Origin of the sequence: Paenibacillus sp. Dod16 (assembly GCF_049893405.1) — a bacterium.
In the GTDB taxonomy this organism is placed as follows: domain Bacteria; phylum Bacillota; class Bacilli; order Paenibacillales; family Paenibacillaceae; genus Paenibacillus_AQ.
The window spans coordinates 17,404-60,244 of record NZ_JBNDYG010000072.1 but is presented as its reverse complement, the minus strand read 5'-3'; the positions used below and the strand labels follow the sequence as shown (position 1 = coordinate 60,244).

At 50.9% G+C, this 42,841-nt stretch carries 26 protein-coding genes and 1 riboswitch; of the genes, 9 read left to right on the top strand and 17 right to left on the bottom strand.

Features of this window, described 5'->3' with window-relative positions:
* Positions 1-113, top strand: a 113-nt coding sequence (locus tag ACPV3A_RS35080; RefSeq protein WP_426199682.1) for an IS3 family transposase, incomplete at its 5' end; no start/stop codon positions are given.
* Positions 114-182: 69 nt separating this feature from the next.
* Here ACPV3A_RS35080 and ACPV3A_RS35075 read toward each other — a convergent pair.
* The 6 genes from ACPV3A_RS35075 to ACPV3A_RS35050 form a co-directional block, all read right to left on the bottom strand.
* Positions 183-1,163, bottom strand: coding sequence for a DMT family transporter (locus ACPV3A_RS35075; RefSeq protein ID WP_426204456.1), 981 nt, complete (start codon positions 1,161-1,163; stop codon positions 183-185).
* A 136-nt stretch (positions 1,164-1,299) separates the two neighbouring features.
* Positions 1,300-1,466, bottom strand: a riboswitch (FMN riboswitch).
* 237 nt (positions 1,467-1,703) lie between these two features.
* Positions 1,704-2,072 (bottom strand): hypothetical protein, encoded by a 369-nt coding sequence (locus ACPV3A_RS35070; protein WP_426204454.1) that lies wholly within the window; start codon positions 2,070-2,072, stop codon positions 1,704-1,706.
* A gap of 166 nt (positions 2,073-2,238) precedes the next feature.
* A complete protein-coding gene (locus tag ACPV3A_RS35065) occupies positions 2,239-7,353 on the bottom strand; it encodes a choice-of-anchor I family protein (protein WP_426204452.1) in 5,115 nt (1,704 codons plus the stop codon).
* A 650-nt stretch (positions 7,354-8,003) separates the two neighbouring features.
* Complete coding sequence (locus tag ACPV3A_RS35060; RefSeq protein ID WP_426204450.1) at positions 8,004-9,623, bottom strand: extracellular solute-binding protein; 1,620 nt, start codon at positions 9,621-9,623, stop codon at positions 8,004-8,006.
* A gap of 33 nt (positions 9,624-9,656) precedes the next feature.
* Positions 9,657-10,538, bottom strand: a complete 882-nt coding sequence (locus ACPV3A_RS35055; protein ID WP_071221163.1) for a carbohydrate ABC transporter permease — start codon at positions 10,536-10,538, stop codon at positions 9,657-9,659.
* Between the two features lie 15 nt (positions 10,539-10,553).
* Positions 10,554-11,444, bottom strand: coding sequence for an ABC transporter permease (locus ACPV3A_RS35050; RefSeq protein ID WP_233355163.1), 891 nt, complete (start codon positions 11,442-11,444; stop codon positions 10,554-10,556).
* 363 nt (positions 11,445-11,807) lie between these two features.
* On the opposite strand from ACPV3A_RS35050, the gene ACPV3A_RS35045 reads away from it, so the two are divergent.
* Positions 11,808-14,075: a helix-turn-helix domain-containing protein gene (locus ACPV3A_RS35045; RefSeq protein WP_426204447.1), complete on the top strand. Its 2,268-nt coding sequence runs from the start codon at positions 11,808-11,810 to the stop codon at positions 14,073-14,075.
* A gap of 132 nt (positions 14,076-14,207) precedes the next feature.
* Here the strand turns inward: ACPV3A_RS35045 and ACPV3A_RS35040 are convergent, their stop codons facing one another.
* Positions 14,208-15,407, bottom strand: coding sequence for an acyltransferase family protein (locus ACPV3A_RS35040; protein ID WP_426204446.1), 1,200 nt, complete (start codon positions 15,405-15,407; stop codon positions 14,208-14,210).
* A 183-nt stretch (positions 15,408-15,590) separates the two neighbouring features.
* Between ACPV3A_RS35040 and ACPV3A_RS35035 the strand changes: the two genes are divergently transcribed.
* The 5 genes from ACPV3A_RS35035 (at position 15,591) to cpaA (ending at position 20,862) form a co-directional block, all read left to right on the top strand.
* On the top strand, positions 15,591-16,523 hold the full coding sequence (locus ACPV3A_RS35035) for an AraC family transcriptional regulator (RefSeq protein ID WP_339222299.1): 933 nt from the start codon (positions 15,591-15,593) through the stop codon (positions 16,521-16,523).
* A 202-nt stretch (positions 16,524-16,725) separates the two neighbouring features.
* The gene (locus ACPV3A_RS35030) at positions 16,726-18,033 is read left to right on the top strand and encodes an ABC transporter substrate-binding protein (protein ID WP_426204444.1); all 1,308 of its coding nucleotides are present in this window, start codon (positions 16,726-16,728) and stop codon (positions 18,031-18,033) included.
* Between the two features lie 409 nt (positions 18,034-18,442).
* Positions 18,443-19,396 carry a sugar ABC transporter permease gene (locus ACPV3A_RS35025; protein WP_339222295.1) on the top strand — a complete coding sequence of 318 codons (954 nt, stop codon included), beginning with the start codon at positions 18,443-18,445 and terminating at the stop codon, positions 19,394-19,396.
* Position 19,397: 1 nt separating this feature from the next.
* Positions 19,398-20,222 (top strand): carbohydrate ABC transporter permease, encoded by an 825-nt coding sequence (locus ACPV3A_RS35020; protein ID WP_113058600.1) that lies wholly within the window; start codon positions 19,398-19,400, stop codon positions 20,220-20,222.
* Between the two features lie 154 nt (positions 20,223-20,376).
* The gene (gene cpaA, locus ACPV3A_RS35015; protein WP_426204441.1) at positions 20,377-20,862 is read left to right on the top strand and encodes a capreomycin N-acetyltransferase CpaA; all 486 of its coding nucleotides are present in this window, start codon (positions 20,377-20,379) and stop codon (positions 20,860-20,862) included.
* A 140-nt stretch (positions 20,863-21,002) separates the two neighbouring features.
* Here cpaA and ACPV3A_RS35010 read toward each other — a convergent pair whose 3' ends face one another.
* A complete protein-coding gene (locus ACPV3A_RS35010) occupies positions 21,003-21,515 on the bottom strand; it encodes a GyrI-like domain-containing protein (protein ID WP_426204439.1) in 513 nt (170 codons plus the stop codon).
* A gap of 57 nt (positions 21,516-21,572) precedes the next feature.
* Complete coding sequence (locus ACPV3A_RS35005) at positions 21,573-22,523, bottom strand: helix-turn-helix transcriptional regulator (RefSeq protein ID WP_426204437.1); 951 nt, start codon at positions 22,521-22,523, stop codon at positions 21,573-21,575.
* Between the two features lie 243 nt (positions 22,524-22,766).
* Between ACPV3A_RS35005 and ACPV3A_RS35000 the strand changes: the two genes are divergently transcribed.
* Both ACPV3A_RS35000 and ACPV3A_RS34995 read left to right on the top strand, forming a co-directional pair.
* Complete coding sequence (locus ACPV3A_RS35000; protein ID WP_339295791.1) at positions 22,767-23,249, top strand: PH domain-containing protein; 483 nt, start codon at positions 22,767-22,769, stop codon at positions 23,247-23,249.
* The gene (locus ACPV3A_RS34995) at positions 23,242-24,918 is read left to right on the top strand and encodes a PH domain-containing protein (protein ID WP_426204435.1); all 1,677 of its coding nucleotides are present in this window, start codon (positions 23,242-23,244) and stop codon (positions 24,916-24,918) included. The genes ACPV3A_RS35000 and ACPV3A_RS34995 overlap by 8 nt, the downstream gene beginning before the upstream one ends.
* Here the strand turns inward: ACPV3A_RS34995 and ACPV3A_RS34990 are convergent.
* From ACPV3A_RS34990 to ACPV3A_RS34955, 8 genes are all read right to left on the bottom strand, one after another.
* Positions 24,913-25,551, bottom strand: coding sequence for a TVP38/TMEM64 family protein (locus ACPV3A_RS34990; RefSeq protein WP_426204433.1), 639 nt, complete (start codon positions 25,549-25,551; stop codon positions 24,913-24,915). The genes ACPV3A_RS34995 and ACPV3A_RS34990 overlap by 6 nt on opposite strands.
* A gap of 185 nt (positions 25,552-25,736) precedes the next feature.
* Positions 25,737-28,673: a family 10 glycosylhydrolase gene (locus ACPV3A_RS34985; protein ID WP_426204431.1), complete on the bottom strand. Its 2,937-nt coding sequence runs from the start codon at positions 28,671-28,673 to the stop codon at positions 25,737-25,739.
* A gap of 291 nt (positions 28,674-28,964) precedes the next feature.
* Positions 28,965-31,472 carry an S-layer homology domain-containing protein gene (locus tag ACPV3A_RS34980; RefSeq protein ID WP_426204429.1) on the bottom strand — a complete coding sequence of 836 codons (2,508 nt, stop codon included), beginning with the start codon at positions 31,470-31,472 and terminating at the stop codon, positions 28,965-28,967.
* Positions 31,390-33,051, bottom strand: coding sequence for a metallophosphoesterase (locus tag ACPV3A_RS34975; protein WP_426204427.1), 1,662 nt, complete (start codon positions 33,049-33,051; stop codon positions 31,390-31,392). Before ACPV3A_RS34975 ends, ACPV3A_RS34980 begins: the two co-directional genes overlap by 83 nt.
* 222 nt (positions 33,052-33,273) lie before the next feature.
* Positions 33,274-34,269, bottom strand: coding sequence for a Gfo/Idh/MocA family protein (locus tag ACPV3A_RS34970; protein WP_426204425.1), 996 nt, complete (start codon positions 34,267-34,269; stop codon positions 33,274-33,276).
* A 38-nt stretch (positions 34,270-34,307) separates the two neighbouring features.
* Positions 34,308-34,634, bottom strand: a complete 327-nt coding sequence (locus ACPV3A_RS34965) for an antibiotic biosynthesis monooxygenase family protein (protein ID WP_156088569.1) — start codon at positions 34,632-34,634, stop codon at positions 34,308-34,310.
* Between the two features lie 230 nt (positions 34,635-34,864).
* Positions 34,865-40,954 carry a phosphodiester glycosidase family protein gene (locus ACPV3A_RS34960; RefSeq protein ID WP_426204423.1) on the bottom strand — a complete coding sequence of 2,030 codons (6,090 nt, stop codon included), beginning with the start codon at positions 40,952-40,954 and terminating at the stop codon, positions 34,865-34,867.
* 475 nt (positions 40,955-41,429) lie between these two features.
* On the bottom strand, positions 41,430-42,524 hold the full coding sequence (locus ACPV3A_RS34955; RefSeq protein ID WP_194541310.1) for a CapA family protein: 1,095 nt from the start codon (positions 42,522-42,524) through the stop codon (positions 41,430-41,432).
* Between the last annotated feature and the right edge of the window lie 317 nt (positions 42,525-42,841).

Here is a 42,841-nt window from a genome sequence, read left to right as displayed (position 1 = left end):
ATTTTAAGGAAGAACTGAAAAAATATATTGAATACTACAATACCAAACGGTTAAAGGCAAAATTAAAAATGAGTCCGGTACAGTACCGAACTCATTTTGAGAAAGCTGCCTAATGAAATAACCGTGTCTAACTTTTGGGGGTCACTTCAATCCGGATCGGCTTTTTCTACAAACGTATGATTTTATTGCAATTGCGGGGAAGCTTCGGATTGCTGTCTGGAAATAATAAACAGTACGACCCAGATCAGCAGGAATCCCAGAAGCTGAGGACCTGTCACGATCTGCTGGAATACGATCCAGTTGATGAGCACGCCCACCATGGGAAAACTCAATTCCGCGAGTGTTGCCACGGAGGCTTTGGTCGTGGTTAATCCTTTATAATAAACCAGCAAGCTCAGGAGACCCGGCAGTAATGCCTGACCGATCAGGTTCAGCGATACCAAGGCAAAGGCCCCGGTATTCCAGGCCGGCATATTCCATGCTGCACCCTCGCTCCACGTGATGACGGTCAGGAGCGGCAGGGCAAGCACGAAGCGCAGCGAGGTTACCGTCTCGTATTTCACTTTGCCTACCATCAGGCGCCCCATGACGGTTGAACCGCCCCACAGCGCTGCTGCGCCTAAAGACAAGAGACTGCCAACTTGAATAAACTCATTCCAATGGCCAATCGGCAAGGTTAAACCGAAAGTCAGTAAATACGTGCCCGCCATCGCGATGATGAGCAGTATGCCGAAATGGCGCGGAAGCTTCTCTTTCAGAAGCAGGCTGGCCAGAATGATGGCAAACAGCGGCTGCAGCTTCTGAAGCAGCAGGACGGCATTCAGATTGCCGCTCGACAGCCCCATCGTGAACAATACGGTAGCCAATGCCGAGCCGCCCCAGGATATAAACAGCAGAGCACCGACATGATTCCAGCCAAGGCCTTTTAGTTCCTCCCGGTTCTTCCACAATACAGGAATTGCAATCAAGGAAATAATGATATGTTCAAGCAAAACGATCTGTGCCGAAGTCAGATTCTTAAGCAGAATGACCCGGAATAAGGGGTCTACGCCCCACAGGGCGGCTCCCAAAACGACGAGCCAGAACCCTCCCTTAAAACGTCGACTTGCCTGTGTGTCGGAACCATAGGGTTTCACCTTGACTCCAGTATTAATATTACTCATCTTGCCCTCTCCTGTCTTGAATACGGAGGTCTTACTAGCAGAAAGCCCCCGTCATCGACATATGTCGACGTAAACGGGGGCTGATCAAATAAGCCTGCGCCCGAATGGAAAATTTCGCATCCACGGCAAACTCATCTTTGATCTTCTCCCATCCGGACTTTACCGTCGGCCTTGGAATTGCACCAAGTCAGTCGCTGCGATCAGATTCACACCAGAACGCAGCGAGTCGCGGGCTGAGTTTCGTTCACGCCGGAACGAAGCATCACCGCCGGTTAGGAATTTCACCTTACCCCGAAGATCCATATTCATGTTTTATTTTTGTAATGCATTCACACTCACTAATTAACCGATAATTCCTATGAGCTTAGTTGATATATTGAAATTATAACATGAATTCTTTCATGTAAATACATCTATTTTCAAAATAAATGAAATTAGACTTGAATACAATGAAAAATCTCACGTTCAACCAATACTTACTGAGAATTATACAGCAAGTATCGATTTGTTACCAGTATGATTTTTTGGTATTTATTCATTTTAGGTGATATCGAATATCTTGTAGCTGGAACGGGTACCGACCGCACCAGCCTGAAGACATAACAGATCGAGAGCGTCCTTGATATTAAGACTCATTCCGCCTGCTTGAGGCAACGACATCGATAGATCTGTTGAACTGGCGGCGGATTCACTCTCGTACTGCTTCGTCTCGCTTAACAGCATTTTGCTCCCATCCGGTTGAACCATATACTGACGCAAATAACCGCTTTCCCTTACGGTTACCAGCTTTCCCTTATTCTCTTCTTCCTCCTTGCTCTTCTGGAGCAGCTGTTCAAATCCGCCTTGGGCTGATTCGGCGCCCATCCGTTTCACCTGACTCCAGTATGTATATGCAGACGCAATGCGCATGAACCCACATCCTTATCCCATCGTTAATCTAACACTTACGGATATTATCGGATACCAGCGCACTTCTCTTTAACCGCTCGCAATTTACATTGTTATAAAAAAAATGTCCTTAAGGTTTCAGTAACCTTAAGGACGGTCTTATAATTCTAATGGATTCCTGCTTCGCTTAGTTCATAAAGTTCAATGCTGCCAAAGTACGTTTCAGAACAAGTGCCGCTTGCGCACGGGTAACCGAATCGAGTGCACCGAAATGACCATGGTTGTCACCCCGCAGGATGCCTTGCTCCGTAAGACTGGCAATATGGGCAGCCGCCCAAGCAGGGATGGATGCCTGATCTTTGAATTCAATACTGGCATTCGCACTCTGGTTCGGCAGGTCTGTCGGATCCACCGCCTCCATGGCCCTGGTGATCATTACGGCCATTTCCGCTCGAGTCATGCTGGCATTGGGCAAGAAGGCACCGCCAGTGCCGCCCTCGATCAAGCCGTAACGCAACGCTGCGCCGATCTCGCCGGCATACGCGGAGGCATCCTGAACATCCTTGAATGCTCCGCTCTCGATGACCGGACTAAGTCCCATCGCGCGGACCAGCATTGCCGTAAACTCTGCTCTCGTGATTACTTTGCCCGGCGCGTACGAGTTAGCGTTAACTCCGTTCACGAGCAGCTTGGAAGCCATGGATTCGATTTCCGCTTTCGCCCAGTGGCCGTTTAGATCGGCAAAGCTTTTCTTATACTGCAGCAGTGCGTAAATGCCGTTTCCGGCATGCTTCACTTCGATGGCCGGTTTACCATTCCACGTCGTCGCTGTGGCCGGTACAAATCGGAAGCTTCCCGCATCTGCGTCAAAAATTACAGCAGTGACCGAATTCGAAGCTGTCCCTGCCGGCAGCGGCAGGATGCGGCTGATGACGCGCTTCCCGAAATCCTTCCGTTCTTGCTCTGCGCCTGGTGCTCCAACCGCTACGCCAAACTGAAGCGCTCCGTTCGCAGCCATCGAGGCACCCATGGAAGCTGCCTTGCTTATCATAGCATCCGTTACCTTGCTGGCTGCCGGAGCCACGGATACCTTCACTTGGATGCTGCCAGAGCCTTGAGCCGGCTTCAGAACCTCATCCAAATGTAGAGCCGTCACTGGAAGACGGAAGGCTCCAAGTGCGGTCTCCAGCACCAGGGTCACATTCGAATTCCGTTCCATGGCGAGCTTCAGACCTGCTGCCGAAAGGGATAACTCGGCTGCACGGTTCAACTCCGGAGCCCGAATAATGAGTTCCTGCTGCCCGTTCGCAGACAATCCGGCAACTGCCTTCTTCCACGCCTCTTCCTTCACCGTAATGCGGTCCACTGCTCCGCCTGCATCAGTTATATTCAGATCCTTGCCTGCCATTACGTTTGGCAATGATGTGTTTCCGCCAGAGGAAGGAGGATTAGGCTGTGATACCGGCGGTGTTACGGAACCGCCTCCCGACCCGCCTGATCCAGATCCAGGAGAAGAGCCGTCGCCCGGATTCGCCGGTTTCTTCTGCTCCGTAATTCTCCCCTCGACCTTAGGCGTAACCTTACCGCCCAGCTTGTTCACATATTCCATAAAAATTTCATAATCCGGGTAACCCAGATCCTCGTTGTATTTTCCTTCGGCAATCGCATCGGCAAAGGATTTATATCCATCCCCGCCCTTGGCTACAAAGCTGTTCGTTGCCATCCGGTACGTCTCGGTCAATACCAGAGGTTTGTAGCTTCCGTCCTTCATGATCTGTACGTCGAACACTTTATCGCCTGCCGGAGCGCTAGGATCCCATTTGAATTTCATCCCGGCGATTTGCGGGAACTTCCCTGGCAGATCCGCCAGTTTGGCACCGCTTATTCCGTTTTCCAATCCGTCTTTCAGCTGCTGTCCCGTGACATCCATGACAAACAGCGTATTCCCGAATGGCATCACTGTTCTCAGCTCGCCCATCGTGATTTCGCCCTCATCGATCGCGGCGCGAATACCTCCACCATTGGTGAGGGCAATATCAGCATTCTTAAGCTCTTTGGCTTTAGCCAGCATGCCATCCGCAATCAGATTGCCGAGATTCGTCTCCTTGGAGCGGACATTCTCGCGTTTGCCATCAAGTACGACGCCTGCAGTACCGATAACCTGCTTCATCAGTTCTTCCAATTCCGCTTTGTAAGGAGCCAGCATATCCTTGGCCTGCGTGTCTTCCTGGACCGTACTGTCTACCGGAATCAGCTTGCCGTCGAGTTCGCCGTCGCCAACGAGAACAACGCCGTTTTTGTCAAACTGCAGGTCTACCCGGCCGAGGAACTTGCCCCATTCATTCGCCTGCACGATGACGGTTGGTGTACCGTGTTGATTGTCCGTCACCACTTCCGGTGCATTGAGCGTTGTATGGGTATGGCCTCCGACAATGAGGTCGATGCCTTCGACGGCCTCGGCCAGCGCCTGATCTTTAGCGTAACCCAGGTGAGACAAGGCGATGATCTTATCAAGCCCGTCCTTCTCCATCGCTTCAACCGTTGCCTGGGCCGAAGTCACCGCATCGCGGAAGACTACGTCTTTCCCTGGGCTGGACGTCTCGGCCGTATCCTCGGTCGTTAGGCCGAATACCCCGATCTTTTGGCCGTCAACCAGCAATGTCACGTATGGATATACCCCGTTATTTGCCGTCGTCTTTGGCTGATCGGTATCGATCACCGCCGGCTTACGAATCAGGTGCGAGATGTTAGCATCCTGACTAAGATCCACATTCGCGCTGACAAGCGGGAATTGCGCCTTGCTCACGAAATCTGCAAGCGTCTTGGTGCCTTGATCGAATTCGTGGTTACCGAACGTCATCGCGTCATAACCCATATAGTTCATGAAGGCCAGATCCGCCAGCCCAAACCATTTGGTGAAATACAGATCGCCGGAGAATACATCCCCTGCATCCAGCAGCAGGCTGTTCCCGCCTTCGCTTCGGACCTCCTGAACCAGCGTAGCTCGTCTGGCCACTTCCGCCAGATGCGCGTGGGTATCGTTGGTATGCATCACCGTTAACTTCCAAGGTTCTCCATCGGCTGAATCATCCGTTACCTTAACCGGCACTACCGCTGATCCGTAGCCATCCTTGCTCAGAACGGTAATCACGGCTTCCCCTGCGGAGACCGGCGTAACCAGGCCGTTCTGGTCTACGGCAGCTACCATTTCGTTGGAGGAACTCCAAGCCAGCTCGGTTGAACCGCCTTGGATCGGCTCCACGCTTGCCTGCAATAGTTCCGGTGCGCCGCCTGGACTCAGCTTCAGCGATGACTTGTCCAGCGTAATTTTGGTTACCTGGAGCTCCAGCAGGGCCACCGTTCCACTGACCTCATTAGCGACCAGCAGCAGCGGCCGTCCTGTCTTGCTGTCCGCGGCCGGAATAAAGTCCAGTCCCTCCGGGCCGGAATCCGACTCTATCCCGCCGTTAAAATTCCGTGTGTTGGTATAGTTCAGAAACGCAGGATCGGATGGATTCGTTACATCATACGTCATAACCCCGCCAATGCGCTCCAGTCCGACAAAAGCCAGCGTTTTCTGTCCGACCTTACCCACGGCAACATATTCCGGTTCAGGTCCTTTCTTGGCGCTGCGGCTGTCCAGATCGGTTTTGTCATTGCTGGCATTGAAATGATTCGGCAAGCGCTCGGCCGTAATCTTCTCAAAATCACTGCCGCTGTCGTACACCTGGGACATGTCGGCTGCATTCCAGATGGAGAATGAACGACCTCCATACAGATATAGTCCTTCAGTACCCATATCGCCGGCAACTTCAACCTTGTCATAGGTGGTTCCCTTGTCAGCCAAAAATTGAGCTGCCTGAGACAACGGATCCAGACTAGGCTTCATTTTGCCAATGTTGCTTTCATTGCTTCGGTCATCCCAGCCGGTAGCATCCCCTTCGTTCGCGGACAGGATATACTGCTGTCCGTTCACGCTATAGGTCGCAATTCCGTCCGGCATATACATGCCGTAAAAAGGAACGTTCTCAAACTTGATTTGTCCATCCTTCAGAAGGTCGAGCTGATTCTCTGGTTGATTGAAATCTTTATACCCGAGCCCTTTGACCGATTGAATACGCTTCGCGGCGATATCGACCACGGCGATTGCATTATTCTCCTGCAAGGCGACATATGCCGTCAGCTCATCCTCGGACAATGAGATGTATTCGGGTTCCAGATCACGAATCGCTTCAGCTTTGGTTCCGGTGCTGCGAATTTGCCCGTCCGCTTCCACAGGTCCGCGAATATGCACCTGATCGTCAATGATCGACGGGTCATCAAATTTCAGATGATTTGCTTCGCCTGATAAGGTGTCGATAATCGTAATGCTTCCTTCCGGATCAGGAGCGGTCTCCGTACGAGGCTCGCCTTCATCCGCCGTCAGGATATAACGGCCATCGGACGTATACTTGACCATGTCCGGCTGGATGCCGGTTTCAAAAGATCCGATCAAACCGCCGTCATAGTCGAGCACCAGGACCTTGCCGGCTTTCGTATGATCCTGCTCCTGTACAGCGACTACAACCTGCTTCGTCTTGGTGTTGATATCCACGCTGGTCAGGTCCCCATACAGAAAACCGTCTGTGCTTGCCAAGTCTTCCACATTAATCTGCTTGTCCTTCAGCAAGCTGCCGTCAGCGCCAAGAGACACGATATCGAGACTTGCCGGCTGGGTTGAACCATTGACTAGATAGAGCTTTCCATTATCTTTGTTGTACTTTACAATTTCCGCCACGCCGCCATCCTTATTGGAGGTACCTACCGAATAATGACCGATCATCCTCATGGCCAGCTTGTCAGCCACCGGATCTGGACGTTTCCCCAATACTTGCAATTTCACTAGCGACTGAGCGGTCGCAGGTACGGGTGCGCTATCCTGCACCGTTACCTCAACCGTATATTCACCCTCTTGACCAGGAGCAGGCGTACCCGTAATGAATCCTGTATCGGACGTAATGTCCAAGCCTGCCGGTAGACCCGTCGCCGAGAAGGTATAGGGCGCTTGTCCACCATACACATCAACGGTCACCGTGTATGCCTCTTCTGCATGCGCATCCGGAAAGATCTTATCGGTAATGCCGAAATCAACGGCAGCGATATCGATAGCTGCATCTTGGGATGCTGTTTCCGCGCTGGCCGTCTGGAGTATCTCCTGTCCCTCTTCAGCCATCACGGTGCCTGCCGAAAATAAAGAGGCTATCGTGATTTCCGCCGCCATCAACAGCGAGACTACTTTCATGCTTTTATGCTTCAACTCCATATCCCCTCTTCTATCCTTATTTAATTCCAAGTGTAAGGAAGAAGTGTTAACGCATGCTCAATAAAGGTGGCGGATTGTGTAAAAAGGACGATAGACAGCAAAAAAGCCGCGACATCCATGCCGGGCTTCTGCAAGCGGCAGCTGTGTCCGAGCTAACTGCCGCTTGAAATTACCTTCATATCTATTGTGATACTCCCCTTATCAGAACGAGTACCCGCATACTCATCGCCATTAATCAATGATTCCAAAATGCCTCATCGTAGCAATCGTTATCAATATACACCAACGTATGAACAGGATGGCCCACATGATCAGAGAACCCTGAATCAAACGCTCAACTATCCATTCCAGTTTTTTATTTGAGCTATGCCTGCGCCTCTGCTTAAATAACCATGCCGCGAATCCCTTGGAAATATTCCTGAAAGTCGTCTTCCGCTCTATGTGCGACTCCTCCCCTCATGATATCGATACTTACGAATATACTCCCGCCAAGGTGGGATTTTGAGTACTCATTTTTGTGAGGGCGTCTAATTGTCATTAAATATGATCTTATCACCCCTTTTGGAATATTTCACCAATTATTTGAATTAGCAAAAAACGCGATACGGGTTCCTCCCCGTACCGCGTCTTTTGAATGTCATCGTTTCCGTTTACTCCGCCTGGTAGCGCTCATAAGCGGCCTGGTAAACCTCCATGTATCGGTCCAGTCCCATCTTGTTGAGTGTATTCACATACTCATCCCATTGGCTGAACGAGGCCGAGCCGTTCACGAATTTCGCTTCCATTTCCTTAACGTAATCCTCGATATCTTTACCGATCGAGGTCATGACGTCCGTTTCCTCCAATGTAAAGTTAAAGTTGTACAGGATCTCCTTCACGGCATACGGCTCTGCCTTTTCGGCTGCGGCCATGGCGTTAGGTCGTGTCTCCGAGGCTTTAAACCATTTCTCCCGCACAAAGCCCGGATAGCTGCCACCGAGCCAAGTGAAATACTTGGCCAACGCCTGATCCTGCGTTAATCCATTTGGATTCTCCGTAATCTCCTTCACATACTCCAGCTGACCGTCAGCGTTCTTCGTAAATGTCTCGCCTTCTTTACCCATGAAATAGAACTGGGCGCCCTCATCCCCGTAGAAGTAATCCATCCAGCGGATCGTTGCTTCCGGATTCGGGTTCTTATCGGTAATCGCAAATGCACCTACGTGAACCATCGGCACTTTGACGTGGGAATAGAGCTGGTCACCATGCGGTCCCTTAAGCGCCCCGAGCCCGATGTATTCTTTGCGGCCCATCACCATCTCCGGATTCGGCACAATTGTAGCACCGAGCAGGCCTTCCTGCCCTTTGGCATTCAATGCGCCGCCCTCAATCGTGAAGATCTCTTTATCGAGCAGTCCTTCCTGGTGCAGCTTGTTTACGAACTGGAGCATTTCCTTATACTCCGGCAAAGCTTTGGTGAAGCGAAGCTTCCCTGTGTCCGGATCTATGTCCACCAATTTATGGCCAAGTCCGCTTGTGCCAAGTCCCCAAGAGCCTTTCAAGTGATCGATGATTCCGGTAATGCCTGCTGAAGCGAAAGGAATCTCATCATGCTTTCCGTTACCGTTTAGATCGGTTTCTTTTACCGCCTTCAAATACGCATAGAATTCTTCTGTCGTCTGCGGCTCTTTCATCCCGAGCTGATCCAGCCACTCCTGATTAATCCAAATCGGTGTACCAATCAACATGGAGAGCAGCGCAGGATCGTAGAAAGAAGGCAGGGAATAAATATTGCCGTCCGGCATCGTCAGGCCTTTTCGAATATCCGGGTACTCTTCCATCAGCTTTTTGAAATTCGGTGCGTATTTATCGATCAGATCATTCAGCGGTATAAATACTCCTTGCTCCCCATAACGGGTTAACTCTGCGGAGCTGACCCTTGCGGAGTAGAATACATCCGGATAATCTCCACCTGCCAGCGCTAAGTTCCGCTTCTCGGTCAGGGTATCGAATGGAATGAGGTTCCAGGTCACATTCACATTGGACATCTCTTGATAGGTTTTCCATACGAGCGTTTCCTCGAATTTGCTCCCGTTTGATGGCGACTTGCCCGTGAAGAACGTCAGATCGAGGGGCTCGTTCACAATCGGCATGCCGGTCTCGTTAAAATTGGCTTGCGGCGTCTCACCCTTATCCGTTGCACTTTCCCCGCTTTTACTACCGCAGCCTGCCAGCAATCCGGCTGCCAGTACAGCTGCCAATGTGAGTGAAGTCCATTTTCTCAACACCATAAAATTCAATTCCTCCTCATGAAATATCCGTAATCAACCTTTAATTGCACCAATCATAACACCCTTCACAAAATACTTTTGCAGGAACGGGTACAGCAGCAGCATCGGCAGATTCGTCACAATGACCGCCGCATATTTGATGGCTTCCGCGTCCATCAGACTTCGCGCCAGTGAATCATCACTGATATCCACCATCTCCTGCATCTGTCCCTGTACCAGAATCTCGCGCAGGAACAGCTGCATCGGATAATTAGCACGATCAGATAAGTAAATCAGCGCGCTGAAATACGAATTCCAGTGACCTACGGCGTAGAACAGCACCATCACGGCCAATATCGGTCCGGATAACGGGAGCACAATCCGCAGCAGTACCCGCATATTGGACGCCCCATCGATGAACGCTGCCTCCTGCATTTCCTTCGGAATGGAACTCTGGAAGAAGGTCCGCATGATGATAATGTTCCACACGGATACGGCCGAAGGTATAATGATGGCCCAAATCGTATCCAGCATTCCCAGTTCCTTCACCAGCAAGTAATTGGGGATCATCCCACCGCTGAAGAACATAGTAAAGACAATGATTAGTGTAAATACATGTCGACCCTTGAAATCAACCCTGGAGAGCGGATAGGCTGCCGCAATGGTCATCAGAACATTCAGCGCCGTTCCCGTCGTGGTATAGAGCAAGGTGTTCAGAAATCCTCGTACAAGCTCGGAATTAGCAAACAACCGCTCATATCCGACAAATGACAGCTCCTTGGGCCAGAGCCATACTTCCCCTCGCATGACCGTTTCTGGTGCACTAATGGAAGCAATAAGAACAAAAAATAAAGGATACAGTACAAGGAGCGTGATAAAAGATAGTATAATGTAAATAAATACTCCGGCTATTCGTTCACTTCGGCTTTGCGGCATACGCATCATTCCTCCTTACCATAGGCTGTTCTCGCTGACTTTTCGGGCGATCCGGTTTACGGTAATCAGCAGGATGAAGTTTACAACGGAGTTAAACAGGCCAACCGCAGCCGAGAAGCTGTACTGGGCACCCAGTATACCACTCCGGTATACATTCGTAGCAATGACGTCAGACGCTTCCATATTGAGTGAATTTTGCATCAGGAAGATCTTCTCGAAGCCGACGCCCAGAACGGAACCGATGTTCAGAATCAGCAGAATGGTCATCGTTGGAGCAATGCCCGGCAGATTGATATGCCATATTCGCCGGAACCAGCCTGCTCCATCCACCTTGGCCGCCTCATGCAGCTGCGGATCAATCCCGGCGAGTGCCGCCAAGTAGATAATAGAGCTCCAGCCCATACCCTGCCACACGCCGGACCATACGTAGATGCTCTTGAACCAGGAGGGCTCCGTCATGAAGGCGATCGGCTCTCCGCCGAAGGAGGTGATAATCGAATTGACCAGGCCGCTGACCGGCGACAGGAACATCATGATCATACCGACGACGACCACCGTAGATAAGAAATGGGGTGCATAAGTTACGGTTTGTACAAATCGGCGGAACCGGCCCGATCTGGCTTCATTGATCATCAATGCCAGGATAATCGGAATCGGAAATCCGACCGCCAGCTCATATAACCCGATGCCCATCGTGTTTTTGATAATGCGCCAAAAATAAAAGCTGTCAAAAAAGCGTTCAAAATGCTTGAAGCCTACCCATGGACTATCCATGATCCCTTTGTTCGCAATAAAATCCTTAAATGCAATCTGGACGCCATACATGGGTACATAATGAAATACAATGAAGTATAACAGAACTGGTGCAAATAAAGCGTACAGCTGCCAGTTTCTGCGAACCTGCATCATCCATCTTCGCCAAGCACTTTTCCTGCGAATGTTTGAATGCGCTTCCACGGTGTTTAGATGACGTTGTAAAATCGGCAATCCCCCCTCTTTCGTCTATGCGTCTTCGTGTGTCTTAAAGGTCCACGTCTGCATCATAAACGACCTGAACCCATTAGGGGTATTGACCATTTTAATGATGTCTCGCCTTTCATTGGATGGATGGGCAGAAGCGCCATTTTCCTAAAGCATTGCTTAAAATCTAAAATATTGACTATCCATTTTTTACGAACGATTAACATGAATCGGGCACAATCCTTAACACTTGTCCTATATAATGTTGTGAAACCTTGGACGTCAGAAAAATATAAAGGGGGGAAGGCTGTGAATTGGATCAGACATAAAAGCCGCAGTGTATTCTTTAAAATTTTTCTGAGCTTTCTGGCCATCATCGTGTTATTCGGATTGTTCTATACGGTCATTTTCCAACTCTTTAAGACCAGCCTGCAGAAAGAAATCATCGATACGAGCCAGCAGGCGGTTCACGATACGGCAGAGCGGTTCAACAACCAATTCAGCAGATTGCAGGTATTAATGTTCGATATATACAATCAATCCGAATTAATCGGCTTCAATAATCAGCTTCGCCACCAGGCCGGAAACGAAGTCAATTACTTGAAGGCTCGAGATGTGATGATGCAGATGCGGAGCGATATCTATAATCCGTTGTTCTTTCTGGAGGATACCCTGATTTATCTCCGGGAGTTTGATTTTGTACTGAGCAAATCCGGAAGCGGCGATGCTTCCTATATGTTCAATCGTTCCTATGCAAGCCCGAGGTATCCTTATTCGTTCTGGAGCAGCTACGAGGGCCATCAGGAATCCTTCAAACTTCTCCCTGCGGCAACTTATCAAATCAACAACGATTTGTCCGAGAAAACACTGATGCCTTTTGTCTACAAGCAGCCGGACAGTCCTTATGAGGTCATTGCCCTTATCGATATCGACAAGGCCGCTCAGTCCTTCTTCGGCGAATCCGATGATCGTGCACTCGCCATTCTGAATGACGAAGGCCAAGTGCTCTATATGCTGGGCTCCATGAACCAAGATCAGCTGCCGACGTTTGAAGCCGGACAGAAGGCCGTGCTCAAAGAGGGAACCTACTATTTTGCCGAAGCCGGGTCCGACGGACTGACCTATGTCTCGGCTGTGCCTTACAGCCATGTCTCTTCGCAGCTCAGCCGGTTGACCGGCGGTTTGCTGCTCATCTTCTGCCTGTCGCTTGGCGTGGCCCTTGCCGCTTCCTTTTTCCTGAGTCGCAGATTGCACAAGCCGGTGAAGCAGATTTTAACAACCGTGCTGAACAGAGCCAACAGTTCATCCATGCCGGAATCCGGAAGCATCACCGAATACGATCTGATCCAGAACCGGATTCAAGAGCTGTTCCGGGAGAAGGAAGAAATACGGGAGCGCATGAACAAGCATAAATCCGTTCTAACCAGTTACTCTTATATCAGTCAGCTGAAGAGCATCAATACCGATATTAGCGAGTGGGAGGATTTCCTGTCGGATGATGGAAGCTTCATCGTGGTACTGTATCACATCCGTTTCCGGATGAATCCGGTTTATGAGCTCCCCCTCCAGACCGATCAGGCGGTCCGCCATATGCTGGAACATATTCATCTGATCACGGCAGAACGCTATCCGGGATCCCACACGTTCCAGATCGAAAAGAATGAGATTGTATCCATCTTCAAACGGGAGGAAGCCGCCCGCCTGGAGGAACTGCTGCAGGAAATCAAGGACATGTTAAATGAGGAAAAGGAATTGTTCCTTGTCACCATCGCCGTCAGTTCCCAAGTGAGCCACTCGTCCGAATTCAATCAAGCCTACCATCAGGTCAAAGGACTGACCGCACAGGCACATCTCTTGGAGGAATCACAGATGGTAACCAAGCAGCGGGTCCTTCCAAACACTGTCAACCTAAGCCCGTCTCAGGAAAAAGGACTGCTTGACGCGCTGCAATCCGGCAGCGACAGCCGTTCCTTGCAAATCATCGATCAGGCGCTCGGGGCCATGCAGCGCAAGGAGGCCGGCATCTCGCAATTCCGTTTCTTCGCCGATTCGGTCGCTTCCAAGATTCTAAGTTATATGGAGACGGCCCAGATTGACAAAACATCTGTCCAATCCTTAAAGCAGTGGAGCGCAAGATTGGCAGAATGCCATTGCTTAACAGATTACCAGGGGGTATTCCGCCAGCTCGTCGAAGCCTCCTGCGCCCTCATTCGCAAGAAAAAGGATACTGGCGAAGAGCCGCTCATCGCCATGTTCATGAACATTATCCATAACCAGTATGCCGATGATCTGTCTCTCGACTATCTGTCAGCCAAGCTGAACCTGTCGAGCGCCTACCTCTCCGTCTATATCAAGGAGAAGACCGGTCTTAACTTCAGCGACCATCTGCTTGGCATCCGTATGAACAAAGCAAAGGAACTGCTGGCATGCACGGACTTGACCGTCAATGAGATCAGCCAGCGTGTCGGCTATCTCAACATTACCTCCTTCAACCGGACGTTCAAGAAGGCCGTCGGCATGACGCCGGGCGCCTACCGCAGGCAGCATGTGGTGCAGACCCATGCCAGCGGATCATGAAGGGTCGCTGTGACAAAAGAAAACCTTCTCTTCTCGGCATGGACCGGGCGTATGCCCGGCCATGTACGCGGAAGAGAAGGTTTTTTCGTTTTATTTTCGCCCACACGCTGAAATAAACGGATCTGTATTGATTTAATCGGCCTTCATGGTCTGGTCCGTTTGTACTTGCCCACTATGTCCCAGTCCCCTTAATTTCTGAGCAGAGAACAGCCGCTTGTTCCACCGCGTTAACCAGAGCAATATCCGGGCATCAATCAGCCTGTAGAACCCATGGGCCGTGACAGCGATAACCAGGAACGTGATGATCGTTGTAAGCAGCACGTTGGAGCCATAGGTTAGAAGCGGGCTAAGAAACAGAAATATAAAGCTCCCTAGGGAACAAATAACGGTGAAGTGCACAAGGTACAACGAAAAAGAGACTTTACCCAAATAAGCAAAAAACCTGTGGCTGAATATCGACTGCATTCGGTTCGAATTCAACAGGACCCCTAGGATGAGGAAGGATCCGATAACATGATAGAACACAAAGAAATTAAAATCGGAAGCTCCCCATTGAAGAAGCGAATAAATCGTTCCTTGCGGTGCGACATAGGGATAGGAGCCTGTGTAAATACCGATACAGAGAAGCAGGATATGGATCCAGGGCCGATGGATAGATGCCAGCCAGTCCCTCCCGCTATTCTTTACATCGCTGAGCAGCATGCCCAATATAAATCCCAGGTAATAGGAATCGATGAATACGCAGATAAGGACGGCATAAACGGCATAACGAATCCCATGACGGCCACAAGTTACTAGAATAACAAAAATCAGAAATGATCCAAACAGCTCGTAGGTCATCGTCCAAAGCACGGGATTGTATTGCGATCCATACGTGAAAAAGGTATGAAACAGGCTTTCCTTCAGCATGACCAACAGATTGGCGTCAGCAGCAAACGGATCCGGCATCGAAGATAACGTCACTCCGCGTATATTGTCGTACGCTCCGAGATCCAGAACGAGAATCAGATAAGCAAGCAAAACGGACACCAAGGCGGGTACGGCCAAACGAAAATAGCGGCGAATGGCAGACGAATAAATGACGAGCCTGTCCCGGGTTTGAAAAAATCGATAGCTGAGCACATATCCGCTCAACACAAAAAACAGACAGACCGAGAAGTTGCCGTTAAACAGCAGATTGAACGGTGTTCGCGCGGCAATCCCCTCGAAAGCGAAATGCTCGATCTCCTTCCTCCCCTCAAAAACAGACGGTGCAAACACCTGAAAAAAATGAGATACGACCACGATCAAGGCAGCTAAACCTCTCAAACCATCCAAATATACAATTTTCATAACAACCCCACGTTCCCCTAGAAATAGGATGTTTACGAATGCGAAACATATTTCAAAGGGCAGGAAGAGGAATGCTGTACACGATTTGTTTTTCAGGGATAATCATCTTTAAGAAAATAGCTGACACCTAAATTGAAAGCGTTTTCTTAATTCTGAAGGAAATCAATAGGGGAGGGTAAAACATTGAGTATTTATTGGAGTCAGGTGGATCTTGAAGAACTAACTGGATCAGGTGTCGTTTATTTTAACTCAAAGATGGAAATGTTGGAAGGTCTTCCGTGCAAAATGTATAAATTGACCTATCAACAGAGCTTATGGACGCATTGTCATGATTATTTTCAGATTTGGTATGTGGCGAAAGGGGGATTCCAACACACCGTCAATCAACAGGCGTACGAGATCTCCAAAGGCGATATTTTTGTTATACCTCCATTTACCTTGCACAGTGTCAGCATTTCACCCGAAGAGGACATCGAGATTTACGGATGCGAATTTATGCCTGCCTTTGTGAACGAGAGATTTCAGGAAATGCCAACAGATCATGCTTTTTTCGATGTGGCGTTCCTGGAATACTTTTTGCGCAAGGAAATGAACGCCCAGGCCAAAATAACGCTGGACACCGTTACCGACGTAACGGTCCAAAATGTCTTGAAGGACATGCTGATTGAATACGAGAGACGTACCCCTTTTTTTCAAATAGCGCTCAAGGCGAAGCTGCTTATCCTCCTCTCGATTCTGGTACGGCAGGTCAACGGTGAACTGCTCAGAGAAGGATTCGAGAAATCAGAGAAATACCGGGGGATCATGACAAGAGTCGTTGATCACATCCATAACCACTACCAGGAAGATATGAATATAAATGATCTATGCACCCTATCGAATTTATCAAGGTCCACGTTCTGCATCCTCTTCAAAGAATGGACAGGCAAAACATTCAACCGGTATCTCACCGACCTGCGGATTCTACAAGCCATGATGATGCTGAAGCAGCCGGAGTTAACCGTCACGGATGTTTGCTACTCCACCGGTTTTAATGAACTCTCCTATTTTTGCAGAATCTTCAAAAAATACACGGGCATCTCCCCCACCGACTTTCGTAAACAAGCGATCAAATAGAACGTTCAATGCCATACGATAATCCTATTTTTGAACACGATAGTGAAATGAAATGATTTTATTACATGCTACGATATCCATAATTCTTACAAATAACTGGATCAGGGCCGGTTGTTTAGTCAACTGTTTTGGGGAGGGAAATTAATAGAACTTTGATTACGCTACACGGATTGTACACGATAGCTCAAGGGGAGGAAGAGGAATGAGTAAGAAGAAACATTGGATCTGGAGCCTTATTCTATTGTTCTCTATCGCAACAGGATGCTCAGGCGGCAATGCGCCGCAATCAGGCAGTGATGGTGACAAGCCATCCGATCATCCACCTGCACAGGATGCCGTAACGCTCGACTTCTGGTACGGATGGACCGGACCGGAAGCGGAAGCATTGGAACGATTGATTGCCAAGTGGAACTCGGCCAATCCCGACATTCAAGTAAAGGGTCTGTCCCAAAGCGACTATCAGAAACAGCTTACCGCGATAACCGGGGGCAATCCTCCGGACATCGCATCCCAATTTGGACAAAATGTCGTGCCGTGGGGGCTGCGCGGCGCCATGATGCCGCTCGATGATTATATAACGAAGGACGGCTTGGATCTTAAAGACTTCGTGCCGGCTGCCCTAAGCACGTCCCAGCATGAAGGCAAGACGTATGCAATCCCGACGGCCATGCATGTATCCATGCTGTTCTACAACAAGGATATATTGCAGGAAGCCGGCTATGACGGTCCGCCGGAAACGATAAGCGATTTGAAAGAGTATATCAATAAGCTGAGCGTCGTCGAGGATGGCGGGCGCCTCCAGCGGCTCGGACTGTGGCCCGGCATGGATGCGTATACGTTCAGCTATGCCTTCAACGGATCGCTTTATGATGAAGCGACGCAGCAGGTGACCCCGGACCATCCCGGGATTCAATCGGCCATTAAGCTCTCGAAGGAGATCTGGGATCAATACGGTTCCGATAATCTGGATCGATTCTCTTCCGGACTTGGCCAATACATGTCGGCACAGAATCCGTTCTTCTCGGGCAAGTATGCGATGACGATTGACGGAGAATGGCTGCCCACCTTCATAAAACAATACGCGCCTGATCTGAATTATGGCATTGCCCCGATTCCTTATGATGAGAACAACCCGGAATTTAAAAACTCCGGAAATGTGACTACCAGCGTATTCTATATCCCGAAAGGCGTCAAAAACCCGGACGCTTCCTGGAAATTCATCAAATGGATGACCGAGCCGGAGCAAATGGCCGAATTTACGGCTGCCCTTGGGAATCTCCCGACGAGGAACTCTGCCTTCTCCAATCCACTCTATGAGGATGTGCCCGGGTTCAAGGAATTCCTGGACTATTCGGGAAGCGAGAACCTGAAGTCCTTCCCGGCTTCTTCCTACGCGAATGAGTACATGACGGAATTCAGCGCGCAATATGATGCTATTCTCCGAGGTACCGTCAGCATGGAGGAAGGCTTGGACAAGGTAAAGGCAAAGATTCAGCCGCTGGTGAAATGATGAGCTGAGCAGGCTCTGTCCAATGAAGTGCTGTATTGGGCGGAGATGCATACTAAATACTTAAAGTGCGTGTTCAAAAAGGTCGATTTTCAGCACCGAAGCTTATGCTTTCGATGTGCGTTTTTTCAAAACGCTTCAGTTGGATGAAGCTTAGGGACGTAAGGAGCGGAGCGTACGTTTTGGGTACGTGAGCACCGAAAGGCCCGGCTGAATTCAAGATTCGATGCCGAGTTGCTTCSTGTTAGATATAGAATTTATGAGTTATCAGTGGAACTGATGAAATTCTATATCGCAAGAAAACCTACCTATGCATCGCGGTCGCTCATCCTTGAAGTGGCCTCGATAGAGGTTTTCTTATCAAAAGCGGACTTTTTGAACAACCTCTTAAAGCGGAAGGAGAATCGCGAAGATGAAGGTCACCACAGCAGCCAATCAACGAAAACGCGTATCAGGCTGGTCCAGGAAGGAGCGTCATTATGTATTCCTTGGCCTGGCGTTCGCTTCTCCTTGGATTATCGGCTTTCTGGCTTTTACGGTCTACCCGTTCTTCGGTTCGCTCTACCTGAGTCTGACCGAATACGATTTATTCAGCCCTCCCAAGTGGGTAGGGCTTCAGAATTACGAGTTAATCTTTGCAGATGACCGCTTTTATAAGTCGCTCGGTAACACCTTTTTCATGGCGTTCATATCCGTGCCGATCACGCTGGCCGTCTCTCTGCTGATTGCCATGATGCTCAATTTCAAAGTGAAAGGAATCAATTATTACCGCACCATCTTCTACCTTCCATCCGTCATACCCATCGTTGCAAGCGCTCTCTTGTGGACATGGATGCTGAACCCCGACTTCGGTTTGGTTAACATGGCACTTCGCACCCTGGGTTTAACAGACCCGGCGTGGCTGCTGGATCCCCGCTATACGAAACCGTCTCTTATCCTGATGAGCCTATGGGGATCAGGTGCAGGCGCATTAATCTTCCTGGCCGCCCTTCAAGGCGTGCCGAGGCAATATTATGAAGCGGCTCAGGTGGACGGAGCGAACTGGTGGTACCGGTTCTGGAAGATCACGGTCCCTGCCCTGTCCCCCATTATTCTTTTTCAGCTCATCATGGGGTTGATCGGTGCCTTTCAAATCTTTACGGAGTCTTATATTCTGGCCGGAGGCAAGGTGGACGGAAGCGGCTCTTTGGGCGGGCCGGAGCAATCGCTGCTGTTCTACGCGGTCAATTTGTACCAGGAAGCCTTTGTCTTTCTGAAGATGGGTTATGCCTCGGCGCTCGCCTGGATTCTGTTTATCATTGTGCTGCTGATTACGTTCATCCTGTTAAAAACGTCAGGCCGCTGGGTCTATTACGGAGGTGATTAATATGGCTGTCAGGCTGCGAGTGATCATACCGCATTTGGTCCTTCTTCTATTCGCTGTGATCTTTCTGTTTCCATTCGTATGGCTGGTGATGACCTCGTTGAAGACGCCGGAAGAGATACTCGAGTTCCCGCCGAGCATCTTCCCGGAGACGTTTCAGTGGTCGAATTATAAAGAGGCGCTTTCAGCTATTCCCTTTACCCGCTACATGATGAACACGTTTCTGATTTGTATGGTGAATATCATCGGTCAGCTATTCTCTGCACCGCTGGTAGCCTACTCGATTTCCCGCATTCCTTGGAAGGGCCGGAACATCATCTTTACCATCGTGGTGGCGACCATGATCCTGCCGGCGCAAGTGCAGATGATTCCGCAGTACATCATCTTCACCAAGCTCGGGTGGGTCAATACGATCATGCCGCTTACCATCGGCGCATTCTTCGGGGCACCGTTCTTCATCTTTTTGCTTCGGCAGTTCCTGCTTGGCGTACCGACCGAATTGTCCGAGGCAGCAAAGATCGATGGGGCTTCGGAGCTGCGAATATATGTCAAGATCATCATGCCGATCCTGAAACCGGCATTGGCCACCGTCGCTTTGTTTTCTTTCGTCTGGTCGTACGTGGATTTCATGGGCCCGCTCATTTATCTGAACGATTCAGCAAAATGGACCATCACCGTCGGCCTGCAAAGCTTTCAACAGGACCACGGGGCGCAGTGGGAAAAACTGATGGCGGCTTCCACCATCATGGCGATTCCCATGATCCTGATCTATTTCTTCGGACAGAAGTATTTCATGAAATCGGGATCGGCGTTAACCGGGTTCAAATAAGCTGAACCTTCTCGGAATGGATGCCTTCTCTTCCATAGTGGCTCGGGGTCCTTTAGACCGGCTATGAACACGGAAGAGAAGGCTTTTTCACTTCCAAATCGAAATAAGGATATAGGGAAGAAACCTATATCAACAAACCCAAAGGATGAGAATAATGCCTCTTCGTATCACGGCCATGACCGAAACGTACGCCGATCAAATTATGCAATGGAGCTATGAACCTCCCTATGACTTCTACAATAACGAGCCGGATGAGGAGTTTCGGAAAGAACTTCTGGAGTGTTCGTATTACGCCATACTGGACGAGGAAGGGCAGCTCTTCGGCTTTTGCTGTACAGGCTCATCAGCCCAAATTCCGATCGCAATCCCGTTAGGTGCATATGACGAGGATCTGCTGGATTTGGGACTTGGCATGAAACCGGAATTGACCGGACAAGGCCGGGGAAAAGAGTTCCTCTCGTTCGTGCTGGCATCCATCGCTGAATTTCACAATCGCCAATCGTTTCGGCTGACCGTTGCCAAATTCAATGAACGAGCCATTCGCTTGTATATCCAGCTGGGCTTCTCGGAAGTTGCAACGTTTGATTATGGCGGCACTACGTTCATAACGATGATCAAGAAGCCGGACTTTGGATCGTAAAATAAAGAGGGTAATCCCGCTGCGGGATCACCCTCTTCTTCATCATTAGCCAATATCGCGTATTCCCGGGTTAGGTCATATCATCCGAAGAATAGTCGCTTTCCACTCCAGGCACTGGAATGCTCTGCCGATATTAACTCCTATTCAATCGCGATATATACGTCCACCACAATATTCGCTGGATCAAACTCCTGCATGTCATAGCGTTCGTAATCCCCGGTATACGTCCTTTTATCGGCTGATTGCTGGAAATAACTCCAAATTTCATGCCACACCTGCGGAACGACTTCCATCAAAGGGCCGCGTCTTGTCCGAAATACCATGTACTTGGCTGCCGGGACGGACGCCTGCTGCAGCTCCTCCGTAGAAGCCGCAACTGCCACAGCTTCATCCATCCTGTTGCCGATAATGAAGGTGTACGCCCCGGATGCATCGCTCTCGTAATCCGTGTACAACGCATAGATGGCTTGATCCTTATCAGATAATTGCGTCTGCAACCCTCTTTGGAAATACCGGTCCCATAACTGCGGTATTTTGCCTTGCGGTCCTGCCTCCGCTTCGTTCGTCGTTCGAACGCCGACACCCTGAATGAACATGGCGGGTCTAGTCTCGACCCATCGTTCACTTTGATTCTGCTGTTGACTATGACTCATATGTTGTTTCCTCCTTGAGATGAATATATTTCTATTCTAAAGAGGTAACGTGGACATCTATCTGTCCTGGTTATCGTATCGCTGCATAATCAATTGCGCTCTACGTTTCACTTCCTCCGCCGCTTCGCCCGGCTGCTCAATCAGCACCTGATCCCCAAAGCTTAGAATCATGCTGTAAAACCACTCATCCAATTTGTATAACACTCGAACGCGTAAAGAGCCGTCCGGGTTGACGGTTACTTGTTCGGGCGGAAAAATATCCGCCACCCGCTGACGGGCGGCGGCTTCGAATAGCAGCACCGTCTCCTGCTCCAGCGCATTCGACCAAGAGGAAACCCATTCCAAGCGTTCCATGCTCGGTAACATTCTTGTCTCCGAAGTCTCATCCAGCATCTCGATATGCTGCATGCGCGATAACCGAAAAATCCGATGGTCTTCCCGCTCCAGGCAAAAGGCTTGTACATACCAAATATTGCCCTTCAGAATCAGGGATGCCGGTTCAATGGTTCTTCGCTCCGCGTTGCCCCGGCTATCGATATATTCCATCACGACCCGGCGCTTTTCTTGAATAGCCTTTTTGAGCAGGCCCACGGCGGGTTTCAGTCCTTGACGCTGTCCCCAAGGCTGAAAGTCCATGACCACCGGTTCCCTTTGATATTCATCGCCAAGCCCCTGCTCTACCCTATGCAGCAGCGATTTTACCTTCTCAAGCAGCATGCCCATCTGCTGATCCTCCAGTGCACTACTCATCCCTTTAACCGCTGTAACCAGCGCACTCATCTCCTCGGCGGACAGCCAGTACTTGTCGATCATATAATGCTCCATAATTTCAAACCCGCCGGATATTCCCTGGTGGGCCACAATCGGGATCCCGGCTTGGCATAGCGTATCCATATCGCGATATATGGTTTTGCTTGATACTTCAAACCGATCGGCCAACTCCTTGGCGCTCAGTCTCCCCCGGTTCAGAAGCAGGACGGTTATGGCTAATAGCCGGTCTATTTTCATTGCACGCGATCCTTTCATTCTCGATCATTTCAAGTTCTTCCTTAACTCAAGCTTAACAGATTCGGCATATGTTCATGCAACCGTTAGGTCAGGTTCAATTGCTCGTTAGCCCGTTATGCTACAATGATAAGCACGGCAAGCAAGTCGGAAGACGGGATGAAACGAATCCTTCCCGAGCAACGTAGACATACATATAAATGCGAAGGACTGTTCGAATCTTAAACATCAAGGAGGAACATACATATGGACAATCGGCTTGACGCTATGCGCAGATGTCACCCGGACTCCGTAACGATCTCCCGCATCACGGGTTTCATTACGGATGGAGTGATCCTGCTCGCTGCTGCAGCTTATCTGATCATCGCCGCTATATTCGGGTGGACCCTGATACCGGGCTGGATCACCATCGGACTGCTGGTTCTCGGAGCCTGGTTTACTTGGGCCGTGCCCTCTTTCACCTACAAACAATTCGGCTTCAAGGTAAGCGAGGAAGAGTTGGAGCTTCGCTCCGGCTGGATCTGGCTCAGTGACACCCTTGTCCCGATGACGCGTGTACAGCATGTGGAGCTTGAGCGGGGGCCGCTCCTTCGTAAATATGGTCTAGCCAAGGTAAAGGTCGTTACCGCCGCAACGACTCATGTTATTCAGGCGCTCAAGCTGGAAGAGGCAGAGGAACTGAAAAAACAGATCGGCGAGCTGGCTAAAGTGGTGGATCACGATGAATGAACCGACAAGACTGCACCGGCTGTTCATCCTGTTCCCGCTCGTAGGCAGCGTAAAATCACTCATTCCCATCGCCGCTCTCGTATCCATCAAATTCCTTAACGGAAAATCGCTGCGCGATATCCCCTGGTATTGGCTGTCCGCCGTCATCGTCATCCTGGTCTCGCTTCTGCTTCTGTACGGGTATCTGAAGTGGAAACGCTTCGTCTATACGTTAGAAGAGGACAAAATCCTCATCCGTCGAGGCGTTCTGTTTCGTGAGGAGTTGTCCATCTATACAGGCCGCATTCATTCCATGAATTTGGAGCAGCCTTTGTTGCAGCGAATACTGGGACTCACCCAGGTCCGAATCGAAACGCCGGGCAAAACGGAAGGCGGCGGCATACTGCCTGCCATCACCAATAGCGAAGGCGAACGGCTGCAGCGCTGGCTGCGCGAGCAAACCCGAACAAGGCAGACGGAACGGGAGGTTCGCCAAGCTCATGAAAGTTCCGACCCATCCGATCAGAGCTTTCCCGCTCCGAGCGAGAGGGCAGCTGTTCAAGCGTCGGAAACCCGAGAGAATCACGAATCCATTCAACCGTCGAATCAGAACATGGCATACGGAAGCGATCCATTGACGGGTTCCGATTTCGGCGCTACTGCCGGGAGAGATACCGCAGACGATCCTGGGACGGCAGAGGAAGAACGCAGCACGCTGCTCCAGCTATCCTCGGGACGCCTGCTCATTGCCGCGCTCTCCTCGCCCAATCTGTCTCTGGCTTTAGCCTTTGTAGGCGGTATTTTATCTTTTGCCGATGACCTGCTCCCGGATCAAATGTACCAATCGCTGTTTCAATCGGCAGGGAAGCTGCTGCCCGGGAGCTGGATCAGCATTGCCGCTGTGGCGCTCATCATATCCTGGCTGCTCTCCGCCGTGCTCTACACGATCAAATATGCGGGATTTACCGTCGAGCGCATCGGGAAACAAATCTCGGTCAGCTGCGGTCTGCTGGAGAGAAAAAGACTGCTCTTCTCTCCCGAACGAGTGCTGGCCATTACCGTGAAAGAAGGCGTATTCCGGCGCTGGTTCGGTTACGCTGAAGTGAAGGTTCATGTGCTTACGTCCGAGTCCGACAAGCATTTCATGCTTCATCCTCTACTGAAGACCGTAGATATTCCAGCGCTGCTGGATCGGGTCACGCCTCAATTCAGCGCTCAGCCTATTACCGCTTCGCCGCCGCCCCGCGCAAAATGGATGTACCTGCGGTGGAAGCTGGCTTTTGCCGCGATCGTTAGCGGCGCATGCATTTGGTATTTTGACAAACTCGGTTTGTTATCGCTTCTGCTCCTCCCGCTCTCGTTAGCTTGGGGACTCCTTTCGCACCGGGATTCCGGACTTAATGTAACGGACAAACAGCTGACGATCCGCAGCCGTTTCATTGCGATGTCCACCAGGTATATACGCCGGCCGCAGATTATCGCCATGGAGGTCAGCGGCACCCGCAGACAGCGAAGAAGAGGACTCCTGTCTCTGCAGGTGAAGATGATATTCAGCGAGATCAACGAAAGCTTAAACGGCATGGATCAGCGAGAGATCGAGGCGGTTCGGGCTTGGTTCCAAAAGAAAAAGGGCGAGACCTCCGCATCTGCAGAACGGAGTGGTCCCGCCTCATCCATTGAGCAATTATAACCGTTTGCCCTCCGTTCTTCCTGAACGGCCAAAGCCTGACAACCGGTAAACCAGCAGGGTTATCCCGAGAAATACGCCGTATACCCCAATGGTTATCATGATGTGGGAAGGGTCGGTCATCAGATGATCGCCTACCATCGAGAACAGCAGCATGGCTGGGATCTTGCCTAGCGCGGACGCGATGCTGTAAGATGCGAACGTTACCTTGCTGAGAGCCGCGTACACATTGATGACAATGGAAGGAATAAACGGAATCAACCGGGTAAACAGGATGGTCATAAAGGCGTTCCGTTCGAACATCGTTGTCACTTTTCCCAGCCTGTTATAACGGTAAAGCACCCGGTCGCCCCATTCCTGAAACCCGTATCGGATGAATATAAACATGAGGATGGAAGCAGCGGTAGAGCCGACCCAAGTGACGATTCCGCCGATAACCGGCCCGAGGGCGGCACCGATTACGCCTCCTACCACCGGATAAGGGATCACCGGAAACAAGGCCATGATGACAGCCATGAACATGATCAGCGTCATACTGTCTGTCGATCGAATCCAGACCAATATGGTATCTCCATAAAAATACACAAGACCACCTATGGCGGCGTAAACCAATGCCATTCCTAATTTCTTGAACATACACCACACTCCAGGTCGTAATGCACCTATTGTATCACGCAGCATGTCCATTGGAACAAACGCAAAAGAGACGCCCCAAGGCTATAAGCCGGGGTGTCCCTTTACCTGATGCGGGCCAGTCCGCTCTCTAAAGCGACTTCTTACTTAGGGAAGTAAACCAACCGTTAACCAGTAAGGATGCAAACTCACGGTTTGTTCGGTTTCCCCGGTGGGTTCACCGGAGGCTTTCCAGGCTTACCATGATGTTTCACTTTCACCGTGACCGGTTTGCTTGCGGCACTCTCGTTATGCAGACGATCGACAGCCGTCACAACATACGTGTAAGTTTGTCCCCCCGCTGCGGTATGATCAACAAAGAATTGCGTCTTATCGGCGGTTTTTCGGAGAGTTCCTAACAAATGCGACGGATCTTGAACACTGCCGGCGCCTCTGCCATCAAAACGATAGACCGCATAATACGTCTCGTCATCTGTCGACTTCCAGCTTAGCTTCACACCATCCTGCTCGTGATCAGCCTTGGGCTTCTTGGGCGCTGTCGGCGCTTCAGAATCGATCCAAGGCATCGCCGGGATCAATGCCGGATATCGATACAGATCGTTCTTAAGTCTGTCGGTAAATCCGAGCGCATTATCCTTAAACCATTTGGAACTGAAGTACATGCTGCCCCGGACTTCCTCAAAGTTGCGGTTGTAATGGATCTGGTTCGGCATCTCTTCGGGATTGGACCAATCGGCATTCGACCCGATTTTGTATACGGCTTGTCCGCTGTATAGATGAACATTCCTGCCGGACACAATCGCGCTCCACCAATCGATCAGCTTATCGTAAGCGGCAGCGGAATAACCGATATTCCAATAAATCTGAGGCGTGATATAGTCGATCCACTCTTCTTCAACCCATTTCTTCGAGTCGGCATAGATGGCATTGTAACTCTCGAGACCATTGGTTTCAGAGCCGGTCGGATCGCTGGATTTATTTTTCCAGATACCAAACGGGCTGATGCCGAATTTCACGTAGCTCTTCTCGGCCTTAATAGCTTCGTTCACCTTCTGAATGAATTGATTGACGTTATTTCTTCTCCAGTCGCCCTTATTCGTGAAAGAGCCTTTGTACTGGTTAAAGGTGTCCGTATCCGGGAAATCCACGCCGGTTACGGGATACGGGTAGAAGTAATCGTCAAAATGCACGGCGTCGATGTCGTAATTCCGAACGACCTCCATAATCCCGTCGATGATAAACTGCTGTGCCTCCGGTATCCCCGGGTTGAAATACAGCTTGCCGCCATAAACTTCGACCCACTCCGGATGCTGCCTGGCCGGGTGGTCTGCCACAAGTTTGTTGACATCTCCTTGAAGACTGATGCGGTATGGATTAAACCAGGCATGAAACTCCATGTTCCGCTTGTGGACTTCCTCCAGCAGGAATGCCAGCGGATCGTACCCTGGATCCTTGCCCTGAACTCCCGTCAGCCATTCTGACCATGGCCCGTAGTTGGACGGGTAGAATGCATCCGCCGTCGGCTTGATCTGCATAATGACCGCGTTCATCCCCGCATCCTCCAGCTGATCAAGCAGGCTGATAAACTGCTGTTTCTGCAGATCCGGATCGGTGACTCCTTTGGCGGGCCAGTCAATATTGTCGACGGTTGCAATCCAGGCGGCTCTCATCTCGGTTTTCGGATGCTCGGCGGCTTTATTCACCGTAATGTAGAGTGAGCTGGTCTTTCCTTGGAATGTGGCTGTTACTCTAGCGGAACCTATTTTCAAGCCGGATACCACTCCTTTATCGTCGACAGCGGCTACACTCGGATTACTGCTGGTAAACGTAACACCTTCCGTTATGATCACCGGCTCCTCCATCCAGGAGTAGGTTGCGGACACCGCCGTCTCGAAGGAGTCTCCAACCGTAACCGCTGTAAGACCTTGAAGTTCGATGCTCTGCAGAACCGGAACCGGGTCCGTCACCGTAATGGCATGCTGTGCGGTTACTCCGCGGTACATTGCTGTAATGCCTGCCGTTCCCGCAGAAACTGCGGTCAATTGACCAGCTTGATCTACCGATACAACGCCCGGTTGATCGCTTGCATAACTAATTCCTTCAGTCAGCCATACAGGATCCGTCTGGTTTCCGTAGACGGAGTAAACCACGCTGGTTCTCATTTTTCCGGTAAGACTGGTCTCCATATGCAGCGGCCCGGATAACAGCAATTCTCCAGGGGCTGGCACATCCTGCGTAATATGAAGCTCATACTGAGATTTTGGCGCATCTCCGTATTCAGCCGTTATGGTTACCGTTCCCGGCGCCAATGCTTCAATGGTGTCGTATGTAGCGCCTGTCACCGTAGCGATGTTGTCGTCACTGCTGGTGAGTTTCACGCCGGTTGTTAATAATGCAGGTTCCGTTTGTCCTTCATAGGTTGCATATACTTGGGGTTTCACCGTTTCTCCAACGCCCATGGGCGTCAGCCCGCCAATGTCGAGCCCGTACACCTGGGAACCCGTATAGAATGCGGACAGCCTGTCGAAGTATACGGTGCCTTTGTTTTTATTCGTATCTTTTAATTCGGTGATATAGATTTGATTCACTTTGAGAGGAGCCTTGATGGTAGAGGGAACGTTAAATTTGACGTATTTCCAGCCCTTCCAGCTAAAACCGGAGGTAGACGTTAAATCCACGGCATGCTTGCCGCCGGAGGAATCCTGAAGCTGGGCCCGGAGCCAATGATTCCCGCCATCGCCGTAAATCCATAAACCGAGGGCAGTCGGTGAACCGGGGACGCTTCTGCCGGTAGAACCGTCCGGGTCTTTGAAGTTGAGATAAGCTGCCGAGGTGCCGGATTCGCTGCCCACAAAATCATAAGTTAGAGCTGCAGCGTGATGCCCGTAATAGATTGGCTCCGGCCTCCCCACTATATCCAGCTGGGCCTTCCCCCTTGCAGAGGATGCGGACAAATTTGTTACCGATTCAAAATCTTCCATAACGACCGCCCTTGGTTCTCCGGTGCCTGCGTAATCATCAACGGAATAACCCCAAGCAGAAACAGCCGAGCTGAACATCACGGCTAATGCCAGCGTCACGGATAGGATCGACTTACTTCGATAGACACGCCTTTTGATTATCATTCACGAATTCACTCCCTTTAGTATGAGTGCTTGCTATCCAAACTGAAGTCCAATTCCAAGCGAAATTGGCTGCAGCTCACCTCCTGTCGATCTGCTGTAGTAGATGATCATGATGGTCTGTACATACATGTTCATCTCTATCTCTATCATATTGAAATTTTATTTCAAATTTCAATAGTTTTAATAAAATTTAATTTTATAAATCAGGCAGGAATTAAGCTGTCCATGACGTAGCAATCACAAAAAAGAAGCCAACACGGGGCAATCCCCCGTATCGGCTTCATAATTCATTCAGTTCACGTATTCAAGAAGTCCGATAATCAGCGTCACGGCTTCCGCTCGTGTTGCGAATTGCTGTGGTGCGAAGTGATTGTTACCCACACCGCCCACAAGTCCTGCATCAACCGCAGTCGCAATATACGGCGCAGCCCACTTCGGAATTTCCTTCGTATCTTTAAAGGTCAATTCCGCTTCCGAGTCGGGATTCATTCCGCTGGCACGAACGATCATCGCTACCAGCTCGGCCCGGTTCAGCGGCTTATGCGGACCGAAGGAGCCATCCTTGTAACCGCTGATAATGCCTGCTGCCACGCCTTGCGCTACAGCATCCTTGGCCCACGAAGGAATCTTGCCTGCGTCCGTGAACATAAGCTTAGTCCCGCCTTCGGTCAGATGCAGCGCGCGGCCCAGCATAGCCATGAATTCAGCCCGCGTAACCTGTTGATTTGGCCTGAAGGTTCCGTCCCCATACCCGTTGACAAAGCCTGCTGCCACGGCCTTATCGATGGCTGATTTGGCCCAGTGCCCTGCAGTATCCTTCAGCGCCGGTAGATTCCCATTACCCGAATCCGTACCGGGGTTGCTTCCAGGCTGAGAACCTGTTTCCGATCCGTTACCCGGGTTCGTTCCATTCCCGGCACCTGAACCGTTCTCCGAGCCTGATCCTGAGCCGGAACCAGGATTATTGCCTGAACCAGAGTTGCTTCCTGATCCTGGATTGGATGTGCCAGGACCCGGATTCGGTGTTCCTGGACCTGGAGTTCCTGGATCTGGATTTGGCGTTTGAACATCCTTCTTTACGATACCGAATTGATCAATGATAAATGGCTGTGCACCATTGAGGTTCTGATCAATTTCATAGCTGACCGCGGTCAGCTTACCGCCATCGATCGTAATACCAACGAAATTTTGGACCTGGCTGCGTTTCGGACGCCGGTTATCGCTCGGATCCGGTCCGTATTTGGCCGCATGATTTTCTTCCGCGCGTTCAAACAGTCCGTAGTATGCATCTCCAAGCTTCTCGTTCGGATTCTTATAATAAACTTTCGGTCCTGCAGTTGCCGGAATCAAATAGATTGTACCGTCAGGATTCACCGAGTATTCCAGCTTCTCACCGTTTAGCATCTCCGTAATCTTCTCCGGCTCTGCCGCTTTGCCGTCAGCCTTGATCGGTTTGGTACGGGCATAAATATGATCATGACCCTGCAATACAAAATCAATGCCGAGCTCTGCCATTATCGGAGCAATCTTGGAGCGGACGCCATTAGCACCCATAATATCAGAGTCCGTGGCATGATTCGACGTGGTGTACGGACCTTTATGAATATTGACGATCACCCACTCCGCTCCGGCTTTTTTAGCCTTCTGCACATCTTGTTTGAGCCATTCCACCTGCTCGACAGAGAAATTATCGTATACGTCCGAGTCCTCATTGGAATTCAATACAACGAAATGCGCGTTGCTGTAATCGTATGAGTAGTACGCTCCGGTCTCGGTTGCCGAATTATCCGGCTGCTGTACATTGAAATGCTCGATGAAAGCGTAGTTTTCATCCTCGTGGTTACCTGCAGATGGCACCAGCGTCGTACGGAGCAAGCTTTCCTGCGAATGACCTAATAGCCAATTCCACTGTTCTTCCTTGATGCCCTTGTCTACAATATCGCCGTTATGGACGACGAATTGCGCTTCCGGCACGGTAGCCAGCGCCTTGGCAAATGTCTCGGATGAAAGCACTGCTTCATCTTCTGCCTTCGCCTGCGTATCAGCCAAATCAATGAACGTGAACGCTCCGCTCTCCGGTGCAGTCCGGAAGGTTCCCGTCTCACTCCAAACCCCAAGCGCTGCATCCCCTACGCGGAAATCGTAGGACGTATTGGGCTTGAGTTTCGTTGCTTCGGCTTTATGCACGAGTTCTGCTGCTGAATTAGTAGAGGCAGCCGAACGTCCTTGGAACGTGATCCCATTCGTAAAGTCAGGAGCGACAGCAGACTTCTCCACGATCTGAAGGTCACTGCCTGTCACCTGCTGGGATGTATACCAGGTGAAACCCTTGGATGTTTTGGTATCACCGTGGAACGTAACCGTCACTTTGCTCACTTTTTCCTGAACAGGATCCGGCTTCGTCTCTTTCATGATTCCAAACTGATCCACGATAAACGGCTGCGCGTTGTGCTGATTCTGATCGATTTCATACGTCACAGCTGTCAGCTTGCCACCGTCGATTGTAAACCCGACAAAGTTCTGAACCTGGCCTCTGGCAAGGCTGGTTGTATTACCGTACTGGCGGGCGTGGTTCTCTTCCGCGCGCTCAAACAAATTGAAATATGAATCACCCAGCTCCGGCTTCTGGTTCTTGAAATAAACCTTGGCTCCTGCGGTGGCCGGAATCATGTAGATGGTTCCATCCGGCTTAACTGCATATTCGATGTTCTGCCCATTAAGCGTCTCGGTAATTTTTCGTGAAATCCTCGGCGGTTCCGTCGCTCTTGATCGGCTTTGTCCGCGCATAGATGTGATCATGGCCCTGCAGCACCATATCAATTCCCAGCTCGTTCATCAGTGGAGCAATTTTATTTCTTACTCCGTTCGCGCCAATGATGTCGCTGTCGGTTGCGTGATTCGAAGTTGTATACGGCCCTTTATGGATATTGACGATAATCCAGTCTGCGCCGGCAGCTTTCGCTTGCTCCACATCCTGCTTCATCCACGCGACTTGCTCTGCAGAGAAATTTGCGTACTCGGACGAATTCTCATTGGAGTTAAGTACGATGAAATGCGCATTGCTGTAGTCATAAGAGTAGTATGCGCCAGTAATCGTAGCAGCGTTGCCTGGCTGCTTCACATTAAAATGCTCGTAGAAGGCGTAGTTCTTATTCTCGTGATTCCCTGCGGACGGGGCAATTGTTGTATTCAAAAGGCTGGATTGTGAATGGCCCAGCAGCCAGTTCCATTCCTGCTCCGATGTGCCGTTCTCCACTACATCTCCGTTATGGACAACGAATTTAGCATCTGGAATAGTGGCAAGTGCTTTGGACAAGGTAGCTGCCGACAGCATCGCCTCGTCCTCTTCCTTGGCTTGCGTATCCGTCAGATCAATAAACGTGAAGGCGCCGCTAATAGGTGCCGTCTGAAAGGTACCAACCTCGCTCCACACATTCAGGCTCTGGTCCCCAACTCTGAAATAATAGGAGGTATCCGCCATTAAACCTGTCGCTTCCGCTTTATGTACATGCTCTCCCGGAGAATTCGAGGAGACGGAAGTACGGCCGCTAAATGCTAGCGCCTGACTGAAGTCTGGCGCGGCCCCGCGATTCTCCACAACCTGGACATCGCTTTGGGAAGAACCCAGCGGCGTATACCAGGTAAAGCCTTTCGCGCTGGTCGCGTCTCCATGGAAGGTTACCGTAACCTTGGAAATATCAAGTGCCGGTGCCTGCGCTAACGCGGTAAGCTCCATATCGAAATATAGATCCGAGCTGCTGTCGCTCTGCTGATGGATCTCGACCGCAATTTCGTTATTGCCGTCCTGCAAATATGTTTTCAACGGCTCGGTCAGGTCCACGTCCCCATATATAACGGGTAGGTCCTTGCTCGAGGTCGCCTTCATGTCGTACGTGATTTCGCCTTCCGGCATGCCCATGCGTCTTACTTCATGACCATTGACGTAGAGCACGGCGCCGTCATCAATGCCGAACGTGCCGAGAATCTGGCCGTAACCGTCAATTTGGTCCTTATTGACTTGAAGATTCGTTCGGAAATACGTCGTTCGGTGCTTGAGCTTTTTATCCGTACCATAGTCTACTATGGTGCCCAGCGGACCAAACTCCGTGGTTGCTATGCCGCTTCCGTTATCTTTATAACCAAAAGGAGCGAATCCGGATTCCCATGAGGAATCATCGTAGGTGGAACGCCATACGGTTGTTAAATCTTGGCCCTGATCAAAATACTTCCACTCCGCATTGCGCTGAAGTAAGATATCAGGCTGATCCTGCGTTGCTGCTTCAACAGTGGATAAGGATCCGACCCCTGCAAATAATCCAAACACTAACGCTGCGGATAACAGCATGGATACTAGCCTTTTGTACTGATGAGTAATCATGTATTCTCTCCTTTATGATGCTGGATGTGTGTGAAGCGAGACTGTCAAACAGCTCCAGCATAACAAGGGGAGATTAATGGCTTGTCATCCCAATGTAAAGCTTATGTAAATAATGACATTGAAAACATATCATGATATAGCTCACGTCACCTGAACTATGACAACAACAAAAAAGCAGGGCGAGAAGTTCTCTCGCACTGCTCCCTTATACGCCAAGACGGCTTAACCTTCCGAAGGATACTTCAGGCCCCACTGCCCCCGGATCTGATCCAGCAGCCTCATAATCGCAAGCGACTCATCAAGCGGCATCACGTCGCTCTCCAGCCGCCCTTCCAGCAGACATTGCCCCACTTCGTAAGCCTCGAAGCTATACCCTTTTTCCTGACGATCATCCGTAACAACCACCGGTTCCTCGCCATCAACATGAAGCGAAGCGGATGTTGCATTCAGGAAGGACGGAATGTGAATATACCCGTTTGTGCCATAAATATAAGCTTCATTCGTCAATCCTAGCCGGATCGCCCCGTTTAACGAAGCAGTCTTCCCGGATTCATAAGATAGAATAACCGAGAACTGCTCATCGACGCCCGTTTCGCCGATATGCGCGGTACTCCATATCTTCTCCGGCTCGGTTCCGAAAATCATGGATGCAAACGATACCGGATAAATACCCGCATCCAGCAGCGCGCCGCCGCCAAGCTCCAAATTCAGCAAACGGCCCTGCGGATTCCAGCCGCTCCGAAAACCAAAATCGGCCTTCACGAGCCGAACGTCGCCGATAAGTCCATCGTTCAGCCATTCGCGCACCTRCCGGATCGGCGTAAGGAAACGCGTCCACATGGCCTCCATCAGGAACAGCTTCTGCTCCCGTGCAGCCGCCACTAATTCCTCCAGTTCATCCCCGTTAATCGTAAAGGGTTTCTCGCACAGGACGGCTTTGCCGGCCTGAAGACACATTAAGGCATGATCCCGGTGCAGCGGATGCGGAGTCGCTATGTACACAACGTCAATATCGGGATCCTTCACGAGTTCCTCGTAACTGCCATAAGCCCGCGGTATATCATATTTGGACGCAAACTCACCTGCACTGCTCGCCGTACGTGAGCCTACGGCCACAAACTGAGCGTTCTCCACATACGCCAGATCGGCTGCAAACTGCTCCGCAATCCAGCCTGTCCCCATAATTCCCCATCTGATCTTGCCCGGATTCTGCATCATCATTATTCCTCCCCATCCTCTTCCTTGATTGGCCTTGCCTAAAGCTTGTAGAAGCTATCCCTCTCCACCTTGCAAATTCGCAAGCCAAAGCTTTCATACCACTCGTTCTTGCCCCGTTCCTGTGCTACCTGATGTGCGGCATTTTCCTTCCATAAACGAATGGCCTCCAGGGAATCCCAGTACGATACCGTGATCCCGAGACCCTCATCCCGGGCAGACTCCACCCCCAAATAGCCGGGCTGCTGCGCTGCGAGCTCTGCCATTTTATCGGCCATCATCCCATAACCCCGGTCACCCTCTGTACGCTTGGACACAAAAATGCAGGCATAATACGGCGGCTTCGGCGTGTTCGCGTATTCCGTCATCCTCTTCCCCTCTTCCCGGTTACCAGATTAGCCATTACTCCGATTTACATTCACTCATTGACCATGTAATCATTATATCGGAACTTCCGCCATTCTTTAACCTGTAAGAAAAATGTCTTTCGACGTATATGCTATGAAGATAGACCGCGGTTAGTCTAAAAAAGRAAACCGCCTCTCTTCCACTGTGATGGTCTACAGGAGAAGAGAAGCGGTGTTCTGCCTTCTAGAATTTACTTCAGCTTATTCAGCAGATTATAAATGACCTGCGCGCTTTCCGCACGCGTGGTCAGGCCATCCGGTTCAAAGCGGCTCGGCGTATGGCCCTGAACAAAACCGAGGGCATGCGCGGTTTCTACCGCTTCCCGAACCCAGTCCGGGGACTCGGCGAGATCAGTAAATCCGCTTCCCGCGCTGATGCTCTCCTGCTGCAGTTTCATCGCGTGGGCATAAGCACGCACCAGCATTGCCGCCATTTCCTGGCGCTTGATCGGAGCGTCGGGCGTAAAGCTGTCTTTGCCGGTTCCGTTCACGATGCCGGACTGGGCAGCTGCTGACACGGCCTTGGCGTACCATTTGCTTGAAGCTACATCGGCAAACGGTGCAGGTCCTTCTGCCTTAAGATCCAGCAGACGAACCAGCATCGCGGCAAATTCAGCCCGGGTCACTTGCTGGGCCGGTGCGAAGCGGTCCGCGCTGACGCCTTCGATAAGCTGCTTCGCAGCCAAATCGCCGATAACTTCCGCAGCCCAGAACGAAGATGGAACATCCGCAAAAGTTTTCTCGTAATCCAGCAAACCATAAGCGCTGAAATGGCGGATTCCCGCGGCCATGCGGCCGTCTTTGTTTACACCGCCGATATACTCCAGCTCTCCGCTGCCCGATACATAGTACATGGAGATTCTTTTACCATGAGCATCTGAAGATAAAGGCAGTTCCAGCATAATCGGATGATCGAATTCGGTTAAGCTGTAGACTTTGCCGTCCGCTGTCGTCAGTTTAAGCTCGAACTCCAGCATGGCTCCGGCTGCTGTCAGCTTAGCGCCGGAGACGCGGGAAGCTTGCGCGATCCGCTGCTTCATCTCGGCCTCCGTTAATGTGGCGGTACTCAGTTTTATCGTGCTCTTCTCAAGCTGGCCGGCATCTGCAAGGGCGCCAAGCTCGCGAAGCACTTCGGCCGGGATCGTTAGGGACAAATTCTTCGCTTCAAGGTGGATCGAACCATCCTTGAGTATATCTGCTGCATTCCCTGGCAGCGTGATATCCGTAAAGTTTCCATCCACCGACAAGGTCACTTGCCCGTTCGACAATTTAGCTGCAAGCTCGCTGGCGGATAAGGTGATGCTGCCTGATGACGGCGGTGTCACGGGCGGCGTTACCGGAGGCGTTACCGGTGGTGTTACCGGCGGCTGCACGGGCGGGTCTACCGGCGGCTCCGGCCCCGGATCGGGATTACCCCCACCCCGGGTAATTACCTTCAAATCATATTCCGACTTGAACCCTCCATAGGTTGCCGAAATGACGGTCGCCCCTTCGGCCAAAGCTCGCACCGAGCCCTGTTCATCAATGGAAGCTACGTCCGGCTTACTGCTCGCATAGGTGATGCCTTCGATTAAACGGATACGGCTGCCGTCGGTATATACCGCCTCTGTTACCGTCTGGTCGGCATCCCCGACCTTCAGCTCGGATTTGCCGCTTAAGAGGATCGATTCGATGCTGCCGTTCGGAATTCGGTCCACCGTAATCTTCACGTCTGTGTAGACGTCCGGTGCAACCGTGCTGGTCGCTCTTACCACCGCGCTGCCCAGACCTTGAGCTGTCACGATGCCGTCTGCGGATACGCTGACGACGTCATTCGACGGTTCGGAATGGTAGACGGACCACACAACGGTTCGTTCCGCACCGCTCGGCTTCACATCAGCCAGTAACTTTTGGCTCTCGCCTACAGCTAGCGTCAGCTGGTTTGGAGTTACTTCAATCCGCTGCGGCTCCGGCTTCGTTTCCGATTTCGTCAGCGTAAACTCGTCCACGACGCGTCCGCCAACCGTTTTGGTTACGAAATGAAGCTCGTCTCCTTTCACTTCCACGGAGGCATACATTTGAGTCTTCTCTTCGTCGACCACCTCATGCCAGCCCCGCTCCGTGTGGGAGTAGAATTTAGGGCCTGACGATCCCGCCACGACGTAGGTCGTGCCCTTCCCTTCCGCGGCAATCTGGTTGTTCATCATCGGGTAGGAACGAATATAAATATGATCATGTCCGTTTAACACGAGATCCACGCCGAATTCCTCTAGTACCGGCGCCCACAGGCTGCGTACCTCGGCGGAATCGTAGATGCTGCCGTAAGGCCCGCGGTGGAACATCGCGATGGTCCATTCCTTAGTATTGTTAGCCAGATCCTGCTGAAGCCACTTCTTCTGATCCTCCAGCTGATACTCGCTGTTCAGCATAATGAAATGAACATCCTTGTAATCAAAAGAGAAGTTGGTTCCCTTCAGGCTGTCCAAGCCATTGCCCGGCTGGTTAAAGTGAGCCAGGAAATCCCCGTTCTCCTTATTCCCCATCACTTCATGGTTGCCGATGGCAGACACTAACGTTGTATTCAGGAAATGCTTCTGGGCTTCATCGAACCAATAGTTCCACTGCTCCTCCAGGAAGCCCTTGTCCACCATATCCCCGGCATGGACCATGAATTCGGCGTCCGGATGCTCTGCTGCGGCCTTATCGATCGTATTCCCCCACAGCTCAAACTCTTTGGCGGTGGAGGCCTGGGAATCCGCAAAATACAGGAATTTCGTTGTGTCTCCCGCAAGCTCTGTCGTTTTAAACGAGCCTTGGGCACTGTAATGGCCTTGGCCATCACCCACACGGTACACATATTCTGTGCCCGGCTCAAGGCCAGACGCCGTCGCTTTATGGACGCGGACCGTGCCGAGATCCAAAGTATGGTACAGCTCGCTGGCACCATTGAACTTCTGGACGTTCGGCGCATCGAAATCCGTAAATTCGGACCGCTTGGTCAGTTCCACGACAGTCCCATCCGTCGCCGGGTCCGTATGCCAGTTCAGCATCCGCGACGTGGTTGGATCTTCGCCCATGCCCACGCTGATGTTAAACGGAGTAGGACTTCCAGCCAGCGGCGAAACCTTAAACTCCAAGGCCGGACTATATTGATTGTTCTTCACGGCCTGCACGGTATACGTCTTGACCTGGGATGTCAGCGCCCCGGTCTTCAGGATACCCGCCGCATCCGTTGTGCCTATCGCTGCCGCGTCAGCCATGATCTGGACGCCTTCCACAGGCTGACCATGGGCATCGGTCACTTCGAACACCGTTTCGTATCCCTCTACGATTCCATCCTTATTCCAGCTCAGCGCATAATGCGCTGCGATCTGCGATTCGATCGGAAGACCATAGAACGAAAATTCGGTATTGCCCGTATCGGTGAAGGATACCGCTCCGGACGTGAGCGCTATGATACTGCTGCCGGCTGCGTTCTTTTTCACGTCATACCGGATTTGGCCGATCCAATCCGTATCCTGCAGGGATGCGGTATGGATGTCCTTCCAAGTCACTCTTACCTTTCCTGTTGTACCGTCGATGCTTGCGCTAACCTGGGATGCACTCAGCTTGTCCCCTGGTATGAGCTCCAGATTCTCCACTTTGGTGGGATCGAATTGGAAATCGACATGGCCGCTGCGAATTTGGGATGTCTTCACACCGCCGATATCCAGCGTGTAACTGCCGCCAACATAGATCGTATCCGGCGTATTGTACACCACCTTGGCTGAGCCGGTATTTACGATGAAGTTCCATTCCTTGGTCGTTTGGTTGCCCGACAGATCTCGGACGGTGACTTTTGCTTGATGAACGCCATCGGCGAGCGGAACACTCGGCGTGTAATGGATTCTTCCTTCCGGCGGATACAGGGTATGCTGCACCAGACTTCCATCCAGATAGAATCGGATTTTGTCCGGATCAATCAGCGTCGTTCCCGGGTGTGCGACAGGATCATAGCCTGCATCCTCGGCATACACGGTAATGGTCGGCGTGTTCTCTGTAATCTCCGTACCGTCAGCCGGCGAGAATTTCTTCAGAACCGGTGGATCGATATCGTCATTGGCCGGACCGTACAATGCGCGAATTTCGTCCACGTAGATGGCTCCAGCGTCTTTTTTCGCGTTATTTGTTTCCATATATCGTACAGGTGCGTCCATCTTCAGCGGAAGGGTTCTTCCTTTGGGTACGGACGCCTCGAGATACTTCCATCCCTTGAAGTCGACGCCGGTTGTCTGATCGGTAAAATCGAGCCCGATTGTGCCTTTGCTGTCACGCAGTTGGGCACGAAGCCAGTGCGTGTTGCCATCCCCGTACACCCACATGCTGATTTTCTCCGGATAGCCCGGAATTTCGATATAGTCCGCAGCGCCTGTCGTCTCCAGATAAGCACCGGAGGTGCCTGTCGTCCCGGTAAAATCGTACTCCAACTTCAAGGCGCCATTCCCGGAACGAATATAGGTGTCATCGGTTTCAATGGATACCCTGCTGTATTTGAACAGCGCACCGGCGCTCGGTTTATAACGGCTAAGGCCGTTCTCGAAATCTTCGATCATGACCGGCGGAAGCCCGACGTTCACTTCGATTGAGGTCTCGATTTGACCGTACTTCACGAAGATTTTACCGCTGACGTCCTGCTTGTCCGTGGCGGTAAACGTTCCGTTGCCGTCAATCGTCCCGATATCGCCTTCGGTACGCCACTCCAAACGGCTATTGTCGGCCTGTACCACTTGACCATTGCGAAGCGCCGTGACCTTGAGCGTCTCTGTCGAGCCGGAAGAGAAGGTCTTCACCGCGTCCGAGAACTTGAGCTCGGTCAGCTCATCAACAACTTCCAATGCGGCTTTTCCCGTCAGATTACCGGATTGTACGGATACCTCGGTCAATCCAGGTTGGTTGCCTGCCTTAAACGTCCCGGTGGCGTCGATTGTCCCATAGGCTGGGTCAACGCTCCAAACCGCGGCCTCCGTCATATTCGCCGGATGCAGATTCTGATCCACGGCCGCCGTTTTGAAGGTAGCGGATGAACCAGTCAGCACTCTTTCCAGCGTCGGTGCAACGACAAGTTTATTCGCTGCTCCTTCTGGCGCCTTGTTCACCAGTAAAATGCCGTTGGCCGTTTTGCGTTCCCCGCCGTCCGACGGCGAGTTGAGCACTTTGCGCTCCGTTTCTCCCGGCAGGCGGGCAACGAAGGTGGCCGAACCGCCTCCGTCCAGGTTCAGTGCGTTCACTACGCCAAGCTCCTGCAGCATTTCGCCAAGCTCGATGTAGGTAAGCCCTTCACTGAACCCCGGCTGGCGGCCATCAACCTCGAACAGCACAACGGAGCCGTCCGCTTTGCTGCCCACCACCGTTCTCGGGTGTACAGCCGGATCGGTATGCTGCTGCACGACGCCATCCTTGACCAGCATCACGGTACCGCCAATCGCCATCGTGACGTCCCGCCATTCGTTATCCAGCTGAAAACTCGCCGTCACTTCATCCCCTACCTTCAACCCGGCAAGCTTGTTCCGCTGCGAGCCCGAAGCGGACAGAACCACTTGACCTTGGCCAATCGGCGAGTTCCCCTGGTCCTTAAGAACGGAAGCCACCTTCATCGTCAAGGTCTCCCCGCTGGCGGCCCTGCCGCTTACAATATCCAGAATGACCTCGTCGCCAAGATTATTGGTCATCGTGGTGGCATTGAATTTTTCGGTATAAAGGACAAGTGCGTCCGTCCCTCTTAGACGGTTGATAGAGGACAGGCTGCTGACCGTTCCGCCTATCGTCACGTTTTTCGTTAATTTCGGACTGCCGTACAGGCTCGTTCCGTCCTGCTTAATGCCAAAGGCGTTCCGGCCGCTGGGCGGATCCGTCAACAGTTCCCCGTCCCCCATAAACAATCCGAGCGGAATGCCGGTGGACATATCATAGAAATCTCCGTTTACCGCGGCGATGACGCGATTGCCTGCCTTGTCGGCATCGGACGCCATTTTGCTGACTCCCTGCATGCCGTATACCTTGCCGTCCGTGAGACCCGGCTGAAGCTCCAGATTCCCTTGCGATGGGTTGAACTCCACCATGTGGACCTTCTGCTCGCCGCTGCCCTTTTGCATATTCGCCCACGTATATGTAGCCCCCGGCCCGATCTCCATCTGCCGCATATCCATAATCGATGACGCGGCGGCAGCTGGATCCGCGGCAGCAGCTTGTCCTGCGGGAAACAGCAGCGATAGAAACATCACTCCGCTGAGCAGCGATGATATTCTCTTTTTGCTCCTTAACATGTACATGAATTCCTCCTTCTCTCTGCTTGGACTCTGGTTCCTCTCGGTTGTAAGTCCGCTCATGAACGAAAGACCTACTCGGGAGTATAACGCTGGCTTGTTAAATCCACCTCCAATCTGTGTTAAGACGAAGTTAACTCTGCCGCTATCGGCTTTACATTCAGTCATTAGCTGGAAGGGCTGCAAAAAAGTATGCTGCCGATCCGTAATTACCGCTCGGGCGACCGAAATTAACTCGTCTTCTCTCTCTTCATCATATTGAAATTTTATTTCAATTTACAATATATTTTGTAAAATTTTATTTTATTTTTTCGGCAGGAATTTCCGGTCGGATGACGTAAGCGGAGCTTTTGTCGAATACGGGGAATAAAAACAAACGCCTTTCTGCCAGGTTCCGACTTATTTTTAAGGTGAACTTAACAGCACACAAAAAACAACCGCAGCATATAGCCGCCGTTGTTTTCAACATTCCCTATTATTTTTTGCTGACGTTGCCGTTGGCATCAATCTTTGCATTATAGGAGAGTTTGTTCAGTTTCGCGATGATCTCTTTGTTGTAGTTCTTGTCCATCAGATTCGGTTGGCCTTGAATAATCTTCACCGGCGTAACCCGGCTCGTGATCTTGGAGCCCTGAATCTCAACATGCACCATCATCGACAGCAAGGTTTTATCCCCGCCCCGAGTCGAGCGGTTGAACACGAAGTTCCCGAGCGAATAATAAATCGGCTTGTTCTTGTAATATTCGATGCCCATCAACGTATGGCTGTGCGATCCGATAATGATGTCGGCACCGGCGTCGATCAACTTCTTCGCCATCGTGCGCGCATATTCTTCCGGATAGTCAGCGAATTCCTCGTTCCAGTGGATGTACACGATTGTGTAATCATTTGTTTTTGCCGATTTCTTGATATGGCTCAGCATCGGCTCCAACGTGTAAGCGGAAGCTGCGCCCGGATGGTTCTTGCCCGCGATCCAGGAATTGTCCGACAGCACCCGGCTGACGCCCAGCACCGCAATTTTCTTTCCGTCAATGCTCTTCACGTAAGGCTGGAAGGCCTCGTCAATATTTCGCCCCGCTCCGGTATATCCGATCTTCTGGCGCTTCAGATGGGTAATCGTGTCCAGCATGGCCTGCTGGCCATAGTCCAGGATGTGGTTGTTCGCCAGCGTTACGCCGTCGATTCCCGCGTATACCAAGCCCTTGAGCGTGTCCGGCTTCGAACGGAAGGCAAATGTTTTATCCGCAGCCTTGCCGCGAATGGAGACCGGCGTCTCCAGGTTGGCAAATGCCATATCCGCCTCTTTCAAGATGGGGGCCACCTTCTTAAACGGGTATAGGTTCCCGAATCTATCAATCTGGTTCCCCACGTATCCGTCTAACAGAATATCACCTACAAAAACAAGATCTATCGGTTTACTCTTCGACTTGGCTTGAGTGGTTGTACCCGCTTTATCCTTAGTCTCTTGGACCTTGCTCTGAGTCTCTTTACCATCCGTGCCTGCCGCCGAGACCATACTCGCCGGAATGAGCATAACGATAACCAGAATGAGGCAAAATAATCTCTTCATATACATGCCGCCTTTCCAAATAAGAACTTCTAAGAAGCTAGTCATTTAACATGTTTATCCTATCATAAATTGAAAGAAAAGGGTATTTATATCAAAGGAACCATTTAATAGAACCCAACCCTGGGTGCTAACCAGTCAGCTCTTTCAGCACTACCCATAGCCTTAGACTTGAAATGCCGAGAAAAAGTTTCAATATTCGCAAATTATATTGAAAACATCGTAATTTGCTTATATATTTAAACGTATCGTAAGTGTACATTGAATATTAATTACGTTTTGTAATAATTACATGAGGAAATTCTACATATAAGTAAACA

Bases quoted from the DNA above. Each gene is read 5' to 3' on its own strand.
- ACPV3A_RS35030 (WP_426204444.1), top strand. From the start codon at position 16,726: ATGAGTAAGAAGAAACATTGGATCTGGAGCCTTATTCTATTGTTCTCT.
- ACPV3A_RS35055 (WP_071221163.1), bottom strand. From the start codon at position 10,538: ATGCCGCAAAGCCGAAGTGAACGAATAGCCGGAGTATTTATTTACATT.
- ACPV3A_RS34975 (WP_426204427.1), bottom strand. From the start codon at position 33,051: ATGATTACTCATCAGTACAAAAGGCTAGTATCCATGCTGTTATCCGCA.
- ACPV3A_RS34985 (WP_426204431.1), bottom strand. From the start codon at position 28,673: ATGATAATCAAAAGGCGTGTCTATCGAAGTAAGTCGATCCTATCCGTG.
- ACPV3A_RS35000 (WP_339295791.1), top strand. From the start codon at position 22,767: ATGGACAATCGGCTTGACGCTATGCGCAGATGTCACCCGGACTCCGTA.
- ACPV3A_RS35005 (WP_426204437.1), bottom strand. From the start codon at position 22,523: ATGAAAATAGACCGGCTATTAGCCATAACCGTCCTGCTTCTGAACCGG.
- ACPV3A_RS35075 (WP_426204456.1), bottom strand. From the start codon at position 1,163: ATGAGTAATATTAATACTGGAGTCAAGGTGAAACCCTATGGTTCCGAC.
- ACPV3A_RS35060 (WP_426204450.1), bottom strand. From the start codon at position 9,623: ATGGTGTTGAGAAAATGGACTTCACTCACATTGGCAGCTGTACTGGCA.
- ACPV3A_RS35050 (WP_233355163.1), bottom strand. From the start codon at position 11,444: ATGCAGGTTCGCAGAAACTGGCAGCTGTACGCTTTATTTGCACCAGTT.
- ACPV3A_RS34965 (WP_156088569.1), bottom strand. From the start codon at position 34,634: ATGACGGAATACGCGAACACGCCGAAGCCGCCGTATTATGCCTGCATT.
- ACPV3A_RS34955 (WP_194541310.1), bottom strand. From the start codon at position 42,524: ATGAAGAGATTATTTTGCCTCATTCTGGTTATCGTTATGCTCATTCCG.
- ACPV3A_RS34995 (WP_426204435.1), top strand. From the start codon at position 23,242: ATGAATGAACCGACAAGACTGCACCGGCTGTTCATCCTGTTCCCGCTC.
- ACPV3A_RS34990 (WP_426204433.1), bottom strand. From the start codon at position 25,551: ATGTTCAAGAAATTAGGAATGGCATTGGTTTACGCCGCCATAGGTGGT.
- ACPV3A_RS35020 (WP_113058600.1), top strand. From the start codon at position 19,398: ATGGCTGTCAGGCTGCGAGTGATCATACCGCATTTGGTCCTTCTTCTA.
- ACPV3A_RS35070 (WP_426204454.1), bottom strand. From the start codon at position 2,072: ATGCGCATTGCGTCTGCATATACATACTGGAGTCAGGTGAAACGGATG.
- ACPV3A_RS35010 (WP_426204439.1), bottom strand. From the start codon at position 21,515: ATGAGTCATAGTCAACAGCAGAATCAAAGTGAACGATGGGTCGAGACT.
- ACPV3A_RS35040 (WP_426204446.1), bottom strand. From the start codon at position 15,407: ATGAAAATTGTATATTTGGATGGTTTGAGAGGTTTAGCTGCCTTGATC.
- ACPV3A_RS34980 (WP_426204429.1), bottom strand. From the start codon at position 31,472: ATGATCACATCTATGCGCGGACAAAGCCGATCAAGAGCGACGGAACCG.
- ACPV3A_RS34960 (WP_426204423.1), bottom strand. From the start codon at position 40,954: ATGTTAAGGAGCAAAAAGAGAATATCATCGCTGCTCAGCGGAGTGATG.
- cpaA (WP_426204441.1), top strand. From the start codon at position 20,377: ATGCCTCTTCGTATCACGGCCATGACCGAAACGTACGCCGATCAAATT.
- ACPV3A_RS35065 (WP_426204452.1), bottom strand. From the start codon at position 7,353: ATGGAGTTGAAGCATAAAAGCATGAAAGTAGTCTCGCTGTTGATGGCG.
- ACPV3A_RS35025 (WP_339222295.1), top strand. From the start codon at position 18,443: ATGAAGGTCACCACAGCAGCCAATCAACGAAAACGCGTATCAGGCTGG.